The following is a 57312-nucleotide window of genomic DNA, read 5'->3' as shown; positions in this document are numbered from 1 at the left end:
GTCTCGGTGAGGTGATCGACGGTGGTACCCGCTGCCATCGCGCCGTCAGCGCCGTCGCGAGGCGACGCCAGGTGCGTGGGACGCGCGGCGGGCATAGGCGCGATCACCGGCATACCGCCGGGTGTGCGGGGCCGCCGGCGCGGGCGCACCGCTGCGCCGCGAACCGGGACAATCGCTGTGATGTCGAGAACCTCTGCCACGCCTGTTGGACACGCTTCCCCCCGTCAGGGTTGTACGCGCACGTCATCGCATTTGACGCTGCAACAATTACCCTCATGCGTACCTGATCTCCCCCAATGCCCCAATTTTCCGCGGTTCCGCACAGGGGCGACCGCAGAGACGCTTCGCGACCGGCCGGCGGTTGCAGTGCGCGCGCGGAAGGACGGATACGCATCGTCGAACAAGACCGCGCCCCAGCTCAAGTGGTGCAGACCATCGACTTGCTCACAGGACGTTCACGGATTCTACAAAGATTTAAGGATCCGCCGCCTCCGTGTTTCCGCCGAACACCGCCGCGCCCGCGGGAGTTAAGGGATGGCGCGATACCGGGCGACACCGCGTGAATGGCGGATGAACGCCACACGATGGCGCCCGGCGCGACACTTCAGGCCGCCGCGCCTCAGCGCTTCGACAGTTCCACGGCGAGGGCCTCGGCGATCTGAGCCGTGTTCAGCGCGGCTCCCTTACGGAGGTTGTCGCCGCAGACGAACAGCTCCAGCGCGCGAGGATCGTCCAGCGAGCGCCGTACGCGCCCGACCCAGGTCGGATCCGTGCCCACCACATCGGCGGGCGTCGGGAAATCACCTGTCGCCGGGTTGTCGAACAGCACCACGCCCGGTGAGGTCGCCAGGATCTCGTGTGCGCGGTCGACCGTGATCTCGTGCTCGAAGCGCGCGTGCACCGCCAGCGAGTGAGTGGTGATCACGGGAACATGGACACAGGTCGCCGCCACCCGAAGATCGGGCAGGGACAGGATCTTCCGCGTCTCCTCGCGGATCGCCATCTCCTCCGACGACCAGCCGCCCTCCCGGACGGAGCCGGACCACGGCACGACATTGAGCGCCAGCGGCGCGGAGAAGGGCCCGGCGGCGTCACCGAGCGCCCGGCGCACATCGCCCGGTTGCGTACCCAGCTCCGTACCGGCGACCAGGGAGAGCTGATCGCGCAGAGCGCTGATGCCGTCCTGGCCCGCGGCGCTGACCGCCTGGTACGAGGAGACCACCAGCTCGCGCACACCGAACTCGGCGTGCAGCGCGCCCACCGCGACGATCATCGACAGCGTGGCGCAGCCCGGACTCGCGACGATGCCGCGCGGCCGGGACCGTACGGCGTGCGGGTTCAGCTCGGGAACGACCAGCGGGACACCGGGATCCATCCGGAAGGCGGCCGAATTGTCCACGACGACCGCGCCCTTGGCCACGGCGACCGGCGCCCACCGGGCGGACACCTCGTCCGGCACGAGGAACAGCGCCACGTCGACGCCTTCCAGAGCCTCCTCGGAGAGCCCGAGGACCTCGGTCTCCTCGCCGCGTACGGACAGCTTGCGGCCGTCCGTACGCGCCGAGGCGATCAGCCGGATGTCGCCCCAGACATCGGCGTGCTGCGACAGGATCTGGAGCATCACGGCGCCGACAGCCCCGGTCGCACCCACGACCGCGAGCGTCGGCCCACCGTTCATCGCGCGGCGCTCCCGCTTCTGTCGCCGGCGCCCGTGTGTGTACGGGTACGGGCGGTGCGGATGCGGATCATCGTCCGGTGCCTCCGTAGACCACGGCCTCGTCGGAGTCGCTGTCGAGACCGAAGGCGCTGTGCACGGCGCGCACGGCCTCGTTGACCTCGTCGGCGCGGGTGACCACCGAGATACGGATCTCGCTGGTCGAGATCAGTTCGATGTTCACGCCGGCGTCCGACAGCGCCTCGAAGAAGCCCGCGGTGACACCCGGGTTGGTCTTCATACCGGCGCCGACGAGCGAGATCTTGGCGATCTGGTCGTCGTAGCGCAGCGACTCGAAGCCGATCGTGGACTTCGTCTTCTCCAGCGCGTCGATCGCCTTGCGGCCCTCGGTCTTCGGCAGCGTGAAGGAGATGTCGGTCAGACCGGTCGAGGCGGCGGAGACGTTCTGCACGACCATGTCGATGTTGATCTGGTTGTCCGCGATGGCGCGGAAGATCGTCGCGGCCTCGCCGGGCTTGTCGGGGACGCCGACGACCGTGATCTTCGCCTCGGAGGTGTCGTGGGCGACACCGGAGATGATGGCCTGCTCCACCTTGCGGTCCCCTTGTGGCTCGTTGCTGACCCATGTGCCCTGAAGCCCCGAGAACGAGGAGCGGACATGGATCGGGATGTTGTAACGGCGTGCGTACTCCACACAGCGGTGCAGCAGCACCTTGGAGCCGGAGCTGGCGAGCTCCAGCATGTCCTCGAACGAGATCCAGTCGATCTTCTGGGCCTTCGTGACGACCCTCGGGTCGGCGGTGAAGACACCGTCCACATCGGTGTAGATCTCACACACCTCGGCGTCCAGCGCGGCCGCCAGCGCGACAGCGGTGGTGTCCGAGCCGCCACGTCCCAGCGTAGTGATGTCCTTCTTGTCCTGGGACACGCCCTGGAAACCGGCGACGATGGCGATATTGCCCTCGTCCAGCGCCGTACGGATCCGGCCCGGCGTGACATCGATGATGCGCGCTTTGTTGTGGACCGAGTCGGTGATGACGCCCGCCTGGCTGCCGGTGAACGACTGGGCCTCATGGCCCAGGTTTTTGATCGCCATCGCCAGCAGGGCCATGGAGATCCGCTCCCCGGCGGTCAGCAGCATGTCGAACTCACGCCCGGCAGGGATCGGGGATACCTGCTCGGCGAGATCGATCAACTCGTCCGTCGTGTCGCCCATCGCCGAAACCACGACGACCACCTGATGGCCGTTCTTCTTGGCATCGACGATTCGCTTGGCGACCCGCTTGATGCCCTCGGCATCGGCTACGGAGGAGCCTCCGTACTTCTGCACGACAAGGCCCACGTGCGCTCCTCGCTCAGTCCATTACTACTGTCGGCTCAGTTTAGCGAGCGGCAGCATGACACCCCGGCTATACCACATCGTGAGATGTCCCGCCCACCCAATGCTTACCAGGTGCCGGACGCGGCCGCTCGGTGAGGATGCTGCCCACGTTGGGATGGGACACGCCAAACGTGGGACGCGTCACAGACCGGAGTCCTGGCCAGGCGTCGTGGGCCGGGCGACGATGTGTCGGACAGGGCCTAATCCACTACGGCGACTTTCGTTCCCACGGTGGCGAACTTCCATATGGCACCGCCGTCGCCGGACCGCACCCGTATTCCTCCGGTCTGAAGTCCGGCCGCCGGCTCGGGTGATGCTCCGTCCACGGCATTCGAGAATGCGATTGATATCCCGGATTCAACGGCGAAGTAAACAACATTCTCTATCCGGGCCCCGTCGGAACCAGTGCCGTCCGCCTTCCGGAAAGAAACTCCGTACGATCCCTTCGCCGGACTGACCGTCCCGGGCCACACGGTGAATGAGCCAACGGGCTTGTCCGCCACGTCGACCAGCCATACCCGCCGCTGTCCGAGTGAATAGACGATGCGTCTGCCCGCACCCGACCCGGCGGGTATCACGGACTCCGGACGCGGCGAAGGCGATGCCTTCACACTCGGAGAGGCGGACGGCCGTGGTGCGCCGGCCTGTGCGCCGTGCGGGGCCGCACGGTCGGCCTGCAGAGCGACCACACCAACGATGGCGAGCGCTCCGGCGGTCAGAACGGTAAGCCAGGCCCACGAGGGCAGCCGACGGCGTGGCACAGGCGCGGGTCTCCTCAAGTCTTCCACTTAATAGCGGCAATGTAGCCGCTGCCCCGCGCCGTCTTTTCGCCGCCCTCAGGTGACCGTACGCAGGCCCAGCGGGCCGCCGATCTCCTCGGCCATCACCCTGCCCGCCTCTTCGGCCAGCGCGTCCTCGCCCAGGTCCTGATCCGTGTCAAGGCCGTCCAGCGCCGGCAGAGGCTGGTCGAGACGGACATGCGCGACCAGGGACTGGAGAGCGCGGAGAGCGGCGGAGGCAGTGGAACCCCAATTGGAGAAGTAGGAGAACTGCCACCACCACAGCGCCTCCGTCGTCCGGCCCGCGCGGTAGTGGGCGAGGCCGTGGCGGAGATCGGCGACCACATTGGCGATGTCGTCGGAAATACGGGACGCCACGGGCGCCTTGCGCGGCTCGTACGGGTCGAAGACCTCGGAGTACACATCGATCGGCTCAAGGATCACGGCGAAGCGCTCGCGCAGATCGTCGACATCGGGCTCCGGGCCGAGGTCGGGCTCGTACCGCTCGTCGGGAAGGATGTCCTCGTGTGCGCCCAGCCGGCCGCCGGCCAGCATGAGCTGGGAGAACTCCAGCAGCAGAAAGGGCACGGCGCTGTCGGGCTCATCACCTTTCGCCACTTCCGTGACAGCGACGATGAAGCTCTCGATCTGGTCGGCGATCTGGACCGCGAAGTCGTCCGGGTCCTGATTGACGGCGTGCAGGGTTGCGTCAGACATCGAGAAGTCGTCTCCCCTCGAAGGCACGCCCGAGCGTGACCTCGTCGGCATATTCCAGGTCGCCCCCCACGGGCAGACCGCTGGCCAGGCGTGTGACTTTCAGGCCCATCGGCTTGATCATGCGAGCGAGGTACGTGGCCGTGGCCTCGCCCTCCAGATTGGGATCGGTCGCCAGGATCAGTTCGGTGACCGCGCCGTCGGCGAGCCGGGTCAGCAGCTCACGGATCCGCAGATCGTCGGGGCCGACGCCCTCGATGGGGCTGATCGCGCCGCCGAGCACGTGGTACTTGCCCCGGAACTCACGGGTGCGCTCGATGGCGACGACGTCCTTCGGCTCCTCCACCACGCAGATCACCGCCGGATCGCGGCGCGCGTCACGGCAGATCCCGCAACGCTCCTCCTGAGCGATATTGCCGCACACGACACAGAACCGGACCTTGTCCTTGACCTCAAGGAGGGAGTGCGCGAGGCGGCGCACATCGGTCGGCTCCGCCTGCAGGATGTGGAAAGCGATCCGCTGCGCGCTCTTGGGACCGACGCCGGGCAGCCTGCCCAGTTCGTCGATGAGGTCCTGGACCACGCCTTCGTACAACGGATTGCCTTCCTTGCTGCTGCGATGCCGCCGGCGGTGTGCCGCCTTACGGCTGGTACGTACGCTAGTTGCTACCGGGAGGTCTTAGAAGGGCAGGCCCGGCATACCGCCGAGGCCCTGGGCGAGCGGGCCCAGCTTCTCCTGCTGGAGCTGCCGCGCGTTCTCGTTCGCCGCGTGGACGGCCGCGACGACGAGATCCGCGAGGGTCTCGGTGTCGTCGGCGTCGACGGCCTTCGGGTCGATGACAAGGGCACGCAGCTCGCCGGAGCCGTTGACCGTGGCCTTCACCAGGCCACCGCCCGCCTGACCCTCGACCTCGGTCGCCGCCAGCTCCTCCTGCGCCTGGGCGAGATCCTGCTGCATCTGCTGGGCCTGCTGAAGGAGCTGCTGCATATTGGGCTGGCCACCACCGGGAATCACGGTCACTCCAGGCATTTCGACGACGTTCTGTCTGTAAGGCGAGCCTACGTGGTCACCGAGCGGCTCGCCCTACCCGGCCAGAAGAACTCTTTCGGGTGAGAGCCTCCCGCCTCCTTTACCTGATCAACGCGCACGCTCGGGCGTAAATACCGGGATTTCGGGCGCAGAGCCCACCATTCGGCGGTAGGAATGCATGCGCGTCACCACGCACGTCCCGCGCACCGGCCTGCCCGTGCGCACACCGTCCGTCACACGGAGTCACAGCAGATCGCAGAGGAGTACCCCGGTGAGCCAGCCGGACATGCAGCCGGGAGGCCACGCCCGGGAGGAGAGCGCCGTGTCAGGTGCCGCTTATGACGAGGGAGACAGCGGCCCGCCGCACGCCGATCTGACCGGTGGGCCGTTCCCGCTCGGAGACTGGGAGGAACCGGCGGAGCGGCTCGACGAGCTGTTCCGCTGGGTCGAGACGGGCGCGCTGCGCACGGTCGACTGGTATCTCTCCGCCCGGCTGCGCAAACGCCGCGTCGCACGCGTCCTGCGGGCCGCCACGGTCCTCGGAGTGACCGCGGGCGCCGCGCTGCCGCTGCTGGACCTCACCGGCGCGCTGGTGGGAGCGGCGGGCTGGGGATATCTCTCGCTGCTGCTGGGTGCGGCGTGTCTCGGATGCGACCGGCACTTCGGGCTCACCTCGGGATGGATGCGGGCGGTCGCGACGGCGCAGGCGGTGCAGCGCAGACTCCAGACGCTCCAGTTCGACTGGGCGTCGGAGTGCGTACGGGAGGTGCTGGGCCCGACGGAGGGCACGGCGAGCGAGGCGGCGGAGCGCTGTCTGGCGGTGCTGCGGAGATTCACGGAGGACGTGACGGAGCTGGTGCGGGCGGAGACGGCGGACTGGATGGTCGAGTTCCGCTCGGGGCCCGCGCCGCTGGTGATGCAGTCGATGCCGATGGGCGGGACGCGGGACGGCTCCGTACCGGCGCCGGGCCGCTTCCCGCTCCCGCCGGGCGCCCGCCCGAACATGCCGAGGCAGCGGCCGCCGGAACCACGGTGACCTCCGGCGCGCGGCGGCGAGGGGCCGGCGCGGATCTCGCCGGCGCCGGCCCCGTAACCAGCCACATCAACGGCCACATCAACGGCCACAGCCGCTCTCGCGGCCGCCGTCCGCCGTCCGCCGTCAGCTAAAGATGATCATTGAGCCCTGGCCCAGGCTTCTGGTGGCCGCCGCGTGCAGGCCGAGCCAGACATGGCGTTCGCGGGCGAAGGGGCCGTCGTCGTACGGGGTCGAGGCCGCCGGTTCCTCCAAGGACGTGGGGCGTTCCGGCGGGGTCGGGGCGGGCGGAGGGTTGGCCGCGTCGATGCCGATCGACGCGGCGACGAATTCGAGCTCGCGCAGCAGGCCCTGCGTGGAGCCCAGCGGGCCGCCGCCCGCGAGCAGTTCGTCGTTCGAGAGCGGTCCGGCGAAGTCCACCGGGACATACGCGCCCGCGTGGTCGTAGTGCCAGACCAGATGGGACTGCTGGGCCGTCGACTCGAACATCTCCAGGAGCTGCTCGTAGTCACCGCCCAGCTCACCGACCGGTGTCACCGCGAGGCCGCAGAGCTGGAGCAGATACGCGCGCCGCAGGAAGTGCAGCGCGTCGTAGTCGAAGCCGGCGACCGGGGCGACATCCCCGGAGAGGCCCGGCATATAGGCGAAGACGGGAACGGGCGGCAGTCCGGCGTCGCCGAGCGCCTTGTCGTAGATGGCGATCTCTTCGGCGAAGGGATTGTCGGGGCTGTGGCACAGCACATCGACGAGGGGGACCAACCACAGGTCACAGGCCAAGGGAGGCTCGCTCTCCAACGGGTTCGTACGCGTGCGCGCGATGGTCGGGACAGCGTAGTGCGACAGGCACGTTCAGCGAAGGGTCCCGGTCGGGCGGCGTTGACGAGCCCCGGCCGTCTCCTGTGCGCGCGCCCCGCCGGAAGGCGCCCGCGCGCCCCGGCGCCCGGCTCCCGCGCGCTCCCTCGGCCGACACCGGCGCGGCGCTGCGCGCGGGCCTCAGCGGGCCCCGGCCGGCCCGGCGGGCGGCAGGTCCCAGATCCATACGCCGCCGATCCGCTGTCCCGGCCGTCCGAAGATCTTCTCCAGCGTCTCGTACAGGGCCGCGTCATTGGGCTGCGGCGCCAGCACCACCACACCCGCCTTCCAGAAGGCGAGGTCGTAGCGTGCCTGCGCCTGCCAGTCGGGGCCGATCCCCGGGATCTGGCCGCCGTAGCGGACATCGCGCAGCAGATTCGAGGTGTAGCGGGCCGGCGCGCCGTAGATGCCTCTGCGGTCCTCGCCCCAGGGCCCGTTGAAATAGCCGCCGGGCACGGAGAAGCCGAGGCCCGTCGCGGACTGCCAGTGCAGCGCCTCGGCGCTGCCGGGATCGGGCAGCGGCACAGGCACGACGGTCTCGCCCTCGGAGACATACGAGCGGTACGTCCCCCGCGCGATGAACGGCGGCACGTCCGGACGGTCCCGCACCGGCAGCGGCGTCGGCAGGATCGGCAGCAGCGCCGCGGCGATCGCCGCCAGTCCGACGATCCGGTGCGCGCGCGGTGGTACGGCAGGGCCTTCACGCCGGTCCGTGAGCCGGTCCACGGCCAGCGCGAGCAGCGCGCCCAGCGCCGGCGCGCAGATCATCGCGACCCGTGACTCGATGACCGACTCGAAGAGCGGCTGATGCGCGAGCGCCCGCCAGGGACCCGGCAGCACCACGTCCGTGAACGGGATCCGGATCTTCGGCCCCAGCGACAGGAAAGCCGCCGCGACCGCCGTGAACGCCAGCGCCTTGACCACCGCCGACCGCCACAGCCACACCACGATCCCGAAGGCGAGGGCGATCAGCGGCCAGCCGTAGAAGGCGTTCTGCTCGGTGCGGTTCATCGCCAGGCCGTCGGCCGTCGTCTCGTCGCCGAGCAGCGCCCGTCCGGAGAACTCCAGGAAGGCGAGCGGGCTGTTGCCGGCGTTGTCGCCGTGCAGCACGCTGTGGTAGCTCCCCGGACCGAAGAACTGCCAGTACAGCGGGAACGCCAGCAGCGGCAGACAGACCTGGGCCGCGAAGCCGAGCCCGCGCAGCAGCGGCCGCAGCGCCGCGCGCGCCACATCGCGGCGCACCACCGCGTACGAGAGCGCGAAGAGCAGCATGCCCACCGCCGCGAGCAGCAGCGGTTCCTCGCCCAGGAAGATCTGGTACGTCGCGAAGAGGCCGAGCAGCACGCCGTCCCGTACGACGCCGGGCCGTTCGCCGTCCTTCGCCGCGCCCGCGCGTCCGCTCTCGCAGAGCCGCAGTGCCCGGTCGATGATCACCGGGATCATGAAGAGCACCAGGAAGTTGGGGTGCGCGTTGGCGTGCGACATCATCGGCGGCGCGAACGCCGCGAGGGCCGCTCCCAGCGCCGCCGCCCAGCGGCTCCGCACGAGCCGGCGCGCGAACAGCCAGTACCAGGCGACGGCTGTCGCCGTCAGACCCAGCGTCAGTACGAGCGCCCAGGTGACCGTCGGCCCGAAGGCGAGCGTGACGGGTGTGAGCGGCACGGAGAGCCCGAGCATGACGGTGTTCGCCATCAGGTTCACGCCGTCGGGAAAGTTCTGGAGCGTGGTGAAGAGCGGGTTGCGCAGATGCGCGACATTGTCGGCGGTGACCTCGAAGAACCATTCCCACTGGTTCTGGTCCGAGCCCGCGTCGGCGAGATACCCGTGGTCGAGATCCGCCCACAGCCCCTTGTAGAGGAGAAAGGAGGCGAGCAGGAAGAGCCCGGCGACGACGAGATCCGCACGGCGGCCCTCGGCGGGACGCCGCGTCCGGCCGGTCCGTCCGGTCCTGAGCCGTATCAGCTCCAGCAGGACCCTGCCGTAGTCGAGCGGCCGTACCTTCGAGCCCGGCTGGTGCGACCAGCGCACCGGCACCTCCGTCACCGGCCAGCCCGACCGCCGGAAGAACCGCAGTATCTCGACGTCGATGCCCCAGCCGTCCAGCCGGGAGTCGGCGAAGGCGGCCCGCGCCTGCTCGCCGTCGAAGAGTTTGAAGCCGCACTGGGTGTCGCTGATGCCCGGGACGGCGACAAGCTGTATCAGCCGGTTTCCCAGCCGGCCGAGCCACTCGCGCACCGCGAGCTGACGTACCTCGATACGGGCGTCGGGATGGGCGCGGGATCCGATGACCGCGCCCGTGCCGTCGGCCGTGAGCTGCTTGTCGAGCCGGTCCAGCTCGTCGATCGGCGTCGCGAGATCCGCGTCGGTCACCAGCACATGCCGGCCGTACGAGGCCAGGACGCCCTGTCGCAGCGCATGGCCCTTGCCGTGGTTGCCGTCGCTCCTCACCACCTGGACGCGCGGCTCGGCGGCGGCGGCCTCGGCGGCGATCCCGGCGGTGCCGTCCGTCGAGCCGTCGTCGACGACGATCAGCTCCCACTCGCCCCACCGGTCCGGATCCGCGCGCAGATGCGCGCAGATGGCGTCCAGCGTGGGACGCAGCCGCCGCTCCTCGTTGTACGCCGGTACGACGACGCTCAGATCCACGGCGGACGCGCCGGTGGCCAGTGGCACACCCGTGTAGTCCGTGGTCGGGTCCACTCTCGCCGGATCCCTGCTCACCGCTGTGGACTCTCCAGTCGGTCCGCCCACGCGAGCGAATGATCGTCGTACTCGCCGATCACGGCGCGCATCGCCACCGCGTCACCGAGAGTGAAGGCGTCGACCAGCCGCTCGTGTCCGCTCCACAGCCACTTCTCGCCCTCGGCGTCCTCGCGCAGGAAGGGCACGGAGAACACCCAGGCCTGGACGCGCAGCCGGTGCAGGAAGTCCGCGACATAGCGGTTGGCGACCAAGGCGCCCAGCTCGCGCCAGAACCGCAGGTCGTAGCCGATGAGAATGTTCAGATCCCCGGTCCTGGCCGCGCGGGTGGCCTCCTCGGCCCGGCGGCGTACCGACACCAGTGCGGCGCCGTGCGCCCTGGCCGCGACATGTTCGCCCTCCAGCTTGCGGAAGACGCCGTCCACGAGCAGTGAGCGTGCCTCGATCATGCCGCGGAAGTCCGCGACGGAGAACTGGTGGACCCGGAAGCCGCGATGCTGGTCGGAGTCGAGCAGGTCCTGTGCCGAGAGGTCGACCAGCGCCTCTCTGACCGGGGTCGCGGAGACTCCGTACTGCTCGGCGATCTGCTTGACCGTGAACTCCTGTCCCGGCAGTAAACGCCCTGCCAGCACTTCGTCACGCAGCGCGTCCGCGATCTGCTGCCGCAGGGTATTGCGGGTCACGGCTCCGCTGGCGGGCATGGTTTCCTCCCCTCGTCCGGCTCCGGACACCTTAAGCCAGCGGGTGGGAGGGTCGGGGCGGGCCATTCCGAGGCAGGCCGGATCCGGCGGGCCCGGCCCGGCCCGCCGGGACCGCGGCGCGGCGGTCTCCGGACATCGCGCGTCAGCCGCCGCACCGAACGCTCCGCGCCTACACCGTGTGCTCGTCCGCGACCGTCAGCGCCGCGTCCAGGAGCGCCAGGCCCTCCTTCGCCTCGGCCTCGGTGATGTTGCAGGCCGGGACCGCGTGCGTACGGTTCATGTTCACAAAGGGCCACAGACCGCTCTTCTTGCAGGCCGCCGCGAAGGCCGCCATCGGCGCGTTCGCCTCACCCGTCGCGTTGTACGGCACGAGCGGCTCGCGGGTCTCCCGGTCCCGGACGAGGTCGAGGGCCCAGAAGACGCCGGTACCGCGGACCTCGCCGACCGACGGATGCCGGGCCGCCAGCTCGCGCAGGCCGGGGCCGAGGACCGTCTCACCGATATGAGCGGCGTGCTCGACGACCTTCTCGTCCTCCATCACCCGCATCGTCGCGATGGCCGCCGCACAGGCCAGCGGATGGCCGGAATAGGTGAGTCCGCCGGGATAGGGACGGGTGGCGAAGGTGTCCGCGACGGCGGCGGAGATGGCCACACCACCGAGCGGCACATAGCCCGAGTTGACGCCCTTGGCGAAGGTCAGCAGGTCAGGGACGACATCGAAGTGCTCCGCGGCGAACCACTTGCCCGTACGGCCGAAGCCCGCCATCACCTCGTCGAGGACGAAGACGATGCCGTGCCGGTCGCAGATCTCGCGTACGCCCGCGAGATAGCCGGGCGGCGGAGTCATGATGCCGGCCGTGCCCGGGATGGTCTCCAGGATGATCGCCGCGATGGTCGCGGGACCTTCGAAGGCGATGGTCGATTCGAGATGCTCCAGCGCGCGGGCACACTCCTCCGCCTCCGTCGAGGCGTAGAAGGCCGAGCGGTAGAGGAACGGCGCCCAGAAGTGGACCACGCCGGACGAGCCGTTGTCGGACGCCCAGCGGCGCGGATCACCGGTCAGATTGATCGCGGTGGAGGTGGAGCCGTGGTAGGAGCGGTACGCGGAGAGCACCTTGGGACGGCCGGTGTGCAGCCGGGCCATCCGGATCGCGTTCTCGACGGCCTCGGCGCCGCCGTTGGTGAAGAAGATCTTGTCGAGGTCGCCGGGAGTGCGCTCGGCGATCAGGCGCGCGGCCTCGGAGCGCACATCGAGGGCGAAGGCGGGCGCGAAGGTGGTGAGGCGGCCCGCCTGCTCCTGGATCGCGGCGACGACGGTGGGGTGCTGATAACCGATGTTGGTGTAGACGAGGCCGCTGGTGAAGTCGAGATAGCGGTTGCCGTCGTAGTCCCAGAAGTACGAGCCCTCGGCGCCGGCGACGGCGAGCGGGTCGATCAGCTCCTGGGCGGACCAGGAGTGGAACACATGCGCGCGGTCCGCGGCCTTCACGGCGGCGCCGGTCCGCGGGTCGGCGGAAGCGGCGTAGTCAACAGGATGGTTCATCCGGCCAGGTTAGGGACGCGCCGGTGGGTGGCGGTATGGCCACGGTGTATGGCCTGGGCCGCATTGATCGGCAGGATGTCCACGCACCGGGCCGGCGCGCGCCGTACGGCTCAGGACGCCCGAGCCGTCGTACGGAACCTCGCCCGGTAGGTCGACGGAGTCACGCCGAGCTGCCGCAGGAAGACCCGTCGCAGCGACTCGTCACTGCCCAGACCGCTGCGCCGCGCCGCGCCCGTCACCGTCTCTCCCGCCTCCAGCAGCGCCTGCGCCGCCTCCAGCCGGACGGATTCGACATACGCCGCCGGAGTGCTGCCGACCTGTTCGCCGAAGAGCCGCGTGAGATGACGCGCGCTCAGCCCGCCGCGCCGGGCCAGCGCGGACAGCGAGTGGTCGGCGGCCGGATCCGCCGCGACCTCCCGCAGCAGGCCGCGCAGCACGTCGTGCTGCGGACTCGGAGTGCGCGCGGCGACGGAGAACTGCGACTGGCCGCCGGGCCGGCGCAGGAACACCACCAGATCGCGGGCGACCTCACGGGCCAGATCCGCGCCCTCGTCCTCCTCGACCAGCGCGAGCGCGAGATCGATGCCCGCGGTCACTCCGGCCGAGGTGTACATACGGCCGTCCCGTACGAAGATCGCGTCCGGGTCGACGTCCACCGCCGGAAAGCGCCGGGCCAGGACGGCCGCGTGCCGCCAGTGTGTGGTCGCCCGCCTCCCGTCCAGCAGTCCGGCCGCGGCCAGCGCGAAGGCGCCCGTACAGACGGACGCGATCCGCGCGGACCGGCCGGCCAGCCCGGTGACCGCGTCGAGCAGCCCCGCCGGCGGCGGCCGGTGCGGCAGTTCGTCGGAGCCGGGAACGACCAGAGTGTGGATCCGGCCCGTCCCGGCGACGGGCGCGTCGGCGCCGAGCCGCGTACCGGTGGAGGTGATCACCGGCCCGCCGTCCGCCGAGCGGACCGTCAGCGCGTACGCACCGCCGAGTCCCGCCGCCGTCCCGAACACCTCCAGCGGCGCGGCGACATCCATCAGCCGAACGCCGTCGTACACGAACACGCTGATGTCCTTGCGCTCTCTGCCCCGCATACGGCCACGGTAGCCCGCGTCGATGGCCGGATGTGTGGGATGTACGTCTGGATGGACATGGCGGGGTCCGGGTGACCGGCGTGAGAGTGGTGACAGGCCCCGCACGCGGAGGCCGCCGCACCCAGGGCCGGTCCGCCAAGCCCCGGAGTCCGCCTCGTGAAAGGAATCCGTCATGTCCGAGCGCATCGCCGGTATCGAGATCCCCGACAGCAGTCTGGCCAGGGAAGCCACCGAGATGGTGCGGGACACCACCGGGTCGCTGTTGTACGACCACTCCCGCCGGGTCTTCCTCTTCGGCTCGCTCCAGGGACAGCGGCGCGCGCTGTCGTACGATCCCGAACTGCTCTACATCGGCGCGATGTTCCACGACCTGGGCCTCACCAAGGGCTACCGGGCCTCCAAGCAGCGCTTCGAGATCGACGGCGCCGACGCGGCCAGGGGCTTCCTGCTGCGCCACGGACTGTCGCAGGAGAGCGCGCGCATCGTCTGGACCGCCATCGCGCTGCACACGACTCCGGAGATCCCGGCCCATATGGAGCCCGAGGTGGCCCTGGTCACGGCCGGGGTCGAGTTCGATGTGCTGGGCATGGGACTGGACGTCGTCCCGGCGAAGGCGCGGGAAGAGGTCGTCGCGGCGCACCCGCGGCCGGACTTCAAGCGGCGGATCCTCCAGGCGTTCACGGAGGGAATCGAGCACCGGCCGGACACGGCCTTCGGCAATGTGAAGTCGGATGTCCTGGCGCGCTTCTCGCCCGGTTTCGTACGGAAGGACTTCGTCGACGTGATCGAGAACTCCGACTGGCCGGAGTGAGGAACGCGCCCGGAGCCGCTCCGCCGTGCGGCGTGCCCCGGCCCAAGGGCGGTCCGCCGTACCAGTCATGGCCTCGGGCCCGGTAACGTTCGCCCGCGAGCGAGGCGTCCCGGCGCGGCCGGATGCGAGGCGCCGATCGCGTTCGTACTGGCCGTACCCGCGTGACGCGGCAACGCAGCGGCCGGCCAGGGCGGCGAGCGAGGCGGAGACCGCCGAGCGCGCCGCTTCTGACGGTTTCAGGGGCACTTCGGAGTACGAGGAAAGGCCGCGCGGCCATGGAAAAGCTCGCAGCAGGAGATCCACAACGCATCGGTGACTACCGGCTGCTGGCGCGCCTCGGCGCCGGAGGGATGGGCCAGGTCTATCTGGCCCGCTCCGACCGCGGCCGGACGGTCGCGGTCAAGCTCGTACGTCAGGAACTGGCCGAGGAGAAGCGGTTCCGCGACCGGTTCCGGCAGGAGGTGGCGGCCGCGCGGCGGGTCGGAGGCGCGTGGACGGCGCCGGTCCTCGACGCCGACACGGAGGCGGCGACGCCCTGGCTGGCGACGGGTTATATGGCCGGACCGGCTCTCCAGTCGGTCGTCTCGGGGCCGCACGGTCCGCTGCCGGAACACTCCGTGCGCATTCTCGCGTCCGGTCTCGCGCACGCGCTCCAGGACATCCACGCGGCCGGTGTCATCCACCGTGATCTCAAACCGTCCAATGTGCTGGTGACGATAGGCGGGCCGCGCGTCATCGACTTCGGCATAGCCCGCGCGCTGGAGACGGCCGGCGACAGCGGTCTGACACGGCCCGGCGCGCTGCTGGGCTCGCCCGGCTTCATGGCGCCGGAGCAGGTGCGCGGCGAGCGGGTGACGGCCGCGTGCGACGTGTTCTGCCTCGGCTCGGTCCTGGCGTACGCGGCGACGGGCCGGACGCCGTTCGGCGCGGCCGATCCCCGGCAGGACACATCACCGGCGCTGATGTTCCGTATCGCGCAGGAGGAACCGGAACTGTCGGGACTTCCGCGCTGGCTGGCGGAGCTGGTGGACGCCTGCCTCCAGAAGGACCCGGCCGAGCGGCCGACCACGAAGGACATCCTGGCCCGGGTCGGCGAGTCCTCGGACTCGGGCGTGGGGCCCGGCGGAGAGCCCTGGCTGCCGGTCGGGCTGCTCGCGCAACTGGGCCAGCACGCGGTGCAGTTGCTGGAGCACGAGAACCCGGCGGAGCAGGAGCGTTCGTCGTCGGGAGCGGTGGCGCGGGTGGAGCCGGCGCCGTGGGTGGCGCCCGGAGTGAGCGGCATGCCGACGATGATCGTCGCCGCCGCGTCACCGGCCCCGGCACCTGCCGAGGAGCTTGCTCCGATGCCTCCTCCGGACTCCGCGCGGCCGCCGGGCGGCCCGGCTCAGGCGCTGCCACCGGCCGTGCGGACGCCCGCTCTGCCGCCCGGCGCCCAGACACCGGCGCTCACACCTGTGCCGCCGCAGGGCGCGGGTCCTTACGGCTATCCGCACCCGGCGTACGGCCCGCCTCCGACGCCGTACGGCCCGCCTCCGCAGCACGGCGGCGCCGGCTCCTTCGGCCCCGCCGCTCCGTACGGTCCCGCTCCGCTGCCCGAGCCCGAGCCCCGCAAGCGCGGCACGGTCGCGCTGATCGCCGTGGCGGTGATCGTCGCGCTCGGCGCGGCCGGTTCGGTCTACGCCTTCCTCGGCGACGGCAGCGCCAAGGACGACCGGGCGGCCCAGGTGAGTGACTCTCAGGACCCGAAGCCTCCGGCCGGCGACGGGCCGGGCTCCTCCTCCGCGTCGGCCTCGGCGTCCGCCTCGCCGTCGCCGTCGGCCGAGAAGGGCGATGTGCCCACGGAGTACCTCGGCACCTGGACCGGTGGTGTCGACACCAGCTCGGGCTTCAGCACCCGCCGGCTCGTCATCCGCCAGGGCGACGTGGGCGAAACGGTCCTCTCGCTGACGGCGGACGGCCCGGCCGCGGACGGCGGCAGCAGTTACCACTGCGTCTTCGAGGCGCCTCTGACGTCCGCTCCGGCCTCCGGCGCGCCGCTCAGCATCGGCGCCTCCAAGGTCACCACGGGCGAACCGATGACCGCCTGCACTCCCGGGACACCGACGGAGCTCACGATCCTGTCCGACGGCAGACTGCGCCGGGTCACGACGACCGGGGATTCGCTGACCTACAAGAAGGCCGGCTGACCGGCCTGACGGACACCGAAGTGCCCCGGCGGCCTGACGGACGCCGGGGCACGGTACAGCGGATCCGGCTACTGGAGGAACGAGTTGATCTCGATCGTCTCCGTGCGGCCGGGACCCACGCCGATCGCCGAGATCGGCGCTCCGGACATCTCCTCCAGCGCCTTCACATATCCCTGCGCGTTCTTCGGCAGGTCGGAGAAGGACTTCGCCTTCGTGATGTCCTCCGACCAGCCGGGCAGATACTCGTACACCGGCTTCGCGTGGTGGAAGTCGGTCTGGCTGTACGGGAGTTCCTCGACGCGCCTGCCGTCGATCTCGTACGCCACACACACCGGGATCTGCTCCCAGCCGGTCAGCACGTCCAGCTTGGTGAGGAAGAAGTCCGTGAGTCCGTTGACCCGGGTCGCGTAGCGCGCGATCACCGCGTCGAACCAGCCGCAGCGGCGGTCCCGGCCCGTCGTGACGCCCCGCTCTCCGCCGATGCGGCGCAGCGCCTCGCCGTCCGCGTCGAACAGCTCCGTCGGGAAGGGACCGGCGCCCACTCGCGTCGTGTAGGCCTTGAGGATGCCGATGACCCGGCTGATCTTCGTCGGCCCCACGCCCGCGCCCGTACAGGCGCCGCCCGCTGTCGGGTTGGAGGAGGTGACGAAGGGATATGTGCCGTGGTCGACGTCGAGCAGCGTGCCCTGACCGCCCTCGAAGAGGACGACCTTGCCCTCGTCGATCGCGTTGTTCAGCACCAGGGTCGTGTCGGAGACATACGGCTTCAACTTCGCCGCGTAGGTGAGCAGTTCCTCGACGATCTTGCCGGACTCTATGGCTCGTCGGTTGTAGAGCTTGGCCAGCACCTGGTTCTTGAAGTCGAGCGCCGCGTCGACCTTCTGGATCAGGATCGACTCGTCGTAGAGGTCCTGGACGCGGATACCGACGCGGTTGATCTTGTCCGCGTAGGTGGGGCCGATGCCACGGCCCGTCGTGCCGATCTTCCTCGAACCGAGGAAACGTTCGGTCACCTTGTCCATCGTGGTGTGGTACGGAGTGATCAGGTGAGCGTTTCCACTGATCAGGAGCTTGGATGTGTCGACACCGCGCTCGTTGAGCCCGCTCAGCTCGGAGAGCAGGACGGCCGGGTCGACGACCACTCCGTTACCGATCACCGGGATACATCCCGGTGAGAGGATTCCGGAAGGGAGGAGATGCAGTGCGTACTTCTGGTCGCCCACGACGACCGTGTGGCCGGCGTTGTTGCCGCCCTGATAGCGCACGACATAATCCACGGAACCACCGAGCAGGTCGGTGGCCTTTCCCTTGCCTTCGTCACCCCACTGAGCACCGAGCAGCACAAGTGCGGGCACAGGCGTACACCCCTTCCGGGCGGGGCATGTCCAAGGTCGGGGGCGCGCGAACGCCTTCCACACGGCGTGCGTACGCCGTATGAGATCGCACAGCGTTGTACGACACAGCCCGAACCGTCGAACCGGTTGCCCCGGAATAGACGAAGCCCCTGGCGCAATAGCGCAAGGGGCTCTTGCACAAAGATGCTACCCGAGGAAGGACCGAGGTGTCGGCTCCAGAGCCCGCCTATGACGGCGCGCAGCAGCTTCTGGTGGTCATCGACCCGGTCGCCCGCCGGAGCGACGGCGAATCCGTACGGATCGCGAAGGACGTACTGAGCGCGGGCGCGTCCGTGAAGATCTGCCTTCCCGACGGGCCGGAGGAGTTCGCGCGGGCGCTGGCCCGGCGCGGCAGCCGGCGGCCCGTGGTGATCGGCGACGACCGGGCGCTGCTTCGGGTGGTCGCGCTGCTGCACCGGGAGCGGGAACTGGCCTCCGGTGCGCTCTCGCTGGTGCCGGTGGGAGCTTCCGTGGAGCTGGCGCGTTCGCTGGGCGTACCGACGGGCACGGTGGCGGCGGCGCGCGCCGTGCTGGACGGTGCGGTGCGCCGGCTGGATCTGCTGGTCGACGACAGCGACGGCGTGGTGCTCGGCGATCTGCGGATACCGGCCCTGCCCGGCCGGGGCGCGGCGCCGGCCGTCCCGTCCGTCTGGGACACCTGCCGCTCGCTGGTCCGCACGCTGGTACGGCCGGTTCCCGGCGTCCTGGCGGCCCACAGCCACCGGCTGCGGGTGGAGGCGGACGGTGTGCTGCTGAGGGATCTGAACGAGCCGGTCGAGGGCGTGACGGTGCGCTCGCGCGGCGGACGGGCCGAGGTCGTGATCCGGACGCACGCGTCGGCCGAGCCGCTCCGGGCCAGCGCACTGTCCGTGACGGTGTCGGGTGCGGATTTCCGCTACCGGGCGGACGCCCGGGTCACCGGACCGGTCCGGACCCGGACCTGGACGCTACGACCTGGGGCATGGGGACTGACGCTGCCCGCGGGAGCGTCTTCGGGACCGGACGCGGCATGACGGCCGGACCGGGTGCTCGGCCGGTGACGACCGGCGAGGCGTTCAGTTATCCACAGACTGTGGATGAACGCCGGCCGGTGCGCGTCAGCGGACGTAGTTCTTCAGGATCTCGGTGTCCAGCTCGATACCGACGGGCTCGGGCAGCGAGACCCGCTCGCCGAACGTCACCGTGTGCTTGTGGCGATAGCGCCCGCCGTCCGGGTCAGGCACGCTGAACACGGAGACCGTGCAGGCGTCGCGATCGATCAGCAGATACACCGGGATACCCACGTCGGCGTAGGCCCGGGGCTTCTCCTTCCGGTCCCGTCGGCCGGTGTCGGAGTCGTACGAGGTGACCTCGACGGTCATCAGCACCCCGGCGAGGTCGGCCCACTCTCCCTGCCCGGCGAAGTGCCCCACAGGCACCAGGGATCCGTCCGGCCGGGCACGGCCCTCGCGGTACTTCTCGACCTTGAGCCCCTGCGTGTTGTTCAGCGCAAGATCCGGCCGAGACCGCATGCACTGGGTGATCAGCCACATGATGATCTCTCCGTGATCCCCGTCCGCCGCCTCCTCGACCCCGATCCGCCCGTCGATGAACTCAAGCCTGACGGTCTCGGACTCCACGGCGGCGAATCTCTCGAACTCCGCCGGCGTCATTGGGGACATGTGGTCGGCCATAGCAGTCATGGTGCATCTCCCGTCAGGCGGAGACCAGTGTGACGGGCCCGGGCCGGGTCCGTACGGCATCCGAGCTCCGCTCACCCGTGTGAGTGATCACCAACCGGGACCGCCGCTATCCCGGCGTGACCAGCCGCGCCTCGTACGCGAACACCGCCGCCTGCGTACGGTCCCGCAGTCCCAGCTTCACCAGGATGCGGCTCACATGCGTCTTGATCGTGGATTCCGCGACCACGAGATGCTCCGCGATCTCCGCGTTCGACAGGCCCTGCGCGATCAGGACGAGCACCTCCGTCTCACGCTCCGTGAGATCACCTATCCGGGCCATCGCCGGTGCGCGCGGAGCCTCCGCCAGCTTGGCGAACTCCGTGATCAGACGCCTGGTGACGGTCGGCGCGAGCAGCGCCTCGCCGGACGCGACCACCCGTACTCCGTCGGCGAGCTGCCGCGCCGAGGCGTCCTTCAGCAGAAAGCCCGAGGCCCCGGCCCGCAGCGCCTGGTACACGTACTCGTCGAGATCGAAGGTGGTCAGCACCAGCACCTTGGCGTTGGCGTCCGCCGCGACGATCTCGCGGGTCGCGTCGATACCGTTCAGCTCCGGCATCCGGATGTCCATCAGCACCACATCAGGACGCAGTGCGTCGACCTGACTGACGGCCTCGCGGCCGTTCACCGCCTCGCCGACGACCTCGATGTCCGGCATCGCGTTCAGCAGGACCGAGAAACCCTCGCGGACCATCACCTGATCGTCGACGATCAGCACCCGGATCGTCATGACGCGTCTCCGTCACGTACGGCGGCCACCGGGATGAACGCCGCGACCTCATAGCCGCCGTCCTCCAGGAGATCCGTGGTCATCTCGCCGTTCAGCATCGTCACACGCTCCCGCATACCGGTGATGCCGTGCCCGGCGCCGGGCGACGGTTTGACCAGGCCGCGCGGCGCGGTGTTGACGACCCGCAGGCCCAGGCCGCCGAGCACATACGAGATCTCGACCCGCGCGGTCGAGCCCGGCGCGTGCCGCAGCGCATTGCTGAGGGCCTCCTGGACGATGCGGTACGCCGACAGTTCGACGCCCTGCGGCAGCTCGCGTACCGCGCCGGTGACCGTCTTCTCGACTGTCAGACCCGCGTCCCTGACATTGCCGAGAAGCCCTTCGAGATCGGCGAGCGTGGGCTGCGGAGCGTCCGGCGCCTGGTAGTCCTCCGCCCGTACGACGCCGAGGACACGGCGCAGCTCGGTCAGCGCGGCGACGGCGTTCTCCCGGATCGTGGTGAAGGCCTGCTCCAGCTCCGGCGGCGGATTCTCCACCCGGTACGGGGCGGCCTCCGCCTGGATCGCGACCACCGACATGTGGTGAGCGACCACATCGTGCAGCTCGCGGGCGATGGTGGTGCGCTCCTCCAGCAGCGTGCGCCGGTCGCGTTCGACGGCGGTGACGCTCTGCTGCGCGGCGACCTCCTGCCGCGCCTCGCGGCGGATGTGGAACGCGGTCACCGTCAGCAGCACCAGCGCGGTGACAAAGAGCAGCGGCACGGTGTTGGAACCGTAGTAGCCGCGGTTCAGGAATGCCTCGGCGAACACCCCGTACGCCGCGGTGAGCAGCCACATCCAGGCGGCCGTGCGCGGCCGGGTGCGGATGGCGGCCACCGTCGTCACCACGAGATACGCGGCGAAGGCCTCAGGAGTCCAGGGCCAGCCGTCGAGGCCGCCGCCGGCGACCAGGCTGAGCAGGCCGTTGCCGATCAGGAAGATCCACCAGGCGCCGACCGGCCTGACCAGTGTGAGCAGCACCGGCACCACCGGGAAGAGGCCGAGCACACTGCCACTGCCGAAGCCGACGAAAAGCACCATCAGCGCGGCGGCGACGACGAGGGCGTGCGGTGTCCAGGCCGCGTACTCCCGTATCCGGCCCGGCAGCCGGCTGACCAGCGGACCGTCCGTCCGCATGGGCCTCAGCGGACGATAGGCGAAGGCATCGTGGAAGAGGTCCTGGCGCAGGCCGCCGAGCGCGCCCATGGCCAGGCGGAACTCGGGGCTCCGGGTCTTCCCGGTATCTGTCTCGGTCACGTTGCCACGGTAGGTGGCGGGAGGGACGGGGTCGTCACCTACGATGCGGATCCTTCGGCGTCCGTCCCAGGTACTACACGCTCCCACCAGGCACGGAGCGGATCCGGGTGCGCCGCCTCACACCGGCTGGACCATCCGGCGCCGACCGGACGCGTCACCAGGCGAGCTGGGCGATCTCCTCCGCCACCACCGCGCACGCGTCCGCCGCCGGGTCGACGAGCGGCAAGTGGCCGACGTCCTCCAGCAGTGTCAGCCCGACCGTCTCGCCCGCTCTGGCCGCCGCGTCCACGAACGCCTCGGCGACGGCATACGGCACGGTGAGATCCATACGTCCCTGCACCACGGCCGTCGCGATTCCGGTCGGCAGCAGCGCGGCCGGATCGGCGCTCTCCCTGCGCTGTTTGAACTCCTCCTCGCCGCCGAGCAGTTGCAGGATGGCGCCACCGCACACATCCAGCTCCACGGCGCGTACGAGATCCGCTATCGGCGCGAGCGCGACGACTCCGCGCAGCGGCGGCGGTTCCGGCAGCCGCCACGGCGAGCCCTCGGGCAGCACATGCCTGGCCGCCGCCCACAGCGCGAGCTGACCGCCCGCCGAGTGCCCGGTCACCACGACACGCCGCGCGTCGGCCTCCGGCAGCGCGGCCTCGACCAGCGCGGGCAGCGCGTCCAGGGCCGCGGCCACATCGTCGAAGGTCTCCGGCCAGCGTCCGGCGACCGGCCCGCCGTCCAGCGGCGCGGTCTCCGGACCCCGCCGGTACTCCACATTGGCGACGGCGAAACCGCGGCGGGCCAGGAAGTCGGCGAACGGCGAGAGATGCAGCCGGTCGTACGGCGCCCGCCACGCACCGCCGTGCAGCACGACGACCAGCGGCACCCGCTCCTGGTTTCCCCGCGGAGCGTAGAAGTCGATCACCTGGTCAGGATGTTCGCCGTACGCGGCGGTGACATCCGGCGGGACGGCCGGACGTGCGAAGACCGATGCGGTCTCCACGGCGTCACGAGCAACGGCGTCGTGCGCGGCGGGGTCCGGCATGTTGCTCCAACCTTTCGGTACTGGGGCCGAATTGACCTGGTCAGCGGGGACGGTATCAGCCTCGAAGGGACGCGATCACACCCCTCGGTCCCGCTGCTCACCGGCCGGCTGCCGAGGCACCTCCGCCAGCACCTCTCCGAGCACCCGCGCCGCCCGTTCCGCGTCCGCGAAGCCCACATAGAGCGGGGTGAATCCGAAGCGCAGCACGTCCGGCCTGCGGAGGTCGCCGATCACACCACGGGAGATCAGCTCCGCCATGACCGCCGGTGCCTCGGCGCAGCGCAGGGCGACCTGGCTGCCGCGTTCGGCGTGGGCGGCGGGCGTCATCGAACTGACCCGTCCGGCCGGGGCGTACGCCGCCACGCACTCCAGGAAGAAGTCGGTGAGCGCCAGGCTCTTCGCCCGCACCGCCTCCACGCGTACTCCCTCCCAGACGTCGAGGGCCGCCTCCAGCGCCAGCATGGAGAGAATGTCCGGCGTGCCGACCCGGCCCCGGACCGCGCCGTCCGCCGCCGCGAAGTCCTGGGCCATCGCGAACGGATCGGTGTGCGCGTTCCAGCCCGGCAGCGGGGAGTCGAAGGCGGCCTGGTGGCGCTCGGCGACATACAGGAAGGCGGGCGAACCGGGCCCGCCGTTCAGGTACTTGTACGTACAGCCGACCGCGAGGTCCACGCCGTGCTCGTCCAGTCCGACCGGCAGGGCGCCCGCGCTGTGACACAGGTCCCAGACGACCAGCGCCCCGGCCGCGTGCGCGGCCGCGGTGATGCCGGGCAGATCGTGCAGACGGCCGGTACGGAAGTCGACATGGTTGACCAGTGCCACGGCCGTACGCGGTCCGAGAGCGCCGGACAGCTCCGCCGGATCGACCGGCACGATCCGCCGGCCGGTCATCCGGGCCGCGGACCGCGCGATGTATCCGTCGGTGGGAAAGGTGGTGGCGTCCACCAGGATCTCGTCCCTCGCCGGATCCGCGGACTCCGCGAGGCGCACGGCCGCCACGACGGCCTTGAAGACATTGACGCTGGTGGAGTCGCCGACGACGATCCGGCCCTGACCGGCGCCGACGAGCGGCGCGATCCGGTCGCCGATCCGCTCGGGCGCGGTCCACCAGCCGCCCTCGGTCCAGGAGCGGATGCGCAGCTCGCCCCACTGCCGGCTGATGACGTCCTGAAGGCGCCCGGCCACATGGCGGGGCAGCGCGCCCAGCGAATTGCCGTCGAGATAGACGGTGTCGTCGTCGAGTGTGAACAGGTCGCGCAGGCCGGCCAGCTCGTCCTCGGCGTCCAGCGCCGCGGCGCGTCCGGCGAGGGACCGGGCCTTCGGCTCGGGACCGGACAGCGGCCCGGACACCGGCACGGCCACCGGCCCGGACAGCGACTCGTCGGTGGACAGTGACTCAGACATGGCTGCGCGCCGTCCACAGCTCGGGGAAGACGTTCTTCGTCGCCCGCTTCTCCAGCCAGGCCACGCCCGCGGAGCCGCCGGTGCCGGTCTTGGAGCCCATCGCCCGCCGGGTCGCCACAAGGTGGTCGTTGCGCCAGCGCCACACCAGCTCGCCGACGTCCGTCAGCGCCTCACCGAGCCGGACCAGCTCGGTGTGCTGGTCCGGGTCGCCGTAGATCCCGGCCCAGATCTCCTCGATCACGGGCGACGGCTCGTACCGCTTCGAGAGGTCCCGGTCGAGCACCTCCGCCGGGACTGGCAGCCCGCGCCGGGCGAGCAGCCGCAGCACCTCGTCGTACAGGCTCGGCTCCTGGAGCGCCTTCTCCAGCTCCGCGTGGACACGCGGCGCGCCCCGGTGCGGGACCAGCATGGACGCGGACTTGTCACCGAGCAGGAACTCCAGCCGCCGGTACATCGCCGACTGGAAGCCGGAACCCTCACCGAGCGCACCGCGGTACGAGTTGAACTGCGCGGGCGTGAGCTGGCCGAGCGGCTTCCAGGAGGCGTTGAGCGCCTCCAGCTCGCGCACGGACCGCTTGAGCGCGTCGATCGCGACGGCGGTGCGGTCCTCGCGCAGCGCGCGGGAGGCCGTCTCCCACTCATGGACGATGACGGTGAACCACAGCTCCATGACCTGGGTGGTGACGAGAAAGACCATCTCACCGGGGTCGTCCGAGCGAAGATGCTGCAGATGGGTGAGGACGTCCGCCTGGACGTAGTCCTCGTAGGGGGTGGTGCCGGCGAAGTCGAGATTCGGGGCGTCCGAACCGGCTCCGGGGGCATCGGGGTGCTGCGACATCTCTGTCTCCTCGATATTGCTACCGGGTAGCGGTCCGCCCCTTCCTTGCCGTTACGGAGCTCCGGTCCCCTGCGGGCATCATAATCCGGGCCGCGTATGCCCGGCTCCGTCAGCCCGGCGGCGCTCCACCGGCCGGCCGCACCGCGCCGGCGGCCGGGTCTCAGACCGGCGGACCGGTGAGGTACGTCCCGCTCGCGTCATAGGGCCAGGCATTGGCCCGGCAGCCGTTGAGGCCCTTGATCTGCTGCATCATCACCGGCGCGAGCTTGCCGGGACCGGAGCAGCCCAGGTGCTGGCGGATGCCGATCTCATGGCCGACCTCGTGGTTGATGATGAGATGCCGGTAGTCGGCCGGCGGCCCGCCGAACGTCGGCGATCCCAGCACCCAGCGGCGCAGATTGACCACGACACCGTCGACGGTCTCGCAGTTCAGCTCGCCGTGGGTATTGAGCCCCTGGGCGAGACAGAGCCGGTCGGCGGTGGCCGGAGTGGCTATCCGGATGACGAAGTCGGCGTTCGACGAGACGAGCTGGAAGGCGCCCCGGCCGTGCGCGGCCCAGCTCCGCGGATGGGCGAGGATGTCCTCTATCTCGGCGGCGGCCTCCGACGCGGATATGTCGATCCCCTCCTCGACCTGCACCCGGTAGCGCCGCAGCGGCCCCGAGCCGACCCGGTCGCCGTGCGTCCGGGCCGTGGTGAAGGTGCCGGGGCCGGAGGCGGGCACCCGGGGCGGCTTCGACGAGACGGAAGGGCTCGCCGCGGGCTCCTTGGACGCACCGGCGCGCGCGGACGGCGAGGGCGGCGGCTTCGGCGTGAGCGACGCGGTGGGTGTGAGCCGCGGCGAGACCAGGACATCCGCGACCTCACCGGCCCCGGACGGGCCCGGCCGGCTTCCGTCTCCCTGCCAGGAGGCGAGCGCGGCACCGCCGCCGACGATCACGGCGGCCAGGCCGAGTCCCGCCAGGACTATGTGTGCGAGCGGGCGGCGACGGTTGCTTCCGCTACCGCGTGAATGTCCGCGACGGCGGCCCCGGCGGGCTTCGGCACGCTTGCCCATAACTGACTTCTCCCTGTGAGACCGGCCCTGGGGATGAGGTGAGTGGGGGGCCTCGCGCCGGGTGCGACTGATGGTTCTGCCGCGCCTGCGATCGTACAGACCGAAGGCCCGCGCCCTGGGAGATGGGCGGGGCCTCCGAAAGGTTCCATGACGGGACCCTTGATCAAACAGGCTGCTCAGCCCAGTGTGTCCGCCGCGAGCGGCGAGGAGTCGCGCAGGAACGTCGAGCAGCGCTCGTACTCAGCCTGCTCACCGATCGCCTGCGCGGCGCGGGCGAGCGCGTGCAGGGCACGCAGGAAGCCACGGTTCGGCTCGTGCTCCCACGGCACCGGGCCGTGCCCCTTCCACCCGCTGCGCCGCAGCGCGTCGAGCCCCCGGTGGTAGCCGGTCCTGGCGTACGCGTACGACTCGACGACCCGGCCGTTCTCAAACGCGACGTCGGCGAGCTGCGCCCAGGCCAGTGAGGAGGTCGGATACTTCGCCGCGACATCGGCGGGCGCCGTCCCGTTCGCGAGCAGCTCACGCGGCTCGGGATCGTCGGGCAGATGAGTGGGGGGCGGTCCCCCGAGAAGGTTTTCATGGATGGCCATACGTACAGTCTGCCCTGCCCGCTCCCGGGCCTCCCGCCGGCGGCCGGAGGCAGCGATGCCTTACGGCGAGGCCGCCGGACGATCCCCGGGTTCTTCCGCTTTCAGCGGTTCCAGCGGCGGCGCCGTCAAGGCGCAGTTGATCCTGCACTCGGGCAGTTCGGCCGGCTCCCGGGGCTTACGGACCAGCCAGAAGGCGATCGCCGCGCCCAGCACCATCGCTCCCGCGACCAGCGGCATCGCGCGGTGGAACGCCGCGTCGAACTGCGGCGGCGAGCGGTACGCCTCCTGGCCCATGCCCGCCAGCAGCGGCAGCGCGGCCACCGCGAGCAGACCGGCGGCACGGGCCACCGCGTTGTTGACACCGCTGGCCAGTCCGGCCCGGGCGGTGTCCACCGAGGCCAGGACCGTCGCGGTCAGCGGTGCGACCAGGGTCACCAGACCCAGGCCCATCAGCAGCAGCGCGGGCAGCACATCCGCCAGATACGAGGAGCCCTGGCCCACTCGCAGCATCAGCAGCAGTCCGCCCGCGCACAGCAGTGGCCCCACCGTGAGCGGAATGCGCGGGCCGATCTTCTGTCCCAGCGCTCCCGACCGCGCCGAGAGCAGCAGCGACAGAACGGTGGTCGGCAGCAGGGCCGCTCCCGCTCCCAGCGCCGAATAGCCCACGACGACCTGAAGCTGGAGCGGGATGAGGAAGAAGAAGCCGCCGATCGCCGCGTACACGCACAGCGTCACCAGGTTCACCGAGCTGAACTGCTGGGACTTGAAGATCGACGGCGGCAGCATCGGGTCGGCCCGCCGCCGCTCGACCAGTACGAAGACCACGGCGACCAGCACACCCGCGATGCCCTCCCAGAGCGCCTCGGCGATCAGCGCGTAGGTCACCAGCGCCAGCGCCGCCGCCGCGAGCACCGCGCCCAGCACATCGAACCGGCCGTGCTCCGCCGGGTCCTTCGACTCCGGTACATGCCGCAGCGCCACCGGCACGCAGATCGCGGCCAGCGGCACATTGAGGAAGAACACCCAGCGCCAGCCCGCCCCGTCCACCAGCCAGCCGCCGACAAACGGCCCGATGGCCGCGCCGACTCCGCCGAAGCCCGACCAGAGTCCGACGGCCCGCGCGCGGTCGTCGGGATGGAAGGTCGCCTGGATGATCGCGAGCGATCCCGGCACCAGCAGCGCACCGCCCACGCCCTGGAACGCCCGCGCGAGGATCAGCACTTCGACATTGGGCGCGATCCCGCACACCAGTGAGCCGATCGCGAACCAGACCACTCCGAGGACGAAGACGCTCCGCCGTCCGTACCGGTCACCGAGCGAGCCGCCGAGCAGGATCAGCCCGGCGAGCGTGAGCATATAGGCGTTGACGGTCCACTGAAGGTCCGCCAGATCCGCGTTGAGACTGTCCCCGATATGAGGCAGTGCGACATTGACGACGGTGGAGTCCAGCATGGCCATGCTGGAGCCGAGCACCGTCGTCAGAATGACCCACCGGCCTCTGGCCGAGGACAGTCGGATATCCATATCCGGATCATCCCTGGCCCGGGGCTAGGACGCTAGCCGGCCGAGGGCGCGGACCAGGGCCTCGATGCCTTGCTCCGCCTTGGTCCTGGGACAGCCCACATTGAGCCGCACAAAGCCCGCGCTGCCATAGGTGGCGCCGGGCATGATCGCGACTTTCTCACGCTCGATCAGCTCCCGCTGGAGCGCGTCGTCGTCGACGCCGAGCGGCCGGAGGTCGATCCAGGCCAGATAGCCGGCCTCCGGAGGCCGCCAGTCCAGCGCCGGAAAGGCCGAGTTCAGCCGGTCGGCGACCATCCGCAGATTGCCCGCCACATAGGCGTTGAGCGCGTCCAGCCAGAGACCGCCTTCGCGGTACGCGGCGATATGGGCGGTCAGTGTCAGGACGGCGGGCGAGGCGAGACCCTCTCCCGTCTCCATCCGCCGCAGAAAGGCCGCGTGGTCACCGGGGTCGCCGATGATTCCGTACGAGCCGCTCAGCGCGGGAAAGTTGAACGCCTTCGAGCCGGAGGTGATGAGGGCCCACCGGCCGGTGCCGAACCGCGTCCACGGCAGATGCCGGTAGCCGTCGGGTACGGACTCGGCGTGGACGAAGTCGGCGTGGATCTCATCGCTGATGACGGCGACGCCGTACGCCTCGGCCAGCCGGGCGAACTCCGTCAGCTCGTCCTCGGTCCACACCGTGCCGGTGGGGTTGTGCGGCGAGCAGAGCAGCAGCACCTTGCTGCCGGGCCGCGCGAGCTGCCGCTCCAGCGCGGCAGTGTCGCCGACCGGAGCGCCACGCAGTTCGCGTCCCAGGCCGGATATCGCCTTGAGAAAGCCGTCATAGGTGGGCGTGTGGACGACGACACCGTCTCCGGGCTCGGTCCACATCCGCAGCAGTTGCGAGAGCTGGTTGAGCACGGAAGGCGCGTACACCACACGGTCCGTGTCGATGTCCGTGGCGTACCGCGTCGCGAACCAGTGGCGGATCGCGGACAGGAAATCGTCATTGCGCCAGTCGCTGTAACCGAGCACTCCATGGGCGAGGCGCCGCTGAAGAGCGTCGAGCACCTCGGGCGGCGAGGCGAAGTCCATGTCGGAGATGGTGAAAGGGAGCAGCCCGTCGACGCCGAAGCGGTCCGAGACGCCGTCCCACTGCACGCACCAGGTGCCGGTGCGGTCGATGGCGGTGTCGAAGTCGTAGCCCACGGTGATTCTCCTCCGGGCACAGCGCGGGCCCGGCATCGCGTGAGATGCCGGGCCCGACGTACGGAACGTCCTACGTGGGCTTACTTGAGCTTGGTGCCGGTCGAGCGCAGCGCGGCGCACGCCTCGGTGACACGCTTGGCCATACCGGCCTCCGCCGCCTTGCCCCAGGTGCGCGGGTCATAGGCCTTCTTGGAGCCGACCTCGCCGTCGATCTTCAGCACACCGTCGTAGTTGCGCAGCATGTGGTCCGCCACGGGCCGCGTGAAGGCGTACTGGGCGTCGGTGTCGAGGTTCATCTTCACGACGCCGTTCTCCAGCGCGATGGCGATCTCCTCGGCCGTGGAGCCGGAGCCACCGTGGAAGACGAAGTCGAAGGGCTGGCCGCCGGCGGGCTTGCCGTACTTGGCGCTGACACCCTCCTGGAGGTCCTTGAGCAGCTCGGGCCGGAGCACGACATTGCCCGGCTTGTAGACGCCGTGGACATTGCCGAAGGACGCGGCCAGCAGATAGCGGCCCTTCTCGCCCAGGCCGAGGGCCTCGGCGGTACGCAGCGCGTCATCGACGGTGGTGTACAGCTCGTCGTTGATCTCGTGGGTGACGCCGTCCTCCTCGCCACCGGTCGGAGTGATCTCGACCTCAAGGATGATCTTGGCGGCGGCGGCCTTGGCGAGCAGCTCCTCGGCGATGGCCAGGTTGTCCGCGAGGGTCTCGGCGGAGCCGTCCCACATATGCGACTGGAAGAGCGGGTTACGGCCGGCCTTGACGCGCTCGGCGGAGATGTCGAGCAGCGGACGCACATAGGCGTCCAGCTTGTCCTTGGGGCAGTGGTCGGTGTGCAGCGCGACGGTGATGTCGTACTTGGCGGCGACGACATGCGCGAACTCGGCGAGCGCGACGGCGCCGGTCACCATGTCCTTGTTGTACTGACCGCCCAGGAATTCGGCACCACCGGTGGACATCTGGATGATGCCGTCGCTCTCGGCCTCCGCGAAGCCGCGCAGCGCCGCGTGCAGGGTCTGGGACGAGGTCACATTGATGGCCGGGTAGGCGAACTTGCCTGCCTTCGCCCGGTCGAGCATCTCGGTGTAGACCTCGGGGGTTGCGATGGGCATCGGGCCGCTCCTTGTGATGTGCGGGTGTGAGGTGCTTGTCCCTGACCTGGGGGCGACGTCATCGTCAGCCCCATCTTTCCAGACTCTTGTACGCGGTCCACCTGGAGCACCGCCTCTACGGCGATGCGGGCTGGACTGTTTCACGTGAAACAGTCCAGCCCGCATCGGAAGGCCAGGTCAGGCCGGTTCAGAGAGCGGACCGGGTCAGCCGAGGCCGAGCTCGTCCAGCGAGTAGACGTTGATATACGGAAGCCCGGCCTCAGCGATGACCGGCGCCGCGCCACGCTCCACGACAACCGCGACCGCGACGACCTCGCCGCCCGCCTCACGGACCGCCTCGACGGCGGTCAGCGGCGAACCACCGGTGGTCGAGGTGTCCTCGACCACCAGGCAGCGGCGGCCCTTGACCTCGGTGCCCTCAATGCGGCGCTGCATGCCGTGCGCCTTCTGCGCCTTCCGTACGACGAACGCGTCGAGCCGCTGTCCGCGCGCGGCGGAGGCGTGCAGCATCGAGGTCGCCACCGGGTCGGCGCCGAGTGTCAGCCCGCCGACGCAGTCGAAGTCCAGCTCGGCGGTGGCGTCGAGCATGACCTGGCCGACCAGCGGCGCGGCATGACCGTCCAGCGTGATCCGGCGCAGGTCGATGTACCAGTCGGCCTCCAGCCCCGAGGAGAGGGTCACTCTGCCGTGCACCACGGCCTTGTCCTTGATCAGTTGGAGCAGCTCAGCCCGTACATCACTCATGGCCATGAGCTTAGAGGAGCCGCCGCGCCGGCCGCCGGGCTGCCGCCGCCGTACCAACCGGGCCGCGCTTTCGGTCTTGTCAGTCCTGGAGCCGCCGCCAGTTCCAGGTCGCCGCGATCTCCAGCGGCTCCAGCGGGGTGACCAGCTCCGGCAGCGTGTTGAGTCCGTTCGGCGGACCGGACTGCGGCTCCACACAGACCGCCTCGGCCTGCTCGTCGTAGATCACGACCCACTCGGCACGGCTGGCGACCTTGAGCTCCAGCAGGCCCGGCCAGGTGAGAGTGACATCGACACCGTCGGGCATGCCGAAGCAGTCGTCCCAGGGACCGGGGAGCGGCGGGATGCGGCGGCCGGTGGGCAGATGCTCCTCGCCTCGCTCCTCCTGCCACGCCGGCGTGAAGTCGATACGTACGCCGCCGTTCTCGCCGTCGCCGCCGGGATCGCGCAGAAACCACGGGTGCCAGCCGGCCTGCGCGGGAAACGAGGTGTCGTACGTCTCCACCGACAGCGTGAGGCTCAACGAGTCCTCGGTCAGCTCGAAGGACTGAGTGACCCGGCCGCTGTACGGCCAGGGCTCGGCGAGGTCGTAGGTGAACGCCGCCTCGCGCTCTCCGGCGCGCGCGGTTCGCCAGGCGGTGTCCCGGCCGGTGCCATGGATCGCGTGCGGCGGGGAGTTGAGCGGCATCTGCCGGACCACTTCGCCGTTTCGGAACTGCCCGTGCTCGATCCGCCCGCACCAGGGCACCATGGGGAAACAGCCGTACCGCTCGCCCTGGCGCAACAGTTCGGTCCCGGCGACACGCAGACTGCTGATCCGGCAGCCGTTCGCCGGGCTGATGGTCAACTCGGCGTCGCCCGCCACAAGTCGGATGCTCTCTTCGCTGCTACTCACGACTCCGACACTACTTGCGGCGCCGCAGTGCGCGCCCGACCACCACGGCGGAGGCGAGTGCGAGCGCGGCGGCGGGAGCGACCCAGCGGAGTGTGACTCCCGCGCCGGCCGCCTCGGGCGGCGGCACGGGCGCGTACCGTCCACGCGGTGGCGCGTGATCGACCTCCTCGGCGCTGCGGCCGATCATGGTGCGCCGGGCATGCGCGGCCTCGGCGGGCGGCTCTTCGGGGATGAGGAAATCGCCTTCGCCGGAGGCGGTCTCGCCGTCGAGAGGAGCCGCCGGCATATCGACATCGAACACGGGCTCGTCAGGATCGTCGGAGGCGTCGAACTCGTCCGGGTCGTCGGAGGCGTCGGGGCCCGCCTCATCAGGGCCGCGTTCATCGGCACCGCGCTCGTCGGCGGCGAGTTCACCGGAGGCCGGGCCGTCGAATGCCTCCACCGGGCCGGCCGCGTCCGCGGGCTCGGCGGTGGCTCCGTCCCGGCCGGTGTCCGGCAGCGGGTCGGCGGCGGTGTCCGCGGACGACGGAAGGCCGGGCTCCGCCGAGGACTCCGGCGCGGCGGCCTCCTCGCTCAGGCGCGCGACGAAGCGGTCCATCAGGCGGTGCGCGGCGGCCCTTGTCGGCTGAGCGGGGAGTTCCGCCAGTCGGCCTTCCGCGCGCGCTCCGCCCGTGAACACGAGCGTCGTGCCGTCCGCCGTCTCCGTCAGCCGCACCGCGAGCGTCAGCTTGACGGAGCCCGTGCCACGGACCTCCGTGCCCTCGCCCTCGGCGGTGAAGACACCGTCCTGTTCGGTGAGCGCCAGGGCACCTCGGTAGGTGATCGTATGGCCACCGATACGGATTCTGAGGCGGCCGGAGAGCGGGCCCGCCGTCTCCTCCGCGTCCTGTTGTAGTCCCGGGACGCAGCGGGCGACCCGGCCAGGGTCCCGCAGCGTCTGCCGGAGAGTCTCTGCCGAAACCGGAACGAACACCTCATGCTCCATGGAAGTCGAGCCTACTCAGACCGGGCCGCCGGGGCGCCTCCTGCGTGAAACCGGCACAGCTCGTCGGCCCAGGACCCCTCGGACGCACCCGTGTCAGTGGGCGTACCGGGGATGCACCAGTGTCGACGGCGGCAGACCGGGCATCCGTGTCCGCTCCGCGCCCCGCGCGCCCGCCGCCAGCGCGGATCCGGCGAGAGAGCGCAGCGCAGGCGCGTCCGCAGCGAGGCCGAGACCCGGCGTGGCTCCGAGCTCCGCCAGCTCGAATCCCCAGTCGCTCGCGGCCGGCCTGCCGTCCTTCACCCGGTCGGGTCCCGCGGCGAAGCGGGACGGCCGTCCCGTCGCGCGATACGGACTGGTGCTGAATCCGGCCGCGCGCAGGGTCGCGTCGACCGTCCAGTACACGCGCGGCTGGGCCGAGGGCGATCCCGCGTGCACGGCCAGCCGTCCGCCGTCCGCGAGGACCCGCGCGGCGAGGCCGTAGAACTCCTCGGAGTACAGCTTCATGCTGGGCGTGATCCCGGGGTTCGGCAGATCCGAGATGACGACGTCATACGTCTGGTGGCGCTCCTCCCGCAGCCAGGTGAACGCGTCCGCGTACACCGCCCGCAGCCGTGGATCGCGGTACGCGTGGCCGTTCAGCGCCGCCAGCGCCGGGTCCGTACGGGCCAGCCGGACCACACCCGGGTCCAGCTCGACCACGGTGACCGAGCGGACGTCCTCGTACCGCAGGACCTCCCGCGCCGCCAGCCCGTCGCCTCCGCCCAGAATCAGCACCCGTCGGTGCGGTCCGCGCATCGCCGGATGGACCAGCGCCTCGTGATAGCGGTACTCGTCGCGTCCGCTGACCCGCAGCCGTCCGTCCAGATAGAGATCCGGCGGTCCGGACCGCCCGCCCGTCAGGACGACTTCCTGGACATCCGTATGTACGGCGACCCGCACGCGTTCCCCGTACACCGCGTGCCGCGCCGCCCGCTCGAAGTCGTCCACCTGGACCGCCGCGGTGGCCAGCAGGGCCAGTACGACGACATTGACGGTCACCAGCAGCCGGCGCGCGGGCGGTGTCAGATCACGGCCGAAGACCCACAGCACCAGCACCGCGCCCGCCACCGCGTTCACCGCGCCCGTCAACAGCGCTCCCGTGAGCTGTCCGAGCCACGGCAGCAGCAGGAACGGGAAGGCGAGCCCGCCGACGAGCGCGCCGACATAGTCGGCGGCGAACAGATCGGCGACGGTCCCGCCGGCGTCCTGCCGGGAGACTCGCTGGATCAGCGTCATCAGCAGCGGGATCTCGGCGCCGATGAGGACGCCGATGCCCAGCGAGAAGCCGACCAGGGCGTACCGGGACTCGCCCAGCCACGCGAAGCTCGCGTACAGCACCAGCGCGGAAGAGCCGCCCAGCAGCGCCAGCGCCGCCTCCAGCAGGCCGAACCCGACCGCGGCCCGGCAGCGCAGCCGCTTGGCGAGCAGCGAGCCGAGGCCCATCGCGAAGACCATCACCGAGAGGACGACGGACGCCTGGGTGACGGAGTCCCCGATCAGATACGAGGCGAGCGCGACCAGCTCCAGCTCGTACACCAGTCCGCAGGCGGCGCAGACGAACACCACGGCGAGGATCAGAAAACGACCCGCGTCCGGACGCACGGGCAGTCGCGTCTCGCCCTGGGGCGGCGTGGACACGTGCTGCTCGATCATGACGGCCACGCTACGTCGCCGCGACGGAGCGGTTTGTCACCCACACGGGTGTAACTGGTGCGGGTTTAGAAGCGGCGCCGCTCGTTCGCCGGCTTCCCATGGCTCCGCCGCTGCCGACGCCAACGCTGCCGCGAGCGCGCGTGCATGCGTGCGTGCGTGCGTGCCGGGCGTCGCGCACCGGGCGGGACTCCTCACGCGTGCCTACAGCGCCGCGGGCACCCGGGCCCCGACCCGCGTCCGGGTCACGACGAGCCGGCCCTCCTGCGGATACGCGTGCCAGGTGCGCCAGCGCACCTGGTCACCGTCGCTCTGCGCGAGCATCGCGGTGAAGGCGTACGGAGAGCCCGGGAAGGTGCCCGCCAGCCCGTTCGGATGGTCCGCCACCAGCGCGAGCAGTTCCTGGGCGCGCCCGGCGAACGAGCCGCGCGAGAGCGTCTCGACCCGCGCGGCGAATTCGTACTCCCAGTCGCCGATCCGCTTCGAGACGCCGAGCGGCAGCGGCGTACTGCTGCCGGGCATACAGGCGACCGTCTCGGAACAGGTACCACGGTCCTCCTCCAGAAGGACCTGGTGGGAAGCGCCGAGCAGTCTCAGTTGAAGACCGGCGCCCGTGAGGTCGAGATCGAGGACGGCCAGGGCCGGAAGCGGCTCCCGGCCCAGCGCCCAGGCGAGATCGGCGGCACGGGTGTCGGAATAGGCGGTATTGAGGGTGGTGAGCATGGGTCGGCTCCGCAAACACGCTTGACTGATGGACCGGGGATCTCCCGGACCGTGAATGAGGGCGCTTGTGGGGGAGGTCGCCTGCTCGGTTCCGATTGCGGTCCGAGGGCTGGAAGCTCTCAACAGCGAGGCAATCATGAACTACCGGACGCTCACAGCGATTTTACCCAACTTGGCTGGGTTTCCATCCCCGCGGGGGCTCCACGGTTCAACTGTTCAACAGAAAGCGGAGGAGAAGATCAACACAGCGATGCCCGGCGGGAGTTCGTCTCCCACCGGGCACCATCGGCCGTCATCCCGTGTCAGCTGCTTCCGCCACATCCGCCGCCGCCACCGCACGACGAGCCGCCACCGCTGGAGGAACCGCCTCCGCAGGACGAGCTGTTGCCGGCGCAGGACGAGTGCCCGTCACCACAGGAGTAGTTGGTCCCGCCGTTCGAGGCACCGGCGCCACGGGCCCACCAGCTCCCCTCGTTACGCCGCTTCGCACCCCTCTTCTTCAGCGACGTCGTACGGCTCCTGGCCGTCGTACGGCGCCGACTGCGCGAGCTGTCCTTGGTACCCAGCCTCGCCACGATCCCGATGAACACCACCGCGACCAGTACGACCACCAGTCCCAGAATTGTCATCGTCCTCACCGTCCCTCAGTTCCCCCGAAACGAGGCCCCCGCGCCTTCGCGTGGCCGGCCTCGCATCTGACCGGCTTCCTACGTGACTGGGATGTCCCCTCGCCCTCCTGAACCCAAAGCTGACTTGAGCAACTCCAGAGGTTCCGCCCAGGATGGCTGTTATGACCTCACGCGAACCGGGACCACAGCCACCGCCCGACCGCCGCCTCGCACCCTCGCGGCGGAGCCGCAAGGAATGGCTGGGCGGAACCACGATCTTCGCGGAGATGTCGGCTCTGGCCGTACGGACAGGAGCGATCAATCTCGGCCAGGGCTTCCCCGACACCGACGGGCCCGAGGAGATCAGAGAGGCCGCGGTCCGTGCCCTGCGCGACGGCCGCGGCAACCAGTACCCGCCCGGCCCCGGCATCCCCGAGCTGCGCACCGCGATCACCGAGCACCAGCTCAAGCGGTACGGCCTGGCGTACGACCCCGACACCGAGGTCCTCGTCACAGCGGGCGCGACCGAGGCGATCGCCGCCGCGCTGCTCGCCCTGGTCGGGCCCGGCGACGAGGTGATCGCGCTGGAGCCGTACTACGACTCGTACGCCGCCTGCATCGGAATGGCGGGCGGCATCCGTGTCCCCGTCACTCTGCGCCCGCGCGACGGCGCCTACCACCTGGACCTGGACGAGCTGCGGGACGCCGTCACCGACCGCACCCGGATGATCCTGCTCAACACCCCGCACAACCCGACCGGCACCGTCCTCGGCCGTGAGGAGCTGGCGGCCGTCGCGGAGCTCGCCGTCGAGCGCGATCTGCTGGTCGTGACCGACGAGGTGTACGAGCATCTGGTCTTCGAGGGCGAGCACCGTCCGATCGCGGAGCTCGCCGGAATGCGCGAGCGGACCTTGACGATCAGCTCCGCGGGCAAGACCTTTTCCTTCACGGGCTGGAAGGTGGGCTGGGTGACCGGGACGCCCGAGCTGGTGGGCGCGGTGCGGTCGGCCAAGCAGTTCCTGACCTATGTGGCGTCCGGACCGTTCCAGTACGCGATCGCCGAGGCCCTGCGCCTGCCCGACCGCTATTTCGACGATCTGCGTGCCGATCTCCTGGCCAAGCGCGATCTGCTCTCCGCGGGCCTGACGGCGGCCGGCTTCGAGGTCTACCGGCCGGCCGGCACCTACTTCGTGACCACCGACATCCGCCCGCTCGGAGAGAGCGACGGCTTCGCGTTCTGCCGGTCGCTGCCGGACCGGTGCGGTGTCGTCGCCGTCCCCAACGCCGTGTTCTACGACCATCGCGAGGAGGGCGCGCCCTTCGTACGCTTCGCCTTCTGCAAGCGGAAGGGCGTTTTGGAAGAGGCGGTAACCCGCCTCAAGCAGCTCGCGCTCTGAACCACCGCGCGACGCCGCCGCGCGTGCGATGTGGCCGCCCGGACGAGACCGGCCCTGTCCGAGCAGCCACATCGCCACCCACCTACTCGGTGTCCTTCGGATGCCGTGGCGCCTTCGCTTCGCCCTCCGCGAGCGCGGGACGTCCTGACGCAAGCGCCCGCCCGGCCCACGAGACCCGGGCCCGCGACAGCACCTACGGCAGAGCCCGGCCGGGGCCGTGATCGTGGTGATCACGGTCCGGCCGGGCTCTCGTGCGGCGAGGCCGCGTGCTCAGGCCCTGTCCTCCGGCGCCGGCGCCGTGGGCGCCTCGGCGGCCCAGGAGGGCCGGCTCAGAGCTCGTCTTCCGGCTTCTCCTCCGCCGTCTCCAGGTCGAGCTGCTCCACGAGCCACTTGTCGAACTCGATCGACGCGCGCACCCAGCTCACCGTCGACGACACGAAGTGCTCCAGGCTGACGCCCATGCCGATCAGCATCTGCGCCTCGCCGATGAGCCGGACGGTGGGAGGACCGTCGCCCTCCTCGTGGATGTGCGTGTAGACCTTGGGCCACAGCGTCCGGCGGTTCCAGTCGTCGATCGCGTCGAGGATCTTGGACTTGTCCGTGACGGGGTGCGGCCGGTCGTAGAACGTCCGTACCGAGAAGACCTGCTGGTCCTCGTCGCCGCGGAACATGAAGTACGTACGGAATTCCTCCCACGGCGCCGCGAGGTCACCCTCGTCGTCGACGACGTACTTCAGCTCCATCTGTTCGAGGAGCTGCTTGACCAGATCCTGGTCAGGGACGACGGGGCCCGCCGGTCCTGCACCCTGCGGTTGGGGCTGGCCCCCGAAATTCGGAATCGAGGACGGGTCGATGCTCACCGTGTATTTCCCTTCGTACGGTTCCTGCCATCCTCTCCCATGGCAGCCGGGGCATGGCAAGCCCGGCCCGCCCCGATCCGCTGCGAGCTGACACGATCGGCGGGAGGCACCGAGGCCCGGTACGCCACGGGCCCGTCACGCGGGAAGGCCCGCCACCCGGGAAGGTGACGGGCCCGCCGGGACAGCGCCGCCCTACAGCGTCTTGCCGGCCGCCGCGCCGACGATCAGTCCGTCCTCGAACCGGTCCACCCGGACCGTGTCCCCGTCGGTGACCTCGCCCGCCAGGATCTCCTTGGCGAGCTGGTCTCCGATCGCGGTCTGGACGAGGCGGCGCAGCGGGCGCGCGCCGTAGGCCGGGTCGTTGCCCTCGTCGGCCAGCCACTCCAGCGCGGCCGGAGTGACCTCCAGCGTGAGCCGGCGTTCGGCCAGCCGCTTGCCGAGCCGGTCGATCTGGAGCTTGGCGATGTGCGCCAGTTCGGCCCTCGACAGTGCGGAGAAGACCACCAGATCGTCCAGCCGGTTGAGGAACTCCGGCTTGAACGAGGCCCGTACGACCTCCAGGACCTGCTGCTTCTTCTCCTCCTCGCTCGTCAGCGGCTCCACCAGATACTGGCTGCCGAGGTTGGACGTGAGGACGAGGATGGTGTTGCGGAAGTCCACCGTCCGGCCCTGGCCGTCGGTGAGGCGCCCGTCGTCGAGGACCTGGAGCAGGATGTCGAAGACCTCGGGATGGGCCTTCTCCACCTCGTCCAGCAGCACCACGCTGTACGGGCGGCGCCGGACGGCCTCCGTGAGCTGACCGCCCTCCTCGTAGCCGACATAGCCGGGAGGAGCGCCGACGAGCCGCGCCACGGAGTGCTTCTCGCCGTACTCGCTCATGTCGATGCGGACCATGGCCCGCTCGTCGTCGAAGAGGAAGTCCGCGAGGGCCTTGGCCAGCTCGGTCTTGCCGACACCGGTGGGGCCGAGGAAGAGGAAGGACCCGGTGGGCCGGTCGGGGTCGGCGATTCCGGCGCGGGTACGGCGCACCGCGTCGGACACGGCCCGTACCGCCTCGCTCTGGCCGATCAGCCGCCTGCCCAGCTCCTGCTCCATGCGCAGCAGCTTCTGCGTCTCGCCCTCCAGCAGCCGGCCGGCCGGGATTCCGGTCCAGGAGCCGACGACATCGGCGATGTCGTCCGGGCCGACCTCTTCCTTGACCAGCTTGTCGGTGGGCTCCCTGGCGGCCTCCTGCTCGGCCTCGGCGGCCTCCTCCAGCTCGCGCTCCAGTCCCGGGATCTCTCCGTAGAGCAGCTTGGAGGCGGTGTCGAAGTCGCCGTCGCGCTGGGCGCGCTCGGCCTGGCCGCGCAGCTCGTCCAGCCGTTCCTTCAGCTCACCGACGCGGTTGAGGCCACGCTTCTCCTTCTCCCAGCGGGCGTTGAGGCCACGCAGCTCCTCGTCGCGGTCGGCGAGGTCGCGGCGCAGCTTCTCCAGCCGCTGCTTGGAGGCCGGGTCGGACTCGTTCTTGAGGGCCAGCTCCTCCATCCGGAGCCGGTCGACCGAGCGCTGGAGTTCGTCGATCTCCACCGGCGAGGAGTCGATCTCCATACGGAGCCGGGACGCGGCCTCGTCGACCAGGTCGATGGCCTTGTCGGGCAGGAAGCGGGAGGTGATGTAGCGGTCGGAGAGGGTGGCGGCGGCGACCAGGGCCGCGTCGGCGATCTGCACCTTGTGGTGGGCCTCGTAGCGGCCCTTCAGTCCGCGCAGGATCGCGATCGTGTCCTCGACGTTCGGCTCGGCGACCAGCACCTGCTGGAAGCGCCGCTCCAGGGCCGCGTCCTTCTCGATCCGCTCGCGGTACTCGTCCAGCGTGGTCGCGCCGACCATGCGCAGCTCGCCGCGGGCCAGCATCGGCTTGAGCATATTGCCGGCGTCCATGGCGGAGTCGCCGCCGGCGCCCGCGCCGACGACGGTGTGCAGCTCGTCGATGAAGGTGATGATCTGTCCGTCGCTCGCCTTGATCTCGGAGAGGACGGTCTTGAGGCGCTCCTCGAACTCGCCGCGGTACTTGGCTCCGGCGACCATCGCGCCGAGATCCAGCGAGACCAGGCGCTTGTTCTTGAGCGACTCGGGCACATCGCCCTTGACGATGCGCTGCGCGAGTCCCTCCACCACGGCGGTCTTGCCGACGCCGGGCTCACCGATGAGCACCGGGTTGTTCTTCGTACGTCGTGACAGCACCTGCACCACGCGCCGGATCTCCTGGTCCCGGCCGATGACCGGGTCGAGCCTGCCCTCGCGGGCCGCGGCGGTGAAATCGGTACCGAACTTCTCCAGGGCCTTGTACTGGCCCTCCGGGTCGGGTGTGGTCACCCGGCGCCCTCCCCTTGCCTTCTCGAACGCGTCCAGCAGCCTCTTGGCACCGGCACCCCGCGCCTCCAGCACCTCTCCGGCCTGACCGCCCTTGGCGGCGACGCCGATGAGCAGATGCTCCGTGGAAAGGTAGTCGTCGCCCAGCTCCTTGGCCTGCCGAGCGGCGTCGGCGATGACGGCCAGCAGCTCGCGGTTGGGCTGCGGAGGCGCGACGGTGGAGCCGGTCACGCTGGGCAGCGCGGCCAGCAGCCGCTCCGCTCCTGACCGTACCGCGGCCTGGTCCGCCTCGACGGCCGACAGCAGGTCGGTGATGTTCTCGTTGTCCTGGCCTTCGAGCAGCGCGAGCAGCAGATGTGCGGGGGTCAGATCGGGATGCCCGCCCGCCACGGCACGGCTGGTGGCGGCGTTGATCGCATCCCGGCTCTTGTTGGTCAGCTCGGCGTCCACGTGCGCTCTCTCCTCCTTGCGCGGAACTCAACTCTGCTTCTTCGAACCTGCACAAAGTTGAGTCTATTCCACTCAAGCCTGAAGCGGGACAGGCCCGGTCGGTGTCCGCGCGTCTCACGGCCGCCCGCGACCTACGCTTCCGGCATGGCCCCTGACGTACACAATCCCAGCCCCGAGTTTCTCGCGTTCTGGCGCGAGCACCACCTGTGCACCCTGACCACGCTGCGTCCGGACGGCAGTCCGCATGTGGTCCCGGTGGGTGTGACCTACGACCCGGAGGCCGGGCTCGCACGGGTCATCACCAACAAGCACAGCACCAAGGTCGCCAACATCCTGGCGGCGGGCACGGAGGGAGCGCGGGTCGCGGTGTGCCAGACGCACCGGCGCCGGTGGTCGACGCTGGAGGGCCGCGCCACGGTACGCACGGAACCGGAGCTGGTCGCGGACGCGGTGAGCCGCTACGCGGAGCGCTACGAGCGCACGCCCGCGCCCAATCCGGACCGGGTCCTCATCGAGATCGCCGTGGACCGGGCGCTCGGCCGCGACTGACCGCCCACAGCCGACCGCCTACGGCTGAGCGCTCCACGGCCGACCGTTCCGCGGCTGAATACGGACAGCACAACGGCGCCATCGTGTTTCAGGTCCACGATGGCGCCGTTGTGTGGGGGAAGTGCCTGAGCGACTTTGAGCGACGGGGGAATCGCTCAGGCACTGCGGGGGGTGGCGATGATGGTTTTTGGTTCGACCAGCTGGTGGTCACGCTGGTCGAGATTGACGAAGATCATGTCGTATCGGATGACACACCGGACCGGCTGCGGAGCCCCCCGCGGCCTCCGAAGGCAGCGGTAGGCACGGACGTCCTCGTCCTCCTCGCGCACGACGACGATCGGCTCTCCGAACAGAGTGACCATCACCGAGTCGCCACGACGGGGAATCGCGGTGACGAGGTCGATGAAGTGCCACCCCGACCGGTAGGCCGTGGCCATCTCCCGCCGGAAGACCCGATCGTCCGGCGGGACGGTCATGCCTCTTCGCCAACCGGCGAGCTGTCCCAGCCGACGTCCACCCCTCCGGTCGGGTTGACCGTCCTGGCCGTGTCCCAGCCGACGTCCGGGTTTCCGTCCGTGTGGTACGCGCCGGCACTCACATGGGAAGCCGCCGCGTCCCAGCCGACATCTCCGGCGACCAGCGCTGCACCGAGTGCTGTCATGGCGACAAAAGCGGCGGCAAGCACCGAGCGAAGCATTTTCGTACGCATAGTCGGCTTCGTCCTCACTTGATAGTTTCTTCTCCCCCGCCACGTCGACGATGTCTTATCCGGACACGTCGGCACCACAGGGTGGATGCATCATGTTCCTGTACGTACAGGAACCTGGGGGGTGGGCATATGACCACGATCTACTCAAGTGAGACACATCGGCACCCTCTCACCGAACTATGCGCCGATGGGACGAGGCTTTACGGCAACGCCCTGCGCTCCGGACGCATCAGCCGCCGCGAGGTCGAACCGGCTCCCTGCCTCATCGACTTCGCACTTCTGCACCCGGACCCGGACGACCCGGACTGGCTGCGCCCTGTTCCGCCCACCGCGGCGCTCGCACAACGCCTACACCCCATCGAGCGGGAGATCCAGGAGCGGCGCGAACTCTCGGTGGAACTGGCCGAATCCTTCGAACCGTTCATGGCCATCAGCGCGCAGGCTCCGCCGACGATTCACGCCATTACCGTGCTGGAAGGTTTCAACCGCATCAACGCGGCTCTGGACGTCGCCATCTCGGAGAGCCGGACGGAGGTGCTCACCGTGCAGCCCGGCGGCGGCCGCAGCGAGCATGTGCTCAGCCAGGCGCTCACGCGCAGCAAGCCGCTGATAGACCGCGGGATAAGCGTGCGGACGCTGTACCAGCACACGGTCCGGCACAACCAGGGCACATTCGCCTACGTGGAACACATGGCGGGCGCCAAGGTGGAGATCCGCACCCTGGAGGAGCTCATAGAGCGCCTGATCATCTGCGACAGGACGGTCGCCTTCATACCGGCGCGTGACGACCGGAAGGTAGCGCTGGAGCTGCGCCATCCGGGCCTGGTCGAGTATCTGACCAAGGTCTTCGAACAGCTCTGGCGGCGCGCCACGCCGCTCGTCGAGGCCATCTCGTACGCGCCGGACCCGGAAGGGATCACGGGCGTCCAGCGGACCATCGCGAAGCTGCTCGTCGAGGGATATGTCGACGAGGCCATCGCCCGCCGGCTCGGGATGAACGTACGCACCTGCCGCGCGCACATCGCCAAGCTCGCCAGCGCCCTCGGCAGCGGCAGCCGCGCCCAGCTCGGATTTCTCATCGCGCAGTCGGGGATCCTGGAGCAGGACGGCTGAGAACCCTCCTCGCCACGCCGAGGAGCCCCGGAAGAGACGGCGGAGCCGGAGAAGGACGCCGGACACGCGAAAGGCCCCCACCGAGCCGGTGGAGGCCTTTCGCGTAAGACCACACGAGACACGCGTGTCGTAAGGCGGCCTCAGTCCGCCGGCCGCTTGGGCCGCCACACCACCAGCGCGCTCGTCTGCTGCACATCCTGATACGGCACCAGATCCCGCCGGTACGAGGCGTGCACCTGCGCCTCGCGCTGCTGCATCGCCACCGCCGCGCCCTCCACCGCCGCCGACAGCTCGGCGACCCGGTCCTGGAGCGCCGCGACCTGGTTCTCCAGTTCGATGATCCGCTTGATGCCGGCCAGGTTTATGCCCTCGTCCTGCGACAACTGCTGCACCTGGCGGAGCAGTTCGATGTCACGCGCCGAGTAGCGGCGGCCGCGGCCCGCCGTACGGTCCGGGGAGACCAGACCGAGACGGTCGTACTGTCTGAGGGTCTGCGGATGCAGACCCGAGAGCTGGGCCGCCACCGAGATGACGTACACCGGCGTCTCCTCGGTCAGTTGGTACGCCCTGTTGAACGACGAGGACTGCCGACGCCGCCCGTCCATGTCCATCGGGTCATGCTCCCTTCGCGGCCTGGAACAGCTCCTCCCGCGGGTCCTCGTCCGCGGTCGCCTTCCGGTAGGCCTCAAGCGCGTCCCTGGCGGACGCGCCGAGATCCTTGGGAACGGCGACCTCGACGGTGACCAGCAGGTCCCCGCGAGTGCCGTCCTTGCGCACGGCACCCTTGCCCCGGGCACGCATCGTACGGCCGTTGGGTGTCCCGGGTGGCAGTTTCAGCGTGACCGGCGGCCCGCCCAGCGTCGGCACCTTCACCTCGCCGCCGAGCGCCGCCTCCGCGAAGGTGACGGGCACGGTGACGGTGAGGTTGTCGTCCCGCCGGCCGAAGACCGGATGGGAGCCGACATGGACGACCACATACAGATCGCCCGCCGGACCGCCGCGCTCACCGGGAGCGCCCTTGCCGCGCAGCCGGATCCGCTGGCCGTCGCTGACGCCGGCCGGGATACGGACCTGCATGGTCCGCGACGACTTGGCGCGCCCGCTGCCCTTGCAGACCTCGCAGGGATCCTGAGCGATCAGCCCACGGCCCTTGCAGTCCACGCACGGGTCGGTGAGCGAGAAGCCGCCGCCGCTGCCGCGCGACACCTGACCGGTGCCCACACAGGTCGGGCAGACCCGCGGAGTGCCGTTCTTGTCGCCGGTACCGGAACACGCCTTGCAGGGCGCCTGGCTGGACATCCGCAGCGGAACCGTGGCCCCGTCGACCGCCTCGGTGAAGCTGAGCGTCACCTCGGACTCGATGTCCTGGCCGCGGCGCGGCTGCGTACGCGTCCCGGCGCCGCCCCGGTTGAAGAGGCCGCCGAAGACATCGCCGAGCCCGCCGCCGAAACCGCCGCCCTGGCCCTGCTGCGCACCGCCCGGGGCGCCGCCGAAGAGGTCGCCCAGGTCGAAGTTGAACGAACCGCCGCCGCCCGCGCCCGGCCCCGGCCTGAATCCGCCGTTGCCGAAGAGGGCGCGCGCCTCGTCGTACTCCTTGCGCCGCTTGGTGTCTCCGAGCACGTCATTGGCCTCGGAGATCTCCTTGAAGCGCTCCTCGGCCTTGGCATCGCCCTTGTTGGCGTCCGGGTGGAACTCGCGGGCGAGCTTCCGGTACGCCTTCTTGATCTCGGCCTCGGTGGCGTCCTTGGGGACGCCGAGAACCTTGTAGTAGTCCTTCTCCACGAAGTCCTTCGTGCTCATTCCCGACGTCCCTCCTCTCCGCCTTCACCGCCGTGCACCGCGTCAGCCCTCGTCCGGGCCACCGCTCTCCCTGTCAGCCGCCGAGTCGGCCTGCTCGTCCGCGGTCTTGGGCTGGGCCCCGGGCTGGGGCTCGGCCACCGCGACGCGAGCGGGCCTGATCGTGCGCTCGCCGAACCGGTACCCCGGCTGAAGGATCGCGACGCACGTCGTCTCCTTGACGTCCGGCGCGTACGAGTGCATCAGGGCCTCGTGGATCGTCGGGTCGAAGGGCTCGCCCTCCTTGCCGAACTGCTGGAGGCCCATCTTCGCGGCCACCGTCTCCAGCGATTCGGCCACCGACTTGAAGCCGCCGACCAGTTCGTCGTGTTCCCTCGCCCGGCCGATGTCGTCGAGCACCGGCAGCAGCTCGGTCAGCAGACTCGCGACAGCGATCTCCTTGACCGTCACCCGGTCCCGCTCCACCCGCCGGCGGTAGTTCTGGTACTCGGCCTGGAGCCGCTGGAGATCCGCGGTGCGCTCGTTGAGCGCCGTACGGACCTGGTCCAGTTGTGCCGTCAGTGCTACTTGCTGTACGTCCCCGGCCGGGGCCGCCGAGCCCGGCTCCTTGGCGGAGGCAGACTCGGCGGGCTTCGGCGTGGCGTCTTCGGGGCCGGCGCCTGAGGGGACGTCGGGCTTCTCCTCGAAGCCCGGGGTCTCCTCCGTCACGCGGCACCGTCCTTCTTCTCGTCGTCGACGATCTCGGCGTCGACGACATCGTCGTCGGCCTGGCCCTGTCCGGCACCGGGCGCCGCGCCACCGGCGGTGGCGCCTTCGGCCTGCGCGTTGGCGTACATCGCCTGGCCGAGCTTCTGCGAGACGGCCGCGACCTTCTCCGTCGACGTACGGATCTCGGCGGTGTCCTCGCCCTTGAGCTTCTCCTTCAGCTCGGCGATGGACGCCTCGACCTCGGTCTTGACGTCGCCCGGGACCTTGTCCTCGTTGTCCTTCAGGAACTTCTCCGTCTGGTACACGAGCTGCTCGGCCTGGTTGCGGGTCTCCGCGGCCTCGCGGCGGCGGTGGTCCTCGTCCGCGTACTGCTCGGCCTCTTCACGCATCCGGTTGACCTCGTCCCGCGGCAGCGAGGAGCCACCGGTGACGGTCATCTTCTGCTCCTTGCCGGTGCCGAGGTCCTTCGCGGCCACGTGCATGATGCCGTTGGCGTCGATGTCGAAGGCGACCTCGATCTGCGGCACACCGCGCGGGGCGGGCGGCAGACCGGTCAGCTCGAACATGCCGAGCTTCTTGTTGTACGCGGCGATCTCGCGCTCGCCCTGGTAGACCTGGATCTGCACCGACGGCTGGTTGTCCTCGGCCGTCGTGAAGATCTCCGAGCGCTTCGTCGGAATCGTCGTGTTGCGCTCGATGAGCTTGGTCATGATGCCGCCCTTGGTCTCGATACCGAGGGACAGCGGGGTCACGTCGAGGAGCAGGACGTCCTTGACCTCACCCTTCAGCACACCGGCCTGGAGCGCGGCGCCGATGGCGACGACCTCGTCCGGGTTGACGCCCTTGTTGGCGTCACGGCCGCCGGTCAGCTCCTTGACGAGCTCCGCGACGGCGGGCATACGCGTCGAACCGCCGACGAGCACCACGTGGTCGATCTCGGAGAGCTGGATGCCCGCGTCCTTGATGACGTTGTGGAACGGCGTCTTGCAGCGGTCGAGCAGGTCCGCGGTGAGCTGCTGGAACTGCGACCGGGTGACCTTCTCGTCCAGGTGCAGCGGGCCCTCGGCGGAAGCCGTGATGTAGGGCAGGTTGATCGTGGTCTCGCTGGACGACGACAGCTCGATCTTCGCCTTCTCCGCGGCCTCGCGGAGACGCTGGAGAGCCATCTTGTCCTTGGACAGGTCCACACCGTGGCCGTTGGCGAACTGCTTCACCAGGAAGTCGACGAGACGCTGGTCCCAGTCGTCACCACCGAGGTGGTTGTCACCGTTGGTGGCCTTCACCTCGACGACGCCGTCACCGATCTCCAGCAGCGAGACGTCGAAGGTGCCGCCACCGAGGTCGAAGACCAGGATCGTCTGGTCGTCCTTGTCGAGGCCGTAGGCCAGCGCGGCCGCCGTCGGCTCGTTGACGATACGCAGCACGTTGAGGCCCGCGATCTCGCCGGCCTCCTTCGTCGCCTGGCGCTCCGAGTCATTGAAGTACGCGGGGACGGTGATCACCGCGTCGGTGACCTTCTCACCCAGGTACGCCTCGGCGTCCCGCTTCAGCTTCTGCAGCACGAAGGCCGAGATCTGCTGCGGGTTGAAGTCCTTGCCGTCCAGGTTGATCTTCCAGTCGGTGCCCATGTGGCGCTTGACCGACCGGATGGTCCTGTCGACGTTCGTAACCGCCTGGCGCTTCGCGACCTCGCCGACGAGCACCTCGCCGTTCTTGGCGAAGGCGACGACGGACGGCGTGGTCCTGGCGCCCTCTGCGTTGGTGATGACGGTGGGCTCGCCGCCTTCGAGAACGCTGACGACGGAGTTAGTCGTGCCCAGGTCGATGCCGACCGCACGTGCCATTTCGATTCCTCCAACTGACTTGAGTGGAACAGGCTCAAGGATGCATCACAGATCCCAGAGTGTCAAAGGACCTGAGTCGAGGGGGCTCAACTATCGTGCGGACGCCTTACGCCCGAGGAGCCGCCGTACGGATGGAACGTGCCGGACGGAGGCGCCTTGCCCCGGCCACACCTTTCCGTCGTGCGATCGTTCTGCGACAAAAGCCTTGAAAGTCACAAATCCCTATCGAACGTAACAGACAACACAGAACGGTCAGGTATGGCATGCGACGACGCACACAGCGGCACCAGACCCGGTCCGGGACGCGGCACTCGGACTGGCCCGCGCCGTGGCGCACGCAGTACCGCTCGCGGCTCCGCCCGGAGCCCAAGCGCCTGCTGGATCTGACGCTCGGCTCGGTCCTGCTCGTTCTGGCCGCGCCGGCACTCATCGCCGCCACGCTCGCCCTGGCGATGTCCCGGCCGCCCGGCGGTGTCTTCGTACGCGACTACCGCACCGGGCTGAAAGGCCACCCTTTCATCCTCCGGACGCTGCGCACCCGCCGGTTCCGGCTCGACCTGCTCTCGCGGCTGCCGCTGGTCGTACGCGGCCGGCTGTCGCTGGTCGGGCCCGCGCCACTGAAGATCGGCTCTCCCGGGTCGGCGGCGCCCTGGCGCGGGCTGGTACGGCCGGGCCTGACCGGCCTCGCGCAGGTACGACGGCACTCACGGCTGCCGTGGGACGAGGCGACACTGCTCGACCAGCACTACGTCGAACACCACTGGATCGGCCTCGATCTGGCGATTCTCGCCCGCACGCTGCCCGCGCTGCTCATCGCACGCGCCCACGCGCGCGCCGCCTCGGGCGTCCGTCCGGACGCCTGGCCGCGCACCCGGCCGTACGCTCGGCTGTACAGCCGGCCGAACGCGCTCGCACTCGTCCGGCCACGCGCCGGCTCCTCCGACCGGCGCGGACAGGGTCCCCTGAGCGACACAGATCACCGGTCCCGCCGCTACATTGCGGCGAGATAAGTGGGTAACCTCAGCACGGACTGATTAAGTTACCGCTTAGTAAGACTGGCGGAATTCCCACCCTCGCAGGCCCGAGGAGCCCCACATGCAACTCGCCGCGATCATCGTGTCGCTGGTACTCGGCGTCGTCGGCGTCGCGCTGTTCGGCCGAGCCGTCGCGCAGATCTACCGCTTCGTGAAGCTCGGCCAGGCCGTCCCCGCGGGCTCGCGCACCGACGAACCGGGCCGGCGCACCCTGACCGTCGCCAAGGAGTTCCTCGGCCACACGCGGATGAACCGCTGGGGCGTCGTCGGCGTCGCGCACTGGTTCGTCGCGGTCGGCTTCTTCACTCTCGTACTGACGCTGGTCAACGCGTTCGGGCAGCTCTTCCAGGCCGACTGGCTGCTGCCGGTCATCGGCGACTGGACGCCGTACGAGGTCTTCGTCGAGCTGATCGGCCTGCTGACGACGCTCGGCATCCTGACCCTGATCGTCATCCGGCAGCTCTCGCTTCCCAGCAGGGCCGGCCGCAAGTCGCGCTTCGCGGGCTCCAACTTCGGCCAGGCGTACTTCGTCGAAGCCGTCATCCTGATCATCGGCGTGGCCATCCTGCTGCTCCGCGGGCTGGAGGGCGCGCTGCACCACGCCGACTCCTACCAGGCCGCGTATCTGGTCTCGTATCCGCTGGTCGCGGCGTTCAAGGGGCTCAGCCTTCCCACTCTCCAGAACCTGGTCTACCTGATCGCGATGATCAAGATCGCGACCTCCTTCATCTGGATGATCACGGTCGCGCTCAAGACCGACATGGGGATCGCCTGGCACCGCTTCCTCGCCTTCCCGAACATCTGGTTCAAGCGCGAGGCCGACGGCGGCACGGCGCTCGGAGCCCTCCAGCCGATGACCAGCGGCGGCAAGGAGATCGACTTCGAGACGGTGTTCGACGACGAGGACGGCGAGGAAGCCGTCTTCGGCGTCTCCCAGATCGAACACTTCTCCTGGAAGGGCCTGCTCGACTTCTCCACCTGTACGGAGTGCGGCCGCTGCCAGTCGCAGTGTCCCGCCTGGAACACCGGCAAACCGCTCTCTCCGAAGCTGCTGATCATGTCGCTGCGTGACCACGCGCACGCCAAGGCGCCGTATCTGCTGGCCGGCGGCGGCAAGACGGCGGAGGGCGAGGAGAAAGGCACCGAGGAACAGCTCGCGGGCGTGCCCGCGGCGGCCCTCGCCGAGGCCGAACGCCCGCTGATCGGAACGCTGGAGGACGGACCTGGCGGACTCGGCGGCGTCATCGACCCGGACGTGCTCTGGTCCTGCACCACCTGCGGCGCGTGTGTGGAGCAGTGCCCGGTCGACATCGAGCACATCGACCACATCGTCGACATGCGCCGCTACCAGGTGATGATCGAGAGCTCCTTCCCGAGCGAGGCCGGGACGATGCTCAAGAACCTGGAGAAGAAGGGCAACCCCTGGGGCCTGGCCAAGAAGCAGCGCCTGGAGTGGACGAAGGAGGTCGAATTCGAGGTGCCGGTCGTCGGCCGGGACATCGAGGATCTCTCCGAGGTCGACTACCTCTACTGGGTCGGCTGCGCCGGTGCGCTGGAGGACCGGGCCAAGAAGACCACGAAGGCCTTCGCGGAGCTGCTGCACATCGCGGGCGTCAAGTTCGCGATCATGGGCGGCGACGAGAAGTGCACGGGCGACTCGGCCCGCCGCCTGGGCAACGAGCCGCTGTTCCAGCAGCTCGGCCAGGAGAACGTCGCGATGCTGAACATGGCCTTCGGCGAGGACGAGGACGACGACTCGACCAAGAAGGCCAAGGCCAAAAAGAAGATCGTCGCGACCTGCCCGCACTGCTTCAACACGATCGCGAACGAGTACCCGCAGCTCGGCGGCGAGTTCGAGGTCATCCACCACACCCAGTTGCTCCAGCACCTCGTCGACGACGGCAAGCTGGTCCCGGTGACGCCGGTCGAGGGACTGATCACGTACCACGACCCCTGCTACCTGGGCCGTCACAACAAGGTCTACACACCGCCGCGCGACATCATCGCGAAGGTGCCCGGCCTGCGGAACGAGGAGATGCACCGCCACAAGGAGCGCGGCTTCTGCTGTGGCGCGGGCGGCGCGCGGATGTGGATGGAGGAGCGGATCGGCAAGCGCGTCAACAACGAGCGCGTCGACGAGGCTCTTTCGCTGAACCCGGACATCGTCTCGACGGCCTGCCCGTTCTGCCTGGTCATGCTGTCCGACTCGGTCAACGGCAAGAAGAGCGAGGGCCAGGCGAAGGAGTCCCTCCAGGTCGTGGATGTGGCGCAGCTCCTGCTCGACTCGGTGCGCACACCGGCCGATCCGACAGGGCCGGAGGAGCGGGAGAGCACACCGGACCCGGAGCCCGAGCCGGTGAAGTAACCACACGCGAAAGGCGGCGTCGGCCGGACGACGCCGGCGCGGCCGGATCCGCCTCGGGGGCGGGTCCGGCCGGCGCACGTGTCGGCCGAGCCGTATCGATGGGGTCAGCACGGCTCGTTGGGGTCAGCCACGGCTCGATGGGGTTGATCACGGCTCGATGGGGTGAATCACGGTGACAGCGAGCGTCCGTGTCCTCGCCTGTTTCCTTTCCTGTACGGCACTGCTGCTGACGGGCTGCACCGCCGCCACCGGTGCCACCTCCGCCGGTCCCGCCGCCGGCCTGGACCAGGAAGCCGCGAAGGCCAAGAACGGCGACACCGCGCCGCGCTCCGGCAGGGCCGGCGCCCCGCACCGTCCGGTCCCGCGCGGCGAAGGCAGCCGGATCCCGGACGACTTCAACGGCGACGGCCACCGCGACCTCGTACTCAACGATCTCGTCAGGGCTCCCGGCGACCGGCACGGCGAGGACGCGGGCATCGGAATCGTGTACGGCACGGCAGCCGCTCGCGGTCTCGACCCGGCCGTACGCCAGACCCTCAGCACGACCGCGTGGGGCGCCGAGGCCGACGGCAGGGCGCCGACGGCTTTCGAAGCCGAGGCCGCCTGTGACGTCGACCAGGACGGCTTCGGCGATCTGATCATCGCCACGGAGCGGCCGTACGCCAGGGACCAGTGGCCGCTCGGCTCCCGCCGGATCCTCTTCGGCGGTCCCGCCGGCCTGACCGGCCAGGCGGTCGTCCCGCGGAGGCCGGCCGGAGCGCGCTTCGGCGGCGAGTGGCCCGGCCGGCCCGTCTGCCGCTGCTTCGAAGGCGGTGACGGCGGCGACGGCGGCGACGGCGGCGACGGCGGCCTCACGGTCGGCGCGAGCGTACGGCTGCCGCCCGCGCCACTGCTGCCACGCGGAGCCGCGGCCGAGGCCGGTAGCGGGACCGGCTCCGGCTCCACCGTCACCGAACTGCTCCGGTCCGCCGATTTCAACGGAGACGGCCGCCCGGACCTGGTGACCCGTACGCACCGCGGCGAGGAGGCGGACCTCATCGCGCTGTACGAGGCCGGCGTCGCCGGCGACCGGCCGGTGATCACCTTCAGTACATCCGTCTTTGTCGGATGACTTCCCTGCCCTCCCGCGCCGCCCGGCCGCACGCCGAGCCGATCACGCGCCAGGCATCCGCAGGTCACGGCCCTCCGGACGGGATTGTCACCAATCGCCGCGCACAGTCCCGGAGATGTCACAGCTCGGCCGCAAAGGCGGGCCTGTTCCCTCCCTCCGCCGCCGCACTCGTCAGGACCGGGTACGTTCGATCGCGTGGCTGGATTCAGGATTGGACGCGGCGGGGACAACCGCACCCCGCAACAACCGCAGCGGCAGCGGCAGCAACCACCGCGGCAGGCGCCGCCTCCGGGTTACGGGGGCGGGCAGCGGCCCGCGCCTCCGTACGGGCAGCAGCAGTGGCCTCCGGCGGGCACCGGACAGTACGGCGGGCACGGCGCACCGGGCGGACACACCGGGCAGCACGGCGGCGGGCAGCACGGCGAGCCGGAGTACTTCGGCGACCCGTACCAGCAGCCTCAGCAGGGCCACGGCGCCGACCCGTACGCCAACAACCCCGGTCACACGCAGGCGTTCAGGATCGACGAGGAAGCGTACGGCGACGGCGCCACCTACCACGCCGGCGCGGCCTCGGCTCCGCCGGTCCCGGTGGGCCCTCGGCTGAGCTGGAAGGACCTGCTGACCGGCGTGGTCCTGCGGCCCGGCGACACCTTCCTGCGGATGCGTGACTATCCGGTCTGGGGCCCCGCCCTGATCGTGATGTTCCTCTATGGCCTGCTGGCGCTCTTCGGCTTCGACACGGCCCGCGAGGACGCGATCAACGCGACGCTCTCGACGGCCATCCCGGCCGCTCTGATGACGGCCGTCGCCTTTGTCCTCGGCAGTCTGATCCTGGGCGCGGTGACCCACACACTGGCCCGTCAGCTCGGCGGCGACGGCGCCTGGCAGCCGACCGTCGGCCTCGCCATGCTGATCATGTCGATCTCGGACACACCGCGGCTGATCTTCGCCCTCTTCCTGGGCGGCCAGAACTCCCTGGTCCAGGTCCTCGGCTGGGTGACCTGGATCGCGGCCGGCGCGCTCTTCACCGTCATGGTGAGCAAGTCGCACGACCTGCCGTGGCCGAAGGCGCTCGGCGCGTCGGCGATCCAGCTCATCGCGCTGCTGTCGCTGATCAAGCTGGGCACGATCTAGGGCTTCGTCAGGACCGGCAAGAACGCACGGCGACGAGAGGGCCTCCGGCAGGGGGCCTTCTCACGTATTCACCTATGACGCCCATCCCGCTTACTCGCTGCCGCGCACGCTCGCTCCGCGCAGGCGACCGTTCCCAGCGCCGCGGCTACACGTCGCGAACGCATCTACCGCGCCGTACGACGGGCTGCTCCACGCTCCACGGGAAGTTGATCCACTCTTCCGTGCGCTTCCAGACGTAGTCGCACTTGACCAAGGACTGCGACTTCTCGTAAATCACCGCGCTGCGCACCTCGGCGACCTCGTCGACGCAGAAGTCGTGCACCAGCTTCAGCGTCCTGCCGGTGTCGGCGACATCGTCCGCGATGAGCACCTTTTTATTGGAGAAGTCGATGGCGTTGGGCACCGGCGCCAGCATGACCGGCATGGCCAGGGTGGTGCCGACGCCGGTGTAGAACTCCACATTGACCAAATGGATATTCTTGCAGTCCAGGGCGTACGCCAGCCCGCCGGAGACAAATACACCGCCGCGCGCGATGCTGAGGATGACATCGGGCTCGAATCCGTCGTCCGCGATGGTCTGCGCCAGTTCGCGGACGGCCCGGCCGAACTTCTCGTACGTCAGATTCTCCCGCGTACCCGTCATACCGCCATCACACCTGCGTCCGGTGGAAGTTGAGATAGGACCGGGAAGCCGTGGGCCCCCGCTGCCCCTGATAGCGCGAACCGTACCGCTCGGATCCGTAGGGGAACTCCGCCGGCGAGCTGAGCCGGAAAAGACAGAGCTGCCCGATCTTCATCCCGGGCCAGAGTTTTATGGGCAGGGTCGCGAGATTCGACAGTTCGAGCGTGACATGCCCGGAGAATCCGGGATCGATAAAGCCGGCGGTCGAATGAGTCACCAGCCCGAGACGACCAAGACTGGACTTGCCTTCCAGCCGGGAGGCGATGTCGTCGGGCAGCGAGATGACCTCGTACGTCGACGCCAGCACGAATTCGCCGGGGTGAAGGATGAACGCGTCATCGCCTTCCGGCTCGACCGTCCGCGTCAGATCGGCCTGCTCGACGGCGGGATCGATGTGTGGATACCGGTGGTTCTCGAACACCCGGAAAAACCGGTCGAGCCGCACATCGATGCTGGAGGGCTGCACCATCGATTCTTCATACGGGTCGACACGTACGCGTCCGGAATCGAGCTCGGCCCGGATGTCCTTGTCTGAGAGAAGCACATCCCGAGGATACGCAGAGCGCGCGAGCCGCCCCAATCGGGCAGTCCCGCGCGCTTCGGCCGACTGGGGCGTGTCGCGAAAGTCGCACCTGGCCCACGACGCCCGGCACGCACACGAGCCGCATGGTCGGAGTCACCCGAGCACGTCCGGTCCATCAAGGCGGACGGTCCTCCGCCCGACGATCAACGCACCGGACGCCGGAGGCCTCCGCCTTCCGGCCGGACGGCGCCACGTCCGCGACACGCCCCACAGGTCAGCGCTGCTCCAACCTCACCAGCTCGGCCGGCTCCACCGGCACGGCATGCCGCAGCCGCGTACAACGCGGACACCGGATCAGCCGCCCGGGCCCGATCCGCCCGGTGTCGAGCTGCTGCATCGGGAACATCGCGGTACTGAACACATGCCCTGCGGCACATCGGACGACAGTGCGCTCCATCAAGCCCATCAAGTCCCTTCCCCAACAAACGCGGACGAACGCAACACTAGGGGATGAACGGGACACGGCTCCAAGCGGCACTCCGCCCCGCGAGCCTACGCCTCAACTCCCGCCGCCCGCACCCACATCCACCTCCCGAGGGCGCCCCGGGACAGCGGAAAGGCCCCGGCGCCGCAATACGCCCGGGGTGCACGATGAGGTACAGTGACGGCGACGCGATGCCGCTCACTGGCGCGCCGCGCGGGTGTAGTTTAATGGTAGAACATGAGCTTCCCAAGCTCAGAGCGCGAGTTCGATTCTCGTCACCCGCTCTTTCGTGAAGGCCCAGGTCAAAGACCCGGGCCTTTCTTGTTGTCTAGACCATTCCGCCACTTCGTGCCATTCGCGCGCCATAAGGGACCGAGTAGCGCACCGAATTGAGGCTCGCAAGCCCTCGCGCGACGAATTCACGTCGGGGCGTCCCAGATCGCGAGATACCTTCCGAGTGACCTGCGCCACACGACGGCTGGCTCGTGCATGTGTGCGGACGTGTAGCGCCGGACCAGCGGAGCACTGGTCCGGCGCTCAGCACCGCGTCACGCCTCCCGCGAGACGAGCCCATCGACGTCACGCGGGCGCGGAACGAGCGGATGGACGGTGGCACCCTCGCCGACGCCTTCCACCGCCCTCACACGCTGACGGCGTACATCCGTGTCGATATCTGCGGCGAGCTTGCGCTGGTGCTCCTTGGTGGAGTGTTGGTAGATCAGCTGCGCCCTTTCGGAGGACTGGCCCGCGCGGACCATGAGGTCCTTCAACTTGGCGCCGGTGTCAGCCGCCAGAGTGTTGCCGGTGTGCCGCAGGTCGTAGAAGCGGAATTGCTCCGGCAGGCCGACGGTGTCGCGCCCTTGCGCCACTTGCGGCCGAAGGTGGTGCCGCGCAGCGCCGCCCCCTTCTCGCCGATGAACACCAGCCCCTCCGGGCCGGGCTGGGCAAACCGGTCCAGGTGCTGCCGCACGTCGACGTGCACGAAGGCCGGCAGCACGATCTCCCGCCTCCCCGCGCGGGACTTGGGGTCACCGACGACGCGGCGGCCGGTGTTCAACTCGGGCGCGGCACGCCGTACCCACACCGATCCAGCATCCAGGTCGACGTCACCGCGTCGCAGCTCGGCCAGTTCCTCCGGGCGCATCGAGGCGAAGGCGCCAAGCAGCACCATCAGGCGCCAGCGCAGTCCGATCACGTCGGCCAGGGCGAAGACCTGAGCGACCGTGGCGACCGGGCGCTCGTCCGCCTCCTCACGTCCGGCGCCGCGGATCCGGCACGGGTTCTTGCGGATCATGTCGTCCTCGACTGCCGTCTCCATGATGGCCTTGAGCAGCCGGTACGACTTGGCGACCGTCGTCGCCCCCGTGGCCCTCCGCCGCTCCGCGCGCCAGGTCCTGACCTTGGAGGGGCTGATCACGTTCACGTACAACTCGCCGAACGTCGGCTCCAGGTGCAGCCGCAGCAGCCTGCGGTACAACTCCTCCGTGGTGGGCGCGACACCGCGCTCGTCGATCCGCCGCGTGGCGTACTGGCCGAACAGCACCTCGCCGGCGGTGGGGTCCATCCAGTCGCCACGCGTCTGGTCGGCCTGGACCTGCGCGAGGAAGACCTCGGCGTCGCGCTTTGTCTCGTACGTCTCCGGCGCCGCGCGCAGAACGCCGTCCGACCCGGGATAGCGCGCCTGGTACCGCCCGGAGGGCAACTTGCGGACCGCCCCGAAGCTCCTGCGAGGCGCCCTCCTCTGTGCGCGCGCCATCAGGCCGCCCTCCCGAACCGGGAGCGGCTCCGGGCCATGGGTTCGACCGTGCGCTCTTCTATGAAGGCGGTCAGCACGGCCTCGGGGATGCGGACAGGTTTGCCGAGCTTCACGTAGCGGATGCGGCGCTCGGAGACGAGGCGGCGGACGAAGCGGACTCCGGTGCCGAGGCGTTCGGCGGCCTCTTCCACGGTGAGGAGGCGGTCAGCGGTGTGTGTCACCTCCTTCGCCGTCGCCGAGGGAGGGGTCTGCGTTGAGGCGTGGGGTGTCGCCGGCCGGGGCAAGGCGGGTCCTCTCTTCGCAGGCGCGTGGCACGGCAATGCCTGCCTGCGGGGCCGCTTCAGCTCCGCCGCGTCCGCGTCCGACGACCCCGGCGACTCCGCCGCGGGCGGCCCGGCCTCGGCGGCCCGGGCCTTCTTCACCCAGCCGCGCA

Annotated in this window: 53 protein-coding genes, 1 tRNA gene and 1 pseudogene (1 of these 55 only partly in view); 13 read left to right on the top strand and 42 right to left on the bottom strand. The window is 69.9% G+C overall.

Annotation, left to right across the window (positions count from 1 at the left end; genetic code table 11):
* From PV679_RS26105 to PV679_RS26080, 6 genes are all read right to left on the bottom strand, one after another.
* Window positions 1–200, bottom strand: partial view of a SigE family RNA polymerase sigma factor gene (locus PV679_RS26105; protein ID WP_319682838.1) — the beginning only. It extends 463 nt beyond the left edge of the window; only the first 200 of its 663 coding nucleotides appear in the window; its start codon is at window positions 198–200; its stop codon lies off the left edge, out of view.
* Between the two features lie 419 nt (window positions 201–619).
* Window positions 620–1678 (bottom strand): aspartate-semialdehyde dehydrogenase, encoded by a 1059-nt coding sequence (locus tag PV679_RS26100; RefSeq protein ID WP_319682837.1) that lies wholly within the window; start codon window positions 1676–1678, stop codon window positions 620–622.
* Between the two features lie 67 nt (window positions 1679–1745).
* On the bottom strand, window positions 1746–3017 hold the full coding sequence (locus PV679_RS26095; protein WP_319682836.1) for an aspartate kinase: 1272 nt from the start codon (window positions 3015–3017) through the stop codon (window positions 1746–1748).
* An 875-nt stretch (window positions 3018–3892) separates the two neighbouring features.
* A complete protein-coding gene (locus PV679_RS26090) occupies window positions 3893–4552 on the bottom strand; it encodes a DUF5063 domain-containing protein (RefSeq protein WP_319682835.1) in 660 nt (219 codons plus the stop codon).
* Entirely contained in the window at window positions 4545–5144 is a 600-nt protein-coding gene (gene recR, locus PV679_RS26085) for a recombination mediator RecR (protein ID WP_319682834.1), read from the bottom strand. Before recR ends, PV679_RS26090 begins: the two co-directional genes overlap by 8 nt.
* 84 nt (window positions 5145–5228) lie before the next feature.
* Entirely contained in the window at window positions 5229–5564 is a 336-nt protein-coding gene (locus PV679_RS26080) for a YbaB/EbfC family nucleoid-associated protein (protein ID WP_319682871.1), read from the bottom strand.
* A 286-nt stretch (window positions 5565–5850) separates the two neighbouring features.
* On the opposite strand from PV679_RS26080, the gene PV679_RS26075 reads away from it, so the two are divergent.
* Window positions 5851–6615 carry an SLATT domain-containing protein gene (locus PV679_RS26075; protein WP_319682833.1) on the top strand — a complete coding sequence of 255 codons (765 nt, stop codon included), beginning with the start codon at window positions 5851–5853 and terminating at the stop codon, window positions 6613–6615.
* A gap of 123 nt (window positions 6616–6738) precedes the next feature.
* Here the strand turns inward: PV679_RS26075 and PV679_RS26070 are convergent, their stop codons facing one another.
* The 5 genes from PV679_RS26070 to PV679_RS26050 form a co-directional block, all read right to left on the bottom strand.
* Complete coding sequence (locus PV679_RS26070; protein WP_319682832.1) at window positions 6739–7389, bottom strand: hypothetical protein; 651 nt, start codon at window positions 7387–7389, stop codon at window positions 6739–6741.
* A gap of 216 nt (window positions 7390–7605) precedes the next feature.
* Window positions 7606–10164, bottom strand: coding sequence for a glycosyltransferase family 2 protein (locus PV679_RS26065; protein WP_319682831.1), 2559 nt, complete (start codon window positions 10162–10164; stop codon window positions 7606–7608).
* A 17-nt stretch (window positions 10165–10181) separates the two neighbouring features.
* Window positions 10182–10865, bottom strand: a complete 684-nt coding sequence (locus PV679_RS26060; RefSeq protein WP_319682830.1) for a GntR family transcriptional regulator — start codon at window positions 10863–10865, stop codon at window positions 10182–10184.
* A gap of 169 nt (window positions 10866–11034) precedes the next feature.
* A complete protein-coding gene (locus tag PV679_RS26055) occupies window positions 11035–12408 on the bottom strand; it encodes an aspartate aminotransferase family protein (RefSeq protein WP_319682829.1) in 1374 nt (457 codons plus the stop codon).
* 110 nt (window positions 12409–12518) lie between these two features.
* Window positions 12519–13490: a GlxA family transcriptional regulator gene (locus tag PV679_RS26050; protein WP_319682828.1), complete on the bottom strand. Its 972-nt coding sequence runs from the start codon at window positions 13488–13490 to the stop codon at window positions 12519–12521.
* Window positions 13491–13662: 172 nt separating this feature from the next.
* Here PV679_RS26050 and PV679_RS26045 point away from each other — a divergent pair, with 172 nt between their 5' ends.
* Both PV679_RS26045 and PV679_RS26040 read left to right on the top strand, forming a co-directional pair.
* The gene (locus PV679_RS26045) at window positions 13663–14301 is read left to right on the top strand and encodes an HD domain-containing protein (RefSeq protein WP_319682827.1); all 639 of its coding nucleotides are present in this window, start codon (window positions 13663–13665) and stop codon (window positions 14299–14301) included.
* A gap of 275 nt (window positions 14302–14576) precedes the next feature.
* A complete protein-coding gene (locus PV679_RS26040) occupies window positions 14577–16487 on the top strand; it encodes a serine/threonine-protein kinase (RefSeq protein ID WP_319682826.1) in 1911 nt (636 codons plus the stop codon).
* A gap of 68 nt (window positions 16488–16555) precedes the next feature.
* On the opposite strand, the gene PV679_RS26035 is transcribed toward PV679_RS26040, so the two are convergent.
* Window positions 16556–17842 (bottom strand): adenylosuccinate synthase, encoded by a 1287-nt coding sequence (locus tag PV679_RS26035; protein ID WP_319682825.1) that lies wholly within the window; start codon window positions 17840–17842, stop codon window positions 16556–16558.
* 206 nt (window positions 17843–18048) lie between these two features.
* Between PV679_RS26035 and PV679_RS26030 the strand changes: the two genes are divergently transcribed.
* Window positions 18049–18894 carry a diacylglycerol kinase family protein gene (locus PV679_RS26030; RefSeq protein WP_319682824.1) on the top strand — a complete coding sequence of 282 codons (846 nt, stop codon included), beginning with the start codon at window positions 18049–18051 and terminating at the stop codon, window positions 18892–18894.
* 84 nt (window positions 18895–18978) lie between these two features.
* Here PV679_RS26030 and PV679_RS26025 read toward each other — a convergent pair whose 3' ends face one another.
* From PV679_RS26025 to PV679_RS25945, 17 genes are all read right to left on the bottom strand, one after another.
* Window positions 18979–19563: a Uma2 family endonuclease gene (locus tag PV679_RS26025; RefSeq protein ID WP_319682823.1), complete on the bottom strand. Its 585-nt coding sequence runs from the start codon at window positions 19561–19563 to the stop codon at window positions 18979–18981.
* A gap of 106 nt (window positions 19564–19669) precedes the next feature.
* A complete protein-coding gene (locus tag PV679_RS26020; protein ID WP_319682822.1) occupies window positions 19670–20329 on the bottom strand; it encodes a response regulator transcription factor in 660 nt (219 codons plus the stop codon).
* Window positions 20326–21573, bottom strand: coding sequence for a sensor histidine kinase (locus PV679_RS26015; protein WP_319682870.1), 1248 nt, complete (start codon window positions 21571–21573; stop codon window positions 20326–20328). Before PV679_RS26015 ends, PV679_RS26020 begins: the two co-directional genes overlap by 4 nt.
* A gap of 205 nt (window positions 21574–21778) precedes the next feature.
* Entirely contained in the window at window positions 21779–22660 is an 882-nt protein-coding gene (locus PV679_RS26010; protein WP_319682821.1) for an alpha/beta hydrolase, read from the bottom strand.
* 75 nt (window positions 22661–22735) lie between these two features.
* Window positions 22736–24064 (bottom strand): kynureninase, encoded by a 1329-nt coding sequence (kynU, locus tag PV679_RS26005; protein ID WP_319682820.1) that lies wholly within the window; start codon window positions 24062–24064, stop codon window positions 22736–22738.
* Window positions 24057–24902: a tryptophan 2,3-dioxygenase family protein gene (locus PV679_RS26000; protein ID WP_319682819.1), complete on the bottom strand. Its 846-nt coding sequence runs from the start codon at window positions 24900–24902 to the stop codon at window positions 24057–24059. The genes kynU and PV679_RS26000 overlap by 8 nt, the downstream gene beginning before the upstream one ends.
* A gap of 160 nt (window positions 24903–25062) precedes the next feature.
* Window positions 25063–25959 (bottom strand): DUF3152 domain-containing protein, encoded by an 897-nt coding sequence (locus tag PV679_RS25995; RefSeq protein WP_319682818.1) that lies wholly within the window; start codon window positions 25957–25959, stop codon window positions 25063–25065.
* 176 nt (window positions 25960–26135) lie between these two features.
* Complete coding sequence (locus PV679_RS25990; RefSeq protein ID WP_319682817.1) at window positions 26136–26549, bottom strand: DUF3151 domain-containing protein; 414 nt, start codon at window positions 26547–26549, stop codon at window positions 26136–26138.
* A 60-nt stretch (window positions 26550–26609) separates the two neighbouring features.
* On the bottom strand, window positions 26610–28073 hold the full coding sequence (locus tag PV679_RS25985; RefSeq protein ID WP_319682816.1) for an MFS transporter: 1464 nt from the start codon (window positions 28071–28073) through the stop codon (window positions 26610–26612).
* Between the two features lie 24 nt (window positions 28074–28097).
* Window positions 28098–29267 carry a MalY/PatB family protein gene (locus PV679_RS25980; protein ID WP_319682869.1) on the bottom strand — a complete coding sequence of 390 codons (1170 nt, stop codon included), beginning with the start codon at window positions 29265–29267 and terminating at the stop codon, window positions 28098–28100.
* 74 nt (window positions 29268–29341) lie between these two features.
* Window positions 29342–30373: a class II fructose-bisphosphate aldolase gene (fbaA, locus tag PV679_RS25975; RefSeq protein WP_319682815.1), complete on the bottom strand. Its 1032-nt coding sequence runs from the start codon at window positions 30371–30373 to the stop codon at window positions 29342–29344.
* A 204-nt stretch (window positions 30374–30577) separates the two neighbouring features.
* Window positions 30578–31117 carry an orotate phosphoribosyltransferase gene (gene pyrE / locus PV679_RS25970; protein ID WP_319682814.1) on the bottom strand — a complete coding sequence of 180 codons (540 nt, stop codon included), beginning with the start codon at window positions 31115–31117 and terminating at the stop codon, window positions 30578–30580.
* A 79-nt stretch (window positions 31118–31196) separates the two neighbouring features.
* Entirely contained in the window at window positions 31197–32009 is an 813-nt protein-coding gene (locus tag PV679_RS25965) for an aldose 1-epimerase (RefSeq protein ID WP_319682813.1), read from the bottom strand.
* 10 nt (window positions 32010–32019) lie between these two features.
* Window positions 32020–32994, bottom strand: coding sequence for an SRPBCC domain-containing protein (locus PV679_RS25960; protein ID WP_319682812.1), 975 nt, complete (start codon window positions 32992–32994; stop codon window positions 32020–32022).
* Window positions 32995–33087: 93 nt separating this feature from the next.
* Complete coding sequence (locus tag PV679_RS25955) at window positions 33088–34686, bottom strand: polyamine aminopropyltransferase (protein WP_319682811.1); 1599 nt, start codon at window positions 34684–34686, stop codon at window positions 33088–33090.
* A 201-nt stretch (window positions 34687–34887) separates the two neighbouring features.
* Window positions 34888–35406, bottom strand: a complete 519-nt coding sequence (locus tag PV679_RS25950; protein ID WP_319682810.1) for a DUF2617 family protein — start codon at window positions 35404–35406, stop codon at window positions 34888–34890.
* A gap of 302 nt (window positions 35407–35708) precedes the next feature.
* Entirely contained in the window at window positions 35709–36035 is a 327-nt protein-coding gene (locus tag PV679_RS25945; protein WP_319682809.1) for a hypothetical protein, read from the bottom strand.
* Between the two features lie 152 nt (window positions 36036–36187).
* On the opposite strand from PV679_RS25945, the gene PV679_RS25940 reads away from it, so the two are divergent.
* Window positions 36188–37411 (top strand): pyridoxal phosphate-dependent aminotransferase, encoded by a 1224-nt coding sequence (locus PV679_RS25940; RefSeq protein ID WP_416069804.1) that lies wholly within the window; start codon window positions 36188–36190, stop codon window positions 37409–37411.
* Between the two features lie 329 nt (window positions 37412–37740).
* Here the strand turns inward: PV679_RS25940 and PV679_RS25935 are convergent, their stop codons facing one another.
* Both PV679_RS25935 and clpB read right to left on the bottom strand, forming a co-directional pair.
* Window positions 37741–38271: a YbjN domain-containing protein gene (locus PV679_RS25935; RefSeq protein ID WP_319682807.1), complete on the bottom strand. Its 531-nt coding sequence runs from the start codon at window positions 38269–38271 to the stop codon at window positions 37741–37743.
* A gap of 192 nt (window positions 38272–38463) precedes the next feature.
* A complete protein-coding gene (gene clpB, locus PV679_RS25930; protein WP_319682806.1) occupies window positions 38464–41070 on the bottom strand; it encodes an ATP-dependent chaperone ClpB in 2607 nt (868 codons plus the stop codon).
* Window positions 41071–41214: 144 nt separating this feature from the next.
* On the opposite strand from clpB, the gene PV679_RS25925 reads away from it, so the two are divergent.
* Window positions 41215–41619 (top strand): pyridoxamine 5'-phosphate oxidase family protein, encoded by a 405-nt coding sequence (locus tag PV679_RS25925; RefSeq protein ID WP_319682805.1) that lies wholly within the window; start codon window positions 41215–41217, stop codon window positions 41617–41619.
* A gap of 155 nt (window positions 41620–41774) precedes the next feature.
* Here PV679_RS25925 and PV679_RS25920 read toward each other — a convergent pair whose 3' ends face one another.
* Both PV679_RS25920 and PV679_RS25915 read right to left on the bottom strand, forming a co-directional pair.
* On the bottom strand, window positions 41775–42095 hold the full coding sequence (locus PV679_RS25920) for a (2Fe-2S)-binding protein (protein ID WP_319682804.1): 321 nt from the start codon (window positions 42093–42095) through the stop codon (window positions 41775–41777).
* On the bottom strand, window positions 42092–42328 hold the full coding sequence (locus PV679_RS25915; RefSeq protein WP_319682803.1) for a hypothetical protein: 237 nt from the start codon (window positions 42326–42328) through the stop codon (window positions 42092–42094). The genes PV679_RS25920 and PV679_RS25915 overlap by 4 nt, the downstream gene beginning before the upstream one ends.
* Window positions 42329–42457: 129 nt before the next feature.
* Here PV679_RS25915 and PV679_RS25910 point away from each other — a divergent pair, with 129 nt between their 5' ends.
* Window positions 42458–43441: a helix-turn-helix transcriptional regulator gene (locus tag PV679_RS25910; RefSeq protein ID WP_319682802.1), complete on the top strand. Its 984-nt coding sequence runs from the start codon at window positions 42458–42460 to the stop codon at window positions 43439–43441.
* Window positions 43442–43581: 140 nt separating this feature from the next.
* On the opposite strand, the gene PV679_RS25905 is transcribed toward PV679_RS25910, so the two are convergent.
* The 4 genes from PV679_RS25905 to dnaK are packed head-to-tail and all read right to left on the bottom strand — an operon-like array spanning window position 43582 to window position 47790.
* A complete protein-coding gene (locus PV679_RS25905; RefSeq protein WP_319682868.1) occupies window positions 43582–44046 on the bottom strand; it encodes a heat shock protein transcriptional repressor HspR in 465 nt (154 codons plus the stop codon).
* Between the two features lie 10 nt (window positions 44047–44056).
* Window positions 44057–45241, bottom strand: a complete 1185-nt coding sequence (gene dnaJ / locus PV679_RS25900; RefSeq protein WP_319682801.1) for a molecular chaperone DnaJ — start codon at window positions 45239–45241, stop codon at window positions 44057–44059.
* Between the two features lie 42 nt (window positions 45242–45283).
* Window positions 45284–45946: a nucleotide exchange factor GrpE gene (gene grpE, locus PV679_RS25895; protein ID WP_319682800.1), complete on the bottom strand. Its 663-nt coding sequence runs from the start codon at window positions 45944–45946 to the stop codon at window positions 45284–45286.
* Window positions 45943–47790, bottom strand: a complete 1848-nt coding sequence (dnaK, locus tag PV679_RS25890; RefSeq protein WP_319682799.1) for a molecular chaperone DnaK — start codon at window positions 47788–47790, stop codon at window positions 45943–45945. Before dnaK ends, grpE begins: the two co-directional genes overlap by 4 nt.
* Before the next feature lie 263 nt (window positions 47791–48053).
* Here dnaK and PV679_RS25885 point away from each other — a divergent pair, with 263 nt between their 5' ends.
* The 4 genes from PV679_RS25885 (at window position 48054) to PV679_RS25870 (ending at window position 53434) form a co-directional block, all read left to right on the top strand.
* Entirely contained in the window at window positions 48054–48800 is a 747-nt protein-coding gene (locus tag PV679_RS25885; RefSeq protein WP_319682798.1) for a sugar transferase, read from the top strand.
* Between the two features lie 85 nt (window positions 48801–48885).
* The gene (locus tag PV679_RS25880; RefSeq protein WP_319682797.1) at window positions 48886–51189 is read left to right on the top strand and encodes a (Fe-S)-binding protein; all 2304 of its coding nucleotides are present in this window, start codon (window positions 48886–48888) and stop codon (window positions 51187–51189) included.
* A 172-nt stretch (window positions 51190–51361) separates the two neighbouring features.
* Window positions 51362–52300: a VCBS repeat-containing protein gene (locus PV679_RS25875; protein WP_319682796.1), complete on the top strand. Its 939-nt coding sequence runs from the start codon at window positions 51362–51364 to the stop codon at window positions 52298–52300.
* A gap of 195 nt (window positions 52301–52495) precedes the next feature.
* A complete protein-coding gene (locus tag PV679_RS25870; RefSeq protein ID WP_319682795.1) occupies window positions 52496–53434 on the top strand; it encodes a Yip1 family protein in 939 nt (312 codons plus the stop codon).
* A gap of 145 nt (window positions 53435–53579) precedes the next feature.
* Here PV679_RS25870 and PV679_RS25865 read toward each other — a convergent pair whose 3' ends face one another.
* The 3 genes from PV679_RS25865 to PV679_RS25855 form a co-directional block, all read right to left on the bottom strand.
* Window positions 53580–54077, bottom strand: a complete 498-nt coding sequence (locus PV679_RS25865; RefSeq protein WP_319682794.1) for a phosphoribosyltransferase — start codon at window positions 54075–54077, stop codon at window positions 53580–53582.
* Between the two features lie 7 nt (window positions 54078–54084).
* A complete protein-coding gene (dcd, locus tag PV679_RS25860; RefSeq protein ID WP_319682793.1) occupies window positions 54085–54660 on the bottom strand; it encodes a dCTP deaminase in 576 nt (191 codons plus the stop codon).
* Window positions 54661–54913: 253 nt separating this feature from the next.
* Entirely contained in the window at window positions 54914–55105 is a 192-nt protein-coding gene (locus tag PV679_RS25855; protein ID WP_319682792.1) for a hypothetical protein, read from the bottom strand.
* A gap of 231 nt (window positions 55106–55336) precedes the next feature.
* Here PV679_RS25855 and PV679_RS25850 point away from each other — a divergent pair.
* Window positions 55337–55407: transfer RNA gene (locus PV679_RS25850), tRNA-Gly, on the top strand.
* 264 nt (window positions 55408–55671) lie between these two features.
* Here the strand turns inward: PV679_RS25850 and PV679_RS25845 are convergent.
* Window positions 55672–56879: pseudogene (locus tag PV679_RS25845) on the bottom strand (tyrosine-type recombinase/integrase).
* Window positions 56879–57100, bottom strand: coding sequence for a helix-turn-helix domain-containing protein (locus PV679_RS25840; protein ID WP_319682791.1), 222 nt, complete (start codon window positions 57098–57100; stop codon window positions 56879–56881). The pseudogene PV679_RS25845 and the gene PV679_RS25840 overlap by 1 nt, the downstream one beginning before the upstream one ends.
* Between PV679_RS25840 and PV679_RS25835 the strand changes: the two genes are divergently transcribed.
* A partial coding sequence (locus PV679_RS25835; RefSeq protein WP_319682790.1) for a hypothetical protein occupies window positions 57090–57312 on the top strand: 223 nt, incomplete at its 3' end. The genes PV679_RS25840 and PV679_RS25835 overlap by 11 nt on opposite strands.

This window comes from Streptomyces sp. AK02-01A, assembly GCF_033795305.1.
Classification (GTDB): domain Bacteria; phylum Actinomycetota; class Actinomycetes; order Streptomycetales; family Streptomycetaceae; genus Streptomyces.
The sequence above is the reverse complement of the archived record's forward strand: the minus strand, read 5'-3'. Positions and strand labels throughout refer to the sequence as shown.

Excerpts from the sequence above, each read along its gene's own strand:
- PV679_RS26100 (WP_319682837.1), bottom strand. The coding sequence starts at position 1,678 with ATGAACGGTGGGCCGACGCTCGCGGTCGTGGGTGCGACCGGGGCTGTC.
- PV679_RS26090 (WP_319682835.1), bottom strand. The coding sequence starts at position 4,552 with ATGTCTGACGCAACCCTGCACGCCGTCAATCAGGACCCGGACGACTTC.
- PV679_RS26060 (WP_319682830.1), bottom strand. The coding sequence starts at position 10,865 with ATGCCCGCCAGCGGAGCCGTGACCCGCAATACCCTGCGGCAGCAGATC.
- PV679_RS26055 (WP_319682829.1), bottom strand. The coding sequence starts at position 12,408 with ATGAACCATCCTGTTGACTACGCCGCTTCCGCCGACCCGCGGACCGGC.
- PV679_RS26050 (WP_319682828.1), bottom strand. The coding sequence starts at position 13,490 with ATGCGGGGCAGAGAGCGCAAGGACATCAGCGTGTTCGTGTACGACGGC.
- PV679_RS26045 (WP_319682827.1), top strand. The coding sequence starts at position 13,663 with ATGTCCGAGCGCATCGCCGGTATCGAGATCCCCGACAGCAGTCTGGCC.
- PV679_RS26040 (WP_319682826.1), top strand. The coding sequence starts at position 14,577 with ATGGAAAAGCTCGCAGCAGGAGATCCACAACGCATCGGTGACTACCGG.
- PV679_RS26025 (WP_319682823.1), bottom strand. The coding sequence starts at position 19,563 with ATGACTGCTATGGCCGACCACATGTCCCCAATGACGCCGGCGGAGTTC.
- PV679_RS26020 (WP_319682822.1), bottom strand. The coding sequence starts at position 20,329 with ATGACGATCCGGGTGCTGATCGTCGACGATCAGGTGATGGTCCGCGAG.
- PV679_RS26015 (WP_319682870.1), bottom strand. The coding sequence starts at position 21,573 with ATGGGCGCGCTCGGCGGCCTGCGCCAGGACCTCTTCCACGATGCCTTC.
- PV679_RS26010 (WP_319682821.1), bottom strand. The coding sequence starts at position 22,660 with ATGCCGGACCCCGCCGCGCACGACGCCGTTGCTCGTGACGCCGTGGAG.
- kynU (WP_319682820.1), bottom strand. The coding sequence starts at position 24,064 with ATGTCTGAGTCACTGTCCACCGACGAGTCGCTGTCCGGGCCGGTGGCC.
- PV679_RS26000 (WP_319682819.1), bottom strand. The coding sequence starts at position 24,902 with ATGTCGCAGCACCCCGATGCCCCCGGAGCCGGTTCGGACGCCCCGAAT.
- PV679_RS25995 (WP_319682818.1), bottom strand. The coding sequence starts at position 25,959 with ATGGGCAAGCGTGCCGAAGCCCGCCGGGGCCGCCGTCGCGGACATTCA.
- PV679_RS25990 (WP_319682817.1), bottom strand. The coding sequence starts at position 26,549 with ATGGCCATCCATGAAAACCTTCTCGGGGGACCGCCCCCCACTCATCTG.
- PV679_RS25985 (WP_319682816.1), bottom strand. The coding sequence starts at position 28,073 with ATGGATATCCGACTGTCCTCGGCCAGAGGCCGGTGGGTCATTCTGACG.
- fbaA (WP_319682815.1), bottom strand. The coding sequence starts at position 30,373 with ATGCCCATCGCAACCCCCGAGGTCTACACCGAGATGCTCGACCGGGCG.
- pyrE (WP_319682814.1), bottom strand. The coding sequence starts at position 31,117 with ATGAGTGATGTACGGGCTGAGCTGCTCCAACTGATCAAGGACAAGGCC.
- PV679_RS25960 (WP_319682812.1), bottom strand. The coding sequence starts at position 32,994 with ATGGAGCATGAGGTGTTCGTTCCGGTTTCGGCAGAGACTCTCCGGCAG.
- PV679_RS25955 (WP_319682811.1), bottom strand. The coding sequence starts at position 34,686 with ATGATCGAGCAGCACGTGTCCACGCCGCCCCAGGGCGAGACGCGACTG.
- PV679_RS25950 (WP_319682810.1), bottom strand. The coding sequence starts at position 35,406 with ATGCTCACCACCCTCAATACCGCCTATTCCGACACCCGTGCCGCCGAT.
- PV679_RS25945 (WP_319682809.1), bottom strand. The coding sequence starts at position 36,035 with ATGACAATTCTGGGACTGGTGGTCGTACTGGTCGCGGTGGTGTTCATC.
- PV679_RS25940 (WP_416069804.1), top strand. The coding sequence starts at position 36,188 with ATGGCTGTTATGACCTCACGCGAACCGGGACCACAGCCACCGCCCGAC.
- PV679_RS25925 (WP_319682805.1), top strand. The coding sequence starts at position 41,215 with ATGGCCCCTGACGTACACAATCCCAGCCCCGAGTTTCTCGCGTTCTGG.
- PV679_RS25920 (WP_319682804.1), bottom strand. The coding sequence starts at position 42,095 with ATGACCGTCCCGCCGGACGATCGGGTCTTCCGGCGGGAGATGGCCACG.
- PV679_RS25915 (WP_319682803.1), bottom strand. The coding sequence starts at position 42,328 with ATGCGTACGAAAATGCTTCGCTCGGTGCTTGCCGCCGCTTTTGTCGCC.
- PV679_RS25910 (WP_319682802.1), top strand. The coding sequence starts at position 42,458 with ATGACCACGATCTACTCAAGTGAGACACATCGGCACCCTCTCACCGAA.
- PV679_RS25905 (WP_319682868.1), bottom strand. The coding sequence starts at position 44,046 with ATGGACGGGCGGCGTCGGCAGTCCTCGTCGTTCAACAGGGCGTACCAA.
- dnaJ (WP_319682801.1), bottom strand. The coding sequence starts at position 45,241 with ATGAGCACGAAGGACTTCGTGGAGAAGGACTACTACAAGGTTCTCGGC.
- dnaK (WP_319682799.1), bottom strand. The coding sequence starts at position 47,790 with ATGGCACGTGCGGTCGGCATCGACCTGGGCACGACTAACTCCGTCGTC.
- PV679_RS25885 (WP_319682798.1), top strand. The coding sequence starts at position 48,054 with ATGCGACGACGCACACAGCGGCACCAGACCCGGTCCGGGACGCGGCAC.
- PV679_RS25880 (WP_319682797.1), top strand. The coding sequence starts at position 48,886 with ATGCAACTCGCCGCGATCATCGTGTCGCTGGTACTCGGCGTCGTCGGC.
- PV679_RS25865 (WP_319682794.1), bottom strand. The coding sequence starts at position 54,077 with ATGACGGGTACGCGGGAGAATCTGACGTACGAGAAGTTCGGCCGGGCC.
- PV679_RS25855 (WP_319682792.1), bottom strand. The coding sequence starts at position 55,105 with ATGGGCTTGATGGAGCGCACTGTCGTCCGATGTGCCGCAGGGCATGTG.